General features: G+C 63.5%; 48 protein-coding genes (1 of these 48 cut by a window edge). 30 read left to right on the top strand and 18 right to left on the bottom strand.

Annotated features, from left to right (window positions below):
• The 6 genes from C7I36_RS09485 to C7I36_RS09460 all read left to right on the top strand — a co-directional run.
• Nucleotides 1-1042, top strand: partial view of an NAD-dependent succinate-semialdehyde dehydrogenase gene (locus C7I36_RS09485; protein ID WP_106453477.1) — the 3' portion only. Its footprint begins 434 nt before the window's first position; 1042 of the gene's 1476 nt are visible here — the last part of the coding sequence; the start codon falls outside the window, past its left edge; the stop codon is at nt 1040-1042.
• 29 nt (nt 1043-1071) lie between these two features.
• Complete coding sequence (hpaI, locus tag C7I36_RS09480; RefSeq protein ID WP_106453476.1) at nt 1072-1893, top strand: 4-hydroxy-2-oxoheptanedioate aldolase; 822 nt, start codon at nt 1072-1074, stop codon at nt 1891-1893.
• Between the two features lie 142 nt (nt 1894-2035).
• The gene (locus C7I36_RS09475) at nt 2036-2983 is read left to right on the top strand and encodes a tripartite tricarboxylate transporter substrate binding protein (RefSeq protein WP_219899632.1); all 948 of its coding nucleotides are present in this window, start codon (nt 2036-2038) and stop codon (nt 2981-2983) included.
• A gap of 60 nt (nt 2984-3043) precedes the next feature.
• Nucleotides 3044-3520, top strand: coding sequence for a tripartite tricarboxylate transporter TctB family protein (locus tag C7I36_RS09470; protein ID WP_106453474.1), 477 nt, complete (start codon nt 3044-3046; stop codon nt 3518-3520).
• Between the two features lie 14 nt (nt 3521-3534).
• Nucleotides 3535-5061, top strand: a complete 1527-nt coding sequence (locus C7I36_RS09465) for a tripartite tricarboxylate transporter permease (protein WP_106453473.1) — start codon at nt 3535-3537, stop codon at nt 5059-5061.
• Between the two features lie 132 nt (nt 5062-5193).
• The gene (locus C7I36_RS09460; protein ID WP_106453472.1) at nt 5194-6243 is read left to right on the top strand and encodes a tartrate dehydrogenase; all 1050 of its coding nucleotides are present in this window, start codon (nt 5194-5196) and stop codon (nt 6241-6243) included.
• Between the two features lie 101 nt (nt 6244-6344).
• Here C7I36_RS09460 and C7I36_RS09455 read toward each other — a convergent pair whose 3' ends face one another.
• A complete protein-coding gene (locus C7I36_RS09455) occupies nt 6345-6539 on the bottom strand; it encodes a hypothetical protein (RefSeq protein WP_106453471.1) in 195 nt (64 codons plus the stop codon).
• Nucleotides 6540-6991: 452 nt separating this feature from the next.
• Here C7I36_RS09455 and blaPSE point away from each other — a divergent pair, with 452 nt between their 5' ends.
• The 3 genes from blaPSE to C7I36_RS09435 all read left to right on the top strand — a co-directional run bounded on the left by blaPSE (nt 6992) and on the right by C7I36_RS09435 (nt 9969).
• Nucleotides 6992-7858, top strand: a complete 867-nt coding sequence (gene blaPSE / locus C7I36_RS09450; protein WP_106453470.1) for a PSE family carbenicillin-hydrolyzing class A beta-lactamase — start codon at nt 6992-6994, stop codon at nt 7856-7858.
• Between the two features lie 209 nt (nt 7859-8067).
• On the top strand, nt 8068-9468 hold the full coding sequence (locus tag C7I36_RS09440; protein WP_245880085.1) for an SIR2 family protein: 1401 nt from the start codon (nt 8068-8070) through the stop codon (nt 9466-9468).
• Nucleotides 9469-9477: 9 nt separating this feature from the next.
• Nucleotides 9478-9969: a TIR domain-containing protein gene (locus C7I36_RS09435; protein ID WP_106453469.1), complete on the top strand. Its 492-nt coding sequence runs from the start codon at nt 9478-9480 to the stop codon at nt 9967-9969.
• A gap of 371 nt (nt 9970-10340) precedes the next feature.
• Here the strand turns inward: C7I36_RS09435 and norR are convergent, their stop codons facing one another.
• Nucleotides 10341-11882 (bottom strand): nitric oxide reductase transcriptional regulator NorR, encoded by a 1542-nt coding sequence (gene norR / locus C7I36_RS09430; RefSeq protein ID WP_106453468.1) that lies wholly within the window; start codon nt 11880-11882, stop codon nt 10341-10343.
• A 154-nt stretch (nt 11883-12036) separates the two neighbouring features.
• Between norR and ytfE the strand changes: the two genes are divergently transcribed.
• Entirely contained in the window at nt 12037-12714 is a 678-nt protein-coding gene (gene ytfE, locus C7I36_RS09425; RefSeq protein ID WP_106453467.1) for an iron-sulfur cluster repair protein YtfE, read from the top strand.
• Nucleotides 12707-14983 carry a nitric-oxide reductase large subunit gene (locus C7I36_RS09420; protein WP_106453466.1) on the top strand — a complete coding sequence of 759 codons (2277 nt, stop codon included), beginning with the start codon at nt 12707-12709 and terminating at the stop codon, nt 14981-14983. The genes ytfE and C7I36_RS09420 overlap by 8 nt, the downstream gene beginning before the upstream one ends.
• A 1204-nt stretch (nt 14984-16187) precedes the next feature.
• Here C7I36_RS09420 and C7I36_RS09415 read toward each other — a convergent pair.
• Complete coding sequence (locus C7I36_RS09415) at nt 16188-16958, bottom strand: EAL domain-containing protein (RefSeq protein WP_106453465.1); 771 nt, start codon at nt 16956-16958, stop codon at nt 16188-16190.
• A 65-nt stretch (nt 16959-17023) separates the two neighbouring features.
• Nucleotides 17024-18334, bottom strand: coding sequence for an inosine/guanosine kinase (locus tag C7I36_RS09410; protein ID WP_106453464.1), 1311 nt, complete (start codon nt 18332-18334; stop codon nt 17024-17026).
• Nucleotides 18335-18518: 184 nt separating this feature from the next.
• Here C7I36_RS09410 and C7I36_RS09405 point away from each other — a divergent pair, with 184 nt between their 5' ends.
• The 4 genes from C7I36_RS09405 (at nt 18519) to C7I36_RS09390 (ending at nt 20746) form a co-directional block, all read left to right on the top strand.
• Nucleotides 18519-18887: a thiol-disulfide oxidoreductase DCC family protein gene (locus tag C7I36_RS09405; RefSeq protein ID WP_106453463.1), complete on the top strand. Its 369-nt coding sequence runs from the start codon at nt 18519-18521 to the stop codon at nt 18885-18887.
• An 8-nt stretch (nt 18888-18895) separates the two neighbouring features.
• A complete protein-coding gene (locus C7I36_RS09400; RefSeq protein WP_106453462.1) occupies nt 18896-19882 on the top strand; it encodes an NAD(P)/FAD-dependent oxidoreductase in 987 nt (328 codons plus the stop codon).
• Nucleotides 19883-19982: 100 nt separating this feature from the next.
• Nucleotides 19983-20399 (top strand): arsenate-mycothiol transferase ArsC, encoded by a 417-nt coding sequence (locus C7I36_RS09395; RefSeq protein WP_106453461.1) that lies wholly within the window; start codon nt 19983-19985, stop codon nt 20397-20399.
• Nucleotides 20393-20746 carry a metalloregulator ArsR/SmtB family transcription factor gene (locus tag C7I36_RS09390; RefSeq protein ID WP_106453460.1) on the top strand — a complete coding sequence of 118 codons (354 nt, stop codon included), beginning with the start codon at nt 20393-20395 and terminating at the stop codon, nt 20744-20746. Before C7I36_RS09395 ends, C7I36_RS09390 begins: the two co-directional genes overlap by 7 nt.
• Nucleotides 20747-20750: 4 nt before the next feature.
• Here C7I36_RS09390 and C7I36_RS09385 read toward each other — a convergent pair whose 3' ends face one another.
• Both C7I36_RS09385 and C7I36_RS09380 read right to left on the bottom strand, forming a co-directional pair.
• Complete coding sequence (locus C7I36_RS09385; RefSeq protein WP_106453459.1) at nt 20751-21659, bottom strand: LysR family transcriptional regulator; 909 nt, start codon at nt 21657-21659, stop codon at nt 20751-20753.
• 203 nt (nt 21660-21862) lie between these two features.
• Nucleotides 21863-23920, bottom strand: a complete 2058-nt coding sequence (locus C7I36_RS09380) for a TonB-dependent receptor domain-containing protein (protein WP_106453458.1) — start codon at nt 23918-23920, stop codon at nt 21863-21865.
• A gap of 345 nt (nt 23921-24265) precedes the next feature.
• Between C7I36_RS09380 and C7I36_RS09375 the strand changes: the two genes are divergently transcribed.
• The 5 genes from C7I36_RS09375 to C7I36_RS09355 all read left to right on the top strand — a co-directional run bounded on the left by C7I36_RS09375 (nt 24266) and on the right by C7I36_RS09355 (nt 32021).
• A complete protein-coding gene (locus tag C7I36_RS09375) occupies nt 24266-26479 on the top strand; it encodes a TonB-dependent receptor domain-containing protein (protein WP_106453457.1) in 2214 nt (737 codons plus the stop codon).
• Nucleotides 26480-26618: 139 nt separating this feature from the next.
• A complete protein-coding gene (locus C7I36_RS09370; protein WP_106453456.1) occupies nt 26619-27419 on the top strand; it encodes a putative metalloprotease CJM1_0395 family protein in 801 nt (266 codons plus the stop codon).
• Between the two features lie 149 nt (nt 27420-27568).
• On the top strand, nt 27569-28726 hold the full coding sequence (locus tag C7I36_RS09365) for an efflux RND transporter periplasmic adaptor subunit (RefSeq protein WP_106453455.1): 1158 nt from the start codon (nt 27569-27571) through the stop codon (nt 28724-28726).
• Complete coding sequence (locus C7I36_RS09360; protein WP_106453454.1) at nt 28726-30654, top strand: MacB family efflux pump subunit; 1929 nt, start codon at nt 28726-28728, stop codon at nt 30652-30654. The genes C7I36_RS09365 and C7I36_RS09360 overlap by 1 nt, the downstream gene beginning before the upstream one ends.
• A 2-nt stretch (nt 30655-30656) precedes the next feature.
• Entirely contained in the window at nt 30657-32021 is a 1365-nt protein-coding gene (locus tag C7I36_RS09355; protein WP_106453453.1) for an efflux transporter outer membrane subunit, read from the top strand.
• Here the strand turns inward: C7I36_RS09355 and C7I36_RS09350 are convergent.
• Nucleotides 32018-33436 carry an aminotransferase-like domain-containing protein gene (locus C7I36_RS09350; protein ID WP_106453452.1) on the bottom strand — a complete coding sequence of 473 codons (1419 nt, stop codon included), beginning with the start codon at nt 33434-33436 and terminating at the stop codon, nt 32018-32020. The two genes, C7I36_RS09355 and C7I36_RS09350, sit on opposite strands and share 4 nt — an antisense overlap.
• 102 nt (nt 33437-33538) lie before the next feature.
• On the opposite strand from C7I36_RS09350, the gene C7I36_RS09345 reads away from it, so the two are divergent.
• The 4 genes from C7I36_RS09345 to C7I36_RS09330 all read left to right on the top strand — a co-directional run bounded on the left by C7I36_RS09345 (nt 33539) and on the right by C7I36_RS09330 (nt 36757).
• Nucleotides 33539-34423 carry a DMT family transporter gene (locus C7I36_RS09345; RefSeq protein ID WP_106453451.1) on the top strand — a complete coding sequence of 295 codons (885 nt, stop codon included), beginning with the start codon at nt 33539-33541 and terminating at the stop codon, nt 34421-34423.
• 51 nt (nt 34424-34474) lie between these two features.
• Nucleotides 34475-34975: a M48 metallopeptidase family protein gene (locus C7I36_RS09340; protein WP_106453450.1), complete on the top strand. Its 501-nt coding sequence runs from the start codon at nt 34475-34477 to the stop codon at nt 34973-34975.
• Nucleotides 34976-35088: 113 nt separating this feature from the next.
• Nucleotides 35089-35703, top strand: a complete 615-nt coding sequence (locus C7I36_RS09335; RefSeq protein WP_106453449.1) for a c-type cytochrome — start codon at nt 35089-35091, stop codon at nt 35701-35703.
• A gap of 1 nt (nt 35704) precedes the next feature.
• The gene (locus C7I36_RS09330; protein WP_106453448.1) at nt 35705-36757 is read left to right on the top strand and encodes a c-type cytochrome; all 1053 of its coding nucleotides are present in this window, start codon (nt 35705-35707) and stop codon (nt 36755-36757) included.
• Between the two features lie 47 nt (nt 36758-36804).
• Here C7I36_RS09330 and C7I36_RS09325 read toward each other — a convergent pair whose 3' ends face one another.
• The 5 genes from C7I36_RS09325 to C7I36_RS09305 all read right to left on the bottom strand — a co-directional run bounded on the left by C7I36_RS09325 (nt 36805) and on the right by C7I36_RS09305 (nt 41901).
• Nucleotides 36805-38079, bottom strand: coding sequence for a mechanosensitive ion channel family protein (locus C7I36_RS09325; protein WP_106453447.1), 1275 nt, complete (start codon nt 38077-38079; stop codon nt 36805-36807).
• 109 nt (nt 38080-38188) lie between these two features.
• Entirely contained in the window at nt 38189-38872 is a 684-nt protein-coding gene (locus tag C7I36_RS09320) for a glutathione S-transferase (RefSeq protein ID WP_106453446.1), read from the bottom strand.
• Nucleotides 38873-38960: 88 nt separating this feature from the next.
• Nucleotides 38961-40235 (bottom strand): amidohydrolase, encoded by a 1275-nt coding sequence (locus C7I36_RS09315; protein ID WP_106453445.1) that lies wholly within the window; start codon nt 40233-40235, stop codon nt 38961-38963.
• Between the two features lie 9 nt (nt 40236-40244).
• Nucleotides 40245-41702 carry a sodium:solute symporter family protein gene (locus C7I36_RS09310; RefSeq protein WP_106453444.1) on the bottom strand — a complete coding sequence of 486 codons (1458 nt, stop codon included), beginning with the start codon at nt 41700-41702 and terminating at the stop codon, nt 40245-40247.
• Complete coding sequence (locus C7I36_RS09305) at nt 41695-41901, bottom strand: hypothetical protein (protein ID WP_106453443.1); 207 nt, start codon at nt 41899-41901, stop codon at nt 41695-41697. Before C7I36_RS09305 ends, C7I36_RS09310 begins: the two co-directional genes overlap by 8 nt.
• Nucleotides 41902-42059: 158 nt before the next feature.
• On the opposite strand from C7I36_RS09305, the gene C7I36_RS09300 reads away from it, so the two are divergent.
• Together C7I36_RS09300 and C7I36_RS09295 are read left to right on the top strand one after the other, a co-directional pair.
• Nucleotides 42060-42962 carry a LysR family transcriptional regulator gene (locus C7I36_RS09300; RefSeq protein ID WP_106453442.1) on the top strand — a complete coding sequence of 301 codons (903 nt, stop codon included), beginning with the start codon at nt 42060-42062 and terminating at the stop codon, nt 42960-42962.
• A gap of 149 nt (nt 42963-43111) precedes the next feature.
• The gene (locus C7I36_RS09295) at nt 43112-44575 is read left to right on the top strand and encodes a DUF3360 family protein (protein WP_245880084.1); all 1464 of its coding nucleotides are present in this window, start codon (nt 43112-43114) and stop codon (nt 44573-44575) included.
• A gap of 64 nt (nt 44576-44639) precedes the next feature.
• Here the strand turns inward: C7I36_RS09295 and C7I36_RS09290 are convergent, their stop codons facing one another.
• A complete protein-coding gene (locus C7I36_RS09290) occupies nt 44640-48038 on the bottom strand; it encodes an AAA family ATPase (protein ID WP_106453440.1) in 3399 nt (1132 codons plus the stop codon).
• Nucleotides 48035-49252: an exonuclease subunit SbcD gene (sbcD, locus tag C7I36_RS09285; protein WP_106453439.1), complete on the bottom strand. Its 1218-nt coding sequence runs from the start codon at nt 49250-49252 to the stop codon at nt 48035-48037. The genes C7I36_RS09290 and sbcD overlap by 4 nt, the downstream gene beginning before the upstream one ends.
• A gap of 131 nt (nt 49253-49383) precedes the next feature.
• Here sbcD and C7I36_RS09280 point away from each other — a divergent pair, with 131 nt between their 5' ends.
• Nucleotides 49384-50280: a DMT family transporter gene (locus C7I36_RS09280; RefSeq protein WP_106453550.1), complete on the top strand. Its 897-nt coding sequence runs from the start codon at nt 49384-49386 to the stop codon at nt 50278-50280.
• On the opposite strand, the gene C7I36_RS09275 is transcribed toward C7I36_RS09280, so the two are convergent.
• Nucleotides 50277-50897: a glutathione S-transferase family protein gene (locus C7I36_RS09275; protein ID WP_106453438.1), complete on the bottom strand. Its 621-nt coding sequence runs from the start codon at nt 50895-50897 to the stop codon at nt 50277-50279. The two genes, C7I36_RS09280 and C7I36_RS09275, sit on opposite strands and share 4 nt — an antisense overlap.
• Before the next feature lie 191 nt (nt 50898-51088).
• Nucleotides 51089-51622, bottom strand: coding sequence for a MarR family winged helix-turn-helix transcriptional regulator (locus tag C7I36_RS09270; protein WP_219899630.1), 534 nt, complete (start codon nt 51620-51622; stop codon nt 51089-51091).
• A 262-nt stretch (nt 51623-51884) separates the two neighbouring features.
• Between C7I36_RS09270 and C7I36_RS09265 the strand changes: the two genes are divergently transcribed.
• The gene (locus tag C7I36_RS09265; protein ID WP_425445043.1) at nt 51885-52262 is read left to right on the top strand and encodes a c-type cytochrome; all 378 of its coding nucleotides are present in this window, start codon (nt 51885-51887) and stop codon (nt 52260-52262) included.
• 198 nt (nt 52263-52460) lie between these two features.
• Here the strand turns inward: C7I36_RS09265 and rep are convergent, their stop codons facing one another.
• Nucleotides 52461-54476 (bottom strand): DNA helicase Rep, encoded by a 2016-nt coding sequence (rep, locus tag C7I36_RS09260; RefSeq protein WP_106453436.1) that lies wholly within the window; start codon nt 54474-54476, stop codon nt 52461-52463.
• A gap of 125 nt (nt 54477-54601) precedes the next feature.
• Between rep and C7I36_RS09255 the strand changes: the two genes are divergently transcribed.
• Together C7I36_RS09255 and csdE are read left to right on the top strand one after the other, a co-directional pair.
• Entirely contained in the window at nt 54602-55816 is a 1215-nt protein-coding gene (locus tag C7I36_RS09255) for an aminotransferase class V-fold PLP-dependent enzyme (protein WP_106453548.1), read from the top strand.
• A complete protein-coding gene (csdE, locus tag C7I36_RS09250; protein WP_106453435.1) occupies nt 55816-56238 on the top strand; it encodes a cysteine desulfurase sulfur acceptor subunit CsdE in 423 nt (140 codons plus the stop codon). Before C7I36_RS09255 ends, csdE begins: the two co-directional genes overlap by 1 nt.
• Before the next feature lie 188 nt (nt 56239-56426).
• Here csdE and tcdA read toward each other — a convergent pair whose 3' ends face one another.
• On the bottom strand, nt 56427-57215 hold the full coding sequence (gene tcdA / locus C7I36_RS09245) for a tRNA cyclic N6-threonylcarbamoyladenosine(37) synthase TcdA (protein ID WP_106453434.1): 789 nt from the start codon (nt 57213-57215) through the stop codon (nt 56427-56429).
• Between the last annotated feature and the right edge of the window lie 242 nt (nt 57216-57457).

The following is a 57457-nucleotide window of genomic DNA, read 5'->3' as shown; positions in this document are numbered from 1 at the left end:
GCGCGAGCCGGTCGGCGTGGTCGCGGTGATCACCCCCTGGAATTTCCCGGCGGCGATGATCGCGCGCAAGATAGCCCCGGCCCTGGCGGCAGGCTGCACCGTCGTGGCCAAGCCGGCGGAGGACACGCCGCTGACCTCGCTGGCACTGATCCGCCTGGCCGAAGAGGCCGGCGTGCCGGCCGGGGTGATCAATATCGTCTGCGCCTCGCGCGAGCGAACCCCGGCGGTGGTGGATGCCTGGCTGGCAGAACGCCGGGTGCGCAAGATCAGCTTTACCGGCTCAACGCCGGTGGGCAAGCACCTAGCGCGCGCCTCGGCCGACACCCTGAAGAAGCTGTCTCTGGAGCTGGGGGGGAACGCGCCCTTCATCGTGTTCGACGACGCGGACCTCGATGCGGCCGTCGAGGGGCTGATGGCGGCCAAGTTTCGCAACGGCGGCCAGACCTGCGTCTGCCCGAACCGGGTCTATGTGCACGACGCCGTGTTCAACACCTTTGCCGACAAGCTAGTGGCCCGCGTCGCGGCGCTGAAGGTGGCGCCGGCGACGGACCCCGAGGCGCAGATTGGGCCGATGATCAACGCCCGCGCGGTCGACAAGATCCTCCAGCACATCGACGACGCGGTCGCCAGGGGCGCCCGGGTGCTGACAGGCGGCACCCGGGTGCGGGAAGAGCTGGGTCCAAACTATATCTCGCCGGCGGTGCTCGCCGATGTCGGACGCGACGCGCGGCTCTGTGGCGAGGAAACATTCGGCCCCGTGGTGCCGCTGTTCCGCTTCGGCTCCGAGGCCGAGGTTCTCGAACTGGCCAACGACACGCCGTTCGGCCTCGCCGGCTACTTCTACTCCGAAAATGCCAGCCGCATATGGCGCGTGGCCGATGCGCTGGAAACCGGTATCGTCGGCATCAACGAAGGCGCGGTGGCCTCGGAGGCGGCGCCGTTCGGCGGCGTCAAGGAGTCGGGCTACGGCCGGGAAGGGTCGAAGTACGGCCTCGATGACTATATGCACCTCAAGTACCTCTGCCAGGGCAACCTGCGCTGAGGCCGAACGGACTAACCGGAGCTATATCCATGCAGGATTTCCACCTCCCCGGATTACAGCCGGGCAATCCATTCAAACAAGCGCTCGCCGACGGCCAGGCGCAGATTGGTTTCTGGCTATCGATGGGCGACGGCTACTGTGCCGAAATGTGCGCGACCGCGGGCTTCCAGTGGCTGCTGATTGACGGTGAGCACGCGCCCAACGATTTGCGCAGCACCCTGGCCCAGCTGCAGGCGGTGGCGCCCTACGGCGGCCAGGCCGTGGTGCGGGCGGTGCAGGGCGAGCCGGCGCTGCTCAAGCAACTGCTGGATATCGGTGCCAAAACGCTGTTGGTGCCGATGGTGGACACGCCGGAACAGGCGGCCGCGATGGTGGCGGCGATGCGCTACCCGCCCCAGGGCATCCGGGGGGTGGGCGCCGCCGTGGCCCGAGCCTCGCGCTGGAACGGCCGCCCCGACTACGTGCACCGGGCCAATGACGAGGTCTGCCTGCTGGTACAGGCGGAGACCGTCAGGGCTCTCGACAACCTCGAGGCGATCTGCGCGGTCGAGGGGGTGGATGGCGTCTTCATCGGGCCGGCGGATCTGGCCGCCTCGATGGGCTACCTGGGCAATCCGGGGCATCCGGCGGTGCAGGGCGCGATCGATGATGCCATCAGGCGGATCGTGGCCAGCGGCAAGGCTGCTGGTACCCTGACCGGCGACGTGGAACAGGCCCGTCGCTTCCTGTCCCTCGGTGCCACTTTCGTGGCGGTGGGGCTGGACGTCAACCTGCTGATGCAGGCGGTACGCCGGCGCGCGGCGGAATTCGGGTTGCGGGATACCGCACCCGCGAGCCCGGGCCCTTACTGAAAGCTGGATGCAGCCATCGGCGCCTTCGCTCCTGCACGGGCAAGATGAGCAAGATGGGGGCGAAACGCACCGGACGGAAATACCCTTGCCGCCCGCCCCTTAAAAACCCTAAGGAAATGGCCAATAACGATAAGGAACCATGATGAAAAAACTAGCCCAAACCTCTGTTCTCTTCGCCGGCCTGCTGAGCGCCGGCATGGCGTTTGCCGAATATCCGACCAAGCCGATCACCATGGTGATCCCCTACAGCGCCGGCGGCGGCACCGATGTGCTGGCGCGTGCACTGCAGCCGGCGCTGGAGAAGTCCCTCGGCCAGACCATCGTGGTCTCGAACCTGCCCGGCGGTGGCGGAATCCTCGGCTTCACCAAGGTCGCCAACGCCAGGCCGGACGGATATACGGTGACCATTCCCAACAACGTGATCTTCGCCACCGAGGGCATGGGCAACGCGACCTATAAATCCACCGACTTCTCCTATCTGGGTAATGTGCTGACCGAGGACTACCTGGTGGCGGTACGCGCCGACGGCCCCTGGCAAAACTGGGACGAGCTGGTGGCAGACATGAAGGCGAACCCTGGCAAGGTCAAGTTCGGCTTCTCCGGCTTCGGCGGCTCCACCCATGTGGTCAGTGCGCTGCTTGCCGATATCGCCGGCTATGAAGCCAAGCAGATACCCCATGACGGCTCCGGCAACGCGGTACTTGCCGCCATGGGGGGCCATATCGATGCCCTGATGCTCAACCTCGTGGACCTGGCCTCAGGCCTCGAATCGGGCAAGCTACGACCACTGGTGAGCCTGGGTGAGCAGCGCCTAGAAGATTATCCGGATGTGCCAACGCTGAAGGAGTCGGGGCATGACTTCTCGCTGACCAACTGGCGCGGCGTCGCGGCACCGGACGGTGTCGACGACGAGGTCAAGCAGGCCTGGGCCAAGGCGTTGGACGAGGCGACCCGGGATCCCGAGTTCCAGCAGTTGATCAAGTCACAGGGCGGTGTGGTGGATTACGTGGCACCGGGCGAGGCGCTCGACCAGCGCATGAGCCTGCTGGCCGAGTCCTTCATCGAAACCGCCCAGAAACTCAAGCAATAACGAGTGCGCCGGCCCCGGCGAACCGGAGCCGGCCACCCAGTCAGCCATACAGGTATCGCAATGTTCCGGATAAACGAACGACAAATCTTTTACTTACTGCTGATCCTCGGAGCGGGATTTTTCCTGAGCATGGCTCATGAAATCCCGTCGGCGATGGGAGTGGCCGGCGATCCCGGTGCCGGTTTCCTGCCGTTCTGGATCAGCGTCATCATCATGCTTCTGGTCGGCTACCTGCTGGTGACCGAAACCCTCTTCAAACAAGAGGCTGGCGGAGCGGGGCGCATGACGCGACAGGAAGCCGTTACCCTGCTGGTGACCCTCGGCGCCATCGTCGCCTACCTGCTGTTGCTGTCCTTCGCCGGATTCTTCATCAGCACCCTGTTTTTCCTGTTCGCTTTCCGGCAGATAGTCGATCTTCTGCTCAAGAAAGCCCGGCCGACGGCCCGGTCCTTCATCGCCTCTGCCGTCTTTTCGGCCGTGGCGACCAGCTTCATCTATCTGGTGTTCTCGGTTCTGTTTGAACTGTCGATGCCCTGAGCAGGAGAGCCTGTATGCTTGCCAATTTCGCCGATGCTGCGAGTCTGTTTCTCAATATCAACATTTACCTGGCCATTGCCTTCGGCACCATACTGGGCCTGGTGTTCGGCGCCCTGCCCGGCCTGACCGCGACCATGGGCATTGCGCTGCTGCTGCCACTGACCTTCGGCATGGACCCGGTCACCGGCATGGGCATGTTGCTGGGAGTTTACTGCGGCGCCATCTCCGGCGGCTCCATTCCAGCCGCGTTACTGAATATTCCCGGCACGCCGTCGTCGGTGGCGACCACCCTCGATGCCTTTCCGATGGCGCGCAACGGCGAACCCGGCCGGGCGCTGGGGCTGTGCATTACGGCCTCGATGATCGGCGGAATGATCAGCGTCGTTATCTTTGCCTTCATGTCGCCGCTGATCGCCGACGTGGCGCTCAAGTTCAGTGCCATCGAGTATTTTGCCCTCGGCCTGTTCGGGCTGACGATCATCGCCTCGGTGTCGGACAAGTCGATCATCAAGGGCATTGTCGCCGGCCTGATCGGCGTGCTGATCTCGTTGATCGGCATCGACTCGCTGACCGGCGTGGTGCGCCTGACCGCCGGCATCCCCGATCTGATCGGTGGCGTCGACTTCATGCCGGCGCTGATCGGCCTGTTCGCGCTGTCGCAGATCATCAGCGATGTCACCACCCTGTCGCCGCAGAGCAAGGTCGAGACCAGGGTGCGCGTCAACAATGCCTATCCGCGTATCCGCGAAACCTTCGGCCTGTGGAAGATCTGGTCCAGCAGCTCGCTGATCGGCGCGCTGGTCGGCGCCATACCGGGAGCCGGCGGCAGCATCGCCTCCTTCCTGGCCTACGACCAGGCCAAGCGGATCTCGAAAACGCCGGAAAAGTTCCGCAGCGGCCATAACGAGGGGATCGTCTCCTGCGAATCCGCCAACAACGGCATGACCGGCGGCGCCCTGATCCCGATGATGACACTGGGCATCCCCGGCGACGCCTCGGCCGCGATCCTGATGGGTGGCCTGCTCATTCACGGCCTGCAGCCGGGCCCGATGCTGTTCGAGGATCAGGCCAACATCGCCTACGGCATCATCATCGCCTTCCTGATCGCCAACCTCTTTATGTTCTGCTTCCAGTCGATCGGCATCAAACTGTTTGTACGGGTGCTGCAGATACCCCGCTCCTATCTGCTGCCGTTCATCCTGGTGATGTGCATCCTCGGTTCCTACGGCATCAGCGGAACCCTGAGCTCGGCCTGGGTACTGCTGTTCTTCGGCGTTTTCGGCTACTTCCTCAACCGCTACGGCTTCAGCTCGGCGCCGGTGGTGCTGGGGATGATCCTCGGTTATATGGTGGAGTCGAACTTCCGCCGCGGCATGACCATGTACGAAGGCGACTGGTCGGTGTTTTTCACCCGCCCGATCAGCCTCTGCTTCATCCTGTTGTCGGTGGTCTCGATCGCGCTGCCGATCTACCGCCAGTACCGCCTGGCGCGCCAGAAGCGGCTGCCGGGCAGCCAGGCGCCGGGCGAAAATGCGCCCTGATACGGGCGTGCCGGCCGGTCATTTGGCCGTGACCGGCACGCCTCCCAGCCCTATTGAACACACTTGTCGAGTCGGCCCCGGCGCCAGGCGCGCCCGGGTTGACGCTAACCTTGCAAACCACAGGAAGACACCATGAAAAACTACCGTATCGCGCTGCTGCCGGGGGATGGCATTGGCTCAGAAGTGATGGAAGCCGCCTGGCCGGTGCTGCAGACCCTTGCCGAGCGACAGGGCTTTTCGCTCGAGGGCGACTGGCTGCCCTGGTCCTGCGACTACTACCTCAAGCACGGCACCATGATGCCGACCGACGGCGTGGAGCAGCTGCGCGCCTTCGACGCCATCTACCTCGGGGCCGTGGGGCTGCCGGCGACGGTGCCGGACCATGTTTCGCTGCGCGAACTGCTGCTGGCCATTCGCCAGGGGCTGGACCTTTCGGTTAACGCCCGCCCGCACCGGCTGCTGGCCGGCGTAAAGGGCCCACTGCGTACCGACAGGACGTTCGACATCCTTTGCATTCGCGAGAACACCGAAGGCGAATATGCCGGGGCCGGCGGACGGGTGCACCAGGGCGGCGAGCTGGAGGTGGCGGTGGAAACCTCGATCTTCACCCGTGCCGGCGTCGAGCGCGTGCTGCGCCACGGATTCGAACAGGCCCGACTGCGTGGCGGAAAGCTGGCCTCGGTGACCAAGTCCAACGCCCAGCGCCACAGCATGGTGTTCTGGGACGAGATGACCGACCGCGTTGCCGCGGACTACCCGGACGTGGCAGTGACCCGCTACCACGTCGATGCCATCGCCGCGCGCATGATCACCCACCCCGAAACGCTGGACGTGGTGGTTGCGTCCAACCTGTTCGGCGACATCCTCACCGATATCGGCGCCGCCATTCAGGGCGGGCTGGGCTTTGCGGCCTCGGCCAACATTAACCCGGCCGGCGGCGTGCCCGGCATGTTCGAACCGGTGCACGGCTCGGCGCCCGACATCATGGGCCTGGGGCTGGCCAACCCGCTGGCGACGCTGTGGGCCGGCGCCCTGATGCTGCGGCACCTGGGTGAGATTGCCGCCGCCGAGGCCCTGATGGCCGCCATTGAAAAGGTGACCGCCACCGGTGCCGGCACCCCGGACATGGGCGGCGACCTCAGCACCACCCAGCTGGCGGCGGCCGTGACGGCGGCGCTCTGAAGCCGACGGCATGCCTGCCGGGAAAGGGGCCCGGCCGGTGATGGCGGGCCGCCAAGCGGTATTCGGTCCGAACTGATCCGCTCATCCCGCAGCAATGAGGGTTACCGAATTTGGTGAAAGCGGGAGTAAACCCCGCACCAAAGATGAAACAGGTAACCCTCATCAACCGAAACCACGAACGCTTCATCAAATACCCGCCCGCCTACCTCCTGCCGGTTGCCCTTGCCGCGCCGCACCAAGCCCGCTTCGTTGATCACAATCCCGCCATCACCCGAGACAAAGGGGCTGTTTTGCATTGCCTTTTTCCGCATGGACGGTTAACAATAAGAGCCAAACGGGGAAGCAGGGATGCGCTTATGCCAAGGTCAGCGACGGGCGGTAGCGTCGAAATTTTTAACAACTCATACAGTGCTAATGAAATAAAGTGCTGTACCCATCTCGATAACACTCATCGGATGTCTCGTTTTCTCCATCGCGATTTATAAAACCCATTTGAGATCATAAGCTTATAATTTATCCTTGCACATAAATGCGCCTGATGATGGAGTTATTGAGCCGTCCCGACTCTTGCAGCAGGCTGGATACGAAAAACCCATACTTTTCTTTTAAAATCAACATATTAGAATTACTTAGGGAAACTGGACCGATGAGTAAAATCGAGCCAGGTCAATATACAATTGTTAGCCTTATTTGAATACTTCACACTCTGATATAAGATGTAAGCCAATCAAAATGATGAGGTTATTACATGAAGCTTTTACTGGTATTTTCGCTTTTAATACCGTCTATAGTGTTTGCAAATAGTTCAAAGTTTCAACAGGTTGAACAAGATGCTAAGGTAATTGAAGCATCTCTTTCTGCGCATATAGGGATTTCTGTTCTTGATACTCAAACTGGAGAGTCTTGGGATTACAATGGCAATCAGCGTTTTCCTTTAACAAGTACTTTTAAAACAATAGCTTGTGCTAAATTATTATATGATACTGAGCAAGGGGAAATAAATCCTAAGAGTACAGTTGAGATCAAAGAAGCAGATCTTGTGACCTATTCTCCCGTAATAGAAAAGCAAGTAGGACAAGCAATAACGCTCGATGATGCGTGTTTTGCAACTATGACGACAAGTGATAATGCAGCAGCAAATATCATCCTAAATGCCCTAGGAGGTCCTGAAAGCGTGACGGATTTTCTAAGACAAATCGGAGATAAAGAAACCCGTCTAGACCGTATTGAACCTGAATTAAATGAAGGCAAGCTTGGTGATTTGAGGGATACGACAACTCCTAATGCAATAGTGAATACTTTAAATGAATTATTATTTGGTTCCACATTGTCTCAAGATAGCCAGAAAAAATTAGAGTATTGGATGGTGAATAATCAAGTCACTGGTAATTTATTGCGGTCAGTATTGCCAGAGGGATGGAATATTGCGGATCGTTCAGGTGCTGGCGGATTTGGTGCTCGGAGTATTACAGCCGTTGTTTGGAGTGAAGCTCAATCCTCAATCATAGTTAGTATCTATCTAGCGCAAACAGAGGCTTCAATAGCAGATCGAAATGATGCAATTGTTAAAATTGGTCGTTCAATTTTTGAAGTTTATTCATCACAATCGCGTTGATAAGGCTAACAAAGCATTTAAGAGGGACAGCCAACGCGTGGCATTTTTATTATGCGTTGGTTTTTGTGGTTACGGTGTTATGCGGTAAGTTGGTAGTAGCGTTGGCTGCCCCTTAATGCGGCGTTATGTGCTCAGGAAGTCATAAATATTAGCTTGGAAGTATGAAAATGATTTTTGATCGAGAAACTGAAATCTTTATACGAGATTACGTGAAAGATTTGAATGAAGGGACTGCGGCGATTTTTGCTGGCGCAGGGCTGTCTATTCCTGCTGGGTTTGTCAATTGGCAGGAATTGATGAGCGAAATCGCCTTTGACTTGGGTTTAGATATTAATGTCGAATCTGACCTTGTTTCGCTTGCGCAGTTTCACGTAAATGAAAATAGAACCAGATCAAAAATTAGTCGTAAAATTCTTGAGGAGTTTATTGAGGAAACTGAGGAGACTGAAAACCACAGAATTCTAGCAAGACTACCAATATCATCTGTATGGACTACAAACTACGATGAGCTTATCGAAAAGGCGTTTTTAGCAGAAGGTAAAGTTTCGGATACGAAGCACAATGTCAAACAGCTGCTAAATAACAAGCCTAAAAGAGACGTTGTAATATTTAAAATGCACGGCGATGTATCTTGTCCAGCTGAGGCGATAATAACCAAAGAGCAGTATGAGCAATACCATCAAACGCATGAACCATTTATCAATGCTCTGACAGGTGAGCTTACAACAAAAACTTTCCTGTTTTTAGGTTTTAGCTTTACTGACCCTAATCTTGACTACGTGCTAAGCAGGCTTAATTTTCGATACTCTGAAGATAAAAAGCAGCATTACTGCATCACCAAACGCCCCACTCTTGGTGATAGCAATAATCCAGATCAAGCAACATATGACTATAACGTCAGAAAGCAGGAGTTGATTATAAATGACCTGAAAAGGTACGGAATAAAAACACTTCTTGTTGATGGTTACGAAGAAATAACCAAGATTCTAAGAGAGATTGAGTCTCGATTTAAAAAGAAAACGATCTTTATTTCCGGGAGTGCCGAAGTTTACAGTCCTTACGAAAAACAAGAATCAATTGAATTTATTCATAAGATATCTCGCGCACTAATTGAAGGTAATTTTAGAGTTGTTAATGGATTTGGTTGGGGAGTTGGAAGCTCCGTGATAAACGGGGCTTTAGAAGCGATATATTCAAAGCCGTTAAAGTACTCAGATGCTCAACTTATACTAAGGCCATTCCCACAATTCAAAACTGGAGATAAAGATCTTTCGGTTTTATGGGATGAATATCGCCATAAGATGATCTCATTGTCTGGTATATCGATTTTCCTTTTCGGAAACAAAAACGTTGATGGTGAAATTGTTACTGCGGGTGGGGTCATTCGTGAGTTTGAAATTTCACATGCTTTCGGAAATATATGTATACCTGTTGCTTCGACAGGGCATGCTGCTCAGGAAATATACGAAAAAATACTGCCTTCTATTGATAGTTATTATCAAAACTCAGAGGCGGCGAAAAAATATTTAGAGAAGCTAGCCGACAAAAAAGTATCTCTAGATGAAAAAGTTCAAACGGTAATTGATTTCATTTCTGACTTGACAAAATAAGGAGTTTTTATGGCTAGAAAAGCGTTCTATAGTTTTCATTATAAAAATGATAACTGGAGAGCTTCGACAGTAAGAAATATTGGTTCTGTTGAAGGTAATAAGCCTGCAAGCGATAACGATTGGGAAGAAGTAAAAAAAGGCGGCGATAGCGCCATTCAGAAATGGATTGATGGTCAAATGACCGGAAAATCTTGCGTGATCGTACTGGTCGGAGAGAACACGGCTGGTAGAAAATGGATTAAATATGAAATCAAGAAAGCCTGGGAATCAGGGAAAGGCGTTCTTGGAATTCAGATTCACAAGCTAAAGAATTCTTCAGGTGAACAGGGTAGTGAAGGCAGAAACCCATTTGATGACTTTACAATTGATGGCAAAAAACTATCAAGCGTAGTAAAGCTAAAAAAGCCTTCACAGGCTACGAGTCAAGGGGTATACAACTACATTAGTGAGAATATTGCTGACTGGATCGAAGAAGCTATAGACATCAGAAACGCCTACTAATGCACATAACAATCGGCTGCACAGGAAGCCAAAAGCTTCGCTTTTGTCTCCTGTGAGCCGAGCGTTAGCAGGTGTTCGGGTTTTAACGGTTTTAGTCAGTAGTTGGCCTCAAAACTGCTCTTGCGTGGTATCGCTGGGGTATCTCTTCCGTTTCATCCGCCCAGTATCGGATATTTACACGAGATCGTGAACAGGCTCTAACAAAGCAATTGACTACGCTGTGGCGCCGGACGCGCAAAAAACCGCGCGCCGGTTATTGGGACGTAAACCGCTGAGTTATCCACAAAAGTAATCCCTTTCACACCAGAATTACGTTAGCTCATTCCCCTTCACCCCGCAGCCAACTGCGGGGCTCTCCCCTAAAATCCCCCTCACTTCATCCCCAATCGTTTCGCCAGTTTATGCAGGTTGCTGGGGTCTATTTCCAGCAGGCGGGCGGCGGCGGCCCAGTTGCGGTTGCTGGCGTTTAGCGCCTGTTCTATGGCCTGGCGCTGGGCCTGGTTGGTCGCGTCCTGCAGGCTGGCCGGGGGCTGGCTTGGCGCCTGGCCGGCCGGGGCCGCCGCCGGCGTGGTGGCGTTGCTCTCCGGCCGGTGCAGGTCGCCGGTAAGGTCGAGCAGCTCCGGCTCCAGGGTGATGATGTCTTCCCGCGCCGCCCCCCGGCCCAGGGCCTTGATGGCGGCGCGGCTGATCACATGCTCCAGCTCGCGCACGTTGCCGGGCCAGCCGTACTGGCACAGGGCCTGCTCGGCAGCGGGAGAAAGGCGCAAACTGCGCACCCCCAGCCGGCCCCGGTTCAGCTCCAGAAAGTGGCCGGCCAGCACCAGCACGTCGCTGCCCCGCTCGCGCAGCGGCGGTATCGGCACCGGATACACCGACAGCCGGTGGTAAAGATCGGCCCTAAAGTGGCCGTCGCGCACGCTGTCGTGCAGTTGGCGGTTGGTGGCGGCAATCACCCGCACGTTTACCTTGCGCGGGGCGTCTTCCCCCAGCCGCTGGATTTCGCCGTTTTGCAGGGTGCGCAGCAGCTTGGCCTGGATGCCGAGCGGCAGCTCGCCCACCTCGTCCAGGAACAGGGTGCCGCCGTCGGCGGCCTCGAACCGGCCGGGCCGGGCGTTGCCGGCGCCGGAAAAGGCGCCCTTTACATGGCCGAACAGCTCGCTCTCGGCCAGGGATTCGGGCAGGGCGGCGCAGTTTACCTGCACCAGCGGCCGGTTGCGGCGGCGCGAGCGCTGGTGCAACCGGCGGGCGAACAGATCCTTGCCCACCCCGGTTTCGCCGGTGAGCAGCACCGGCAGCTCCGAGTCCGCCACGACATCCAGCTCCTGCAGCAGCCGTTTGAGCTGGCTGCTCTGGCCCAGTATTTCCCCTTCCTTTTGTTCGCTGTACAGCTCGGGCGCGTCCTGGCGTACCAGCCGCAGGCCGCGGATGTCCTGCTCCAGCCGGGTCATGCGCACCGCCGCCTCCACCGTCAGCGCCAGCCGTTGCAGGTGCTCCCGGGCTTCCTGGTCGAAGGTGCCCGCCTGCAGGGCGTCCAGGGTCAGGGCGCCCCATAAATCCCCTTCCAGATACAGGCTGATGCCCATGCAGTCGTGCACCGGCAGCGCCTCGCCCACATGGTGTTCGAGCAGGCCGTCGTAGGGGTCGGGCAGGGTGGAGTCGGGCGGAAAGGCCACGGTGCCGCGGCTGGAAAGAATGGCTGCCAGGCGCGGATGCTGGGCCACCACAAAGCGCCGGCCCAGGGCTTCGCGCACCAGGCCGTCCACCGCCACCGGGCTCAGCACCTCATCCTGCAGCTTGAGCAGGCAGACGGCGCCGCAGCGAAAATATTCGCGCAGGGTGCGCACCATATTCTGGAGCCGGACGGCACTGGGCAGTTCGGTGGTGAGGTCGGCCAGCAGGATTTCGTAGAGCATGGGGTATTTTTTACCTTTATAGGGTTTTATTTACCTTAACCAAGAAGGGTATTAATTACCATAAATTTATTAACTTCATATAAATCAATAAATTAAAAACTGGCATATTGGTTGCAATATAGGGAGCATGATACACCCATCAAGGAGCAATACCATGAGCCTGTTAGACCGCTCCCTCGGCTCACTGGCCAGGGATCTTCCCGGCGCCACCCGGATTTTTCACCACTACCGGCTGGACTTCTGCTGCGGCGGCCAAACCCTGCTGCGCGACGCCCTGGCGGAGCGCGGGCTGGACGCCGCCGAGCTGCTGGCCAGCCTCGAATCCCTCCCCGCCCAGCACGACGACGAGCGCAACTGGGGCCAGGCCGGTACCGGCGAGCTGATTGACCATATCCTCAGCCGCTACCACAGCGTGCACCGGGAACAGCTGGTAGAACTGCTGCGCCTGGCCCGCCGGGTGGAAGCGGTGCACGGCGATCATCCCGACTGCCCGGCGGGGCTGGCCGACCATCTGGACGCCATGCGCCAGGAACTGGAAAGCCACATGCAGAAGGAAGAACAAATCCTGTTCCCCATGCTGCGCCGGGGCCTGTTCGATCCGGCCCGCGGCCCCATTACCGTAATGCGCATGGAGCATGACGATCACGGCCAGGCCCTGGCCCGGCTGTTGGCGCTGACCCACAACCTCACCCTGCCGGCGGAAGCCTGCAACACCTGGCAGGCGCTTTATGCCGGCATCGGCGAGCTGCACACCGATTTAATGCAACACATCCATCTGGAAAACAACATTCTGTTCCAACCATCCCAGCGCCAGGAGGTGCAACATGGCTAACTATCGTCGCCTGTGGACGATATTGCTCGTCGTTCTCGGCATTACCTTTGCTGTGCTCGGCTATTTCGGCCGGGAAGTCTACCGGGTCGCCCCGCCCATTCCCGCCCAGGTGGTTACCGAGGGCGGCACCCTGCTCACCACCAAGGACGGCATCCTCGACGGCCAGACCGCCTGGCAATCGGTAGGCGGCATGCAGCTCGGCTCGGTTTGGGGCCATGGTGCCTACCAGGCGCCGGACTGGACCGCCGACTGGCTGCACCGTGAACTGCTGGCCTGGCTGGAACTGGCGGCGCAGGACGAGTTCGGCACCGCCTACGACAACCTGGAAGAAGAACAGCAGGCCGTGCTGCAACACCGGCTGAAGAAGGAATACCGCTTCAACAGCTATGACGCCGAGGCCGACGTGCTGGTGGTGTCCGAGCGCCGGGCCCAGGCCATGGCCGACACCGCCGCTTACTACGACCAGCTGTTCAGCGACGATCCGGCCCTGCGCTCCACTCGCCAGAGCTTCGCCATGAAGGAGAACACCCTGCCGAGCGCCGAACGCCGCGCCGATCTGAACAACTTCTTCTTCTGGACCGCCTGGGCCGCCGCCACCGAACGTCCCGGCGGTGAGGCCACCTACACCAACAACTGGCCCCACGAGCCGCTGATCGACAACAAGCCCACCGCCGAGAACATCGTCTGGTCTCTGGTCAGTGTGGTTCTGCTGATCGCCGGCGTGGGCGGCCTGATCTGGGCCTGGGCCTTCCTGCGCAAGGAAGAAGAGCACGAGCCCGCCGCCCCGGCGCGGGATCCGCTCACCACCTTCAAGCTTACTCCTTCCCAAAAGGCACTGGGCAAGTATGTGTTCCTGGTGGTGGCCCTGTTCACCTTCCAGGTCCTCCTCGGCGGCGCCACCGCCCACTACACGGTGGAAGGCCAGCATTTCTACGGCATTGAGCTGTCCAAGTGGTTCCCCTACTCCCTGGTCCGTACCTGGCACATTCAAAGCGCCCTGTTCTGGATTGCCACCGGCTTCCTCGCCGCCGGCCTGTTCCTCGCTCCCATCATCAACGGCGGCAAGGATCCCAAGTTCCAGAAACTGGGGGTAGACGTGCTGTTCTGGGCGCTGGTCGCCGTGGTGGTAGGCAGCTTTGTCGGCAACTACCTGGCCATTGCCCAGATCATGCCGGAGCACCTCAACTTCTGGCTGGGTCACCAGGGCTATGAATACGTGGACCTGGGCCGCCTGTGGCAAATTGGCAAGTTCGTGGGCATCGTGCTGTGGCTGGTGCTGATGCTGCGTGGCGTGGTGCCTGCCCTGCGCCAGCCCGGCGACAAGCACCTGCTGGCCCTGCTCACCGCCTCCTGCGCCGCCATCGGCCTGTTCTACGGCGCCGGTTTCTTCTACGGCGAGCGCACTCACATCTCCGTCATGGAATACTGGCGCTGGTGGATAGTGCACCTGTGGGTAGAAGGCTTCTTTGAAGTGTTCGCCACCACCGCCCTGGCCTTTATCTTCTGCAGCATGGGCCTGGTGTCCAAGAAAATGGCCACCACCGCCAGCCTGGCCTCGGCCTCGCTGTTTATGCTGGGCGGCATTCCCGGCACCTTCCACCACCTGTACTTCTCCGGTACCACCACCCCCATCATGGCGGTAGGTGCCACCTTCAGCGCCCTGGAAGTGGTGCCCCTGGTAGTACTGGGCTACGAAGCCTGGGAAAACTGGAGCCTGAAAAACCGTGCGCCCTGGATGGCCAACATTAAATGGCCGCTGATGTTCTTTGTGGCCGTGGCCTTCTGGAACATGCTCGGCGCCGGTGTACTGGGCTTTATGATCAACCCGCCCATCGCGCTCTACTACATCCAGGGCCTGAACACTACGCCCACCCACGCCCATGCGGCACTGTTCGGGGTGTATGGCTTCCTGGCCCTGGGCTTCAGCCTGCTGGTGCTGCGCTATATCCGCCCCAACCTGGTGTTCAGCGAGTCGCTGATGAAAACCGCCTTCTGGTGGCTGAACGGCGGACTGGTGCTGATGCTGTTCACCAGCGTGCTGCCGGTGGGGGTTATCCAGTTTATCGCCAGCGCCAGCGAAGGCCTCTGGTATGCCCGCAGCGAGAGCTTTATGCAGCAGGGCCTGCTGCAAACCCTGCGCTGGGTGCGTACCTTCGGTGACATCGTGTTTATCATCGGTGCCCTGGCAGTAACCTGGCAGGTGGTCATCGGCCTCTGGCCGCGCGGCAAGCGGGCCGAAGACGGCGTAGCCGAGCTGGTCTCCAAATAAGAAGCGCGTTCTCCGCTTACCAACAGCCCCGGTGCCATTGGCACCGGGGCTTTTTTGTTGGCTGGCGGGCCCCGGGAGGGGGCAAACGCCAAACGGGGTAATGCTCCAAGTGGAATAACGCGGACTCTGGAGCACAGGCGGCCCGCCTGCATTCCCGCAGCGCGGGAACCACCGGGCTCCGATGCCACACCCAAACCCCTGGCGTTACCCCATGCGGGCGGGCCGCCCGCGCCCCAAAAGGAACACCATAACCATGGCGGCGGGTCGTGGCCCCAAAAGGCGTCCCCAAACCATGGCGGCGGGTCGTGGCTCGGGAGGGGGAAAACACCACACGGGGTAATGCTCCAAGTGGAATAACGCGGACCCTGGAGCGCAGGCGGCCCGCCTGTATTCCCGCAACGCGGGAACCACCGGGCACCGATGCCACACCCAAACCCCAGGCGTTACCCCAGGCGGGCGAGCCGCCCGCGCCCCAAAAGGAACACCATAACCATGGCGGCAAGTCGTGGCCCCAAAAGGCGTCCCCAAACCATGGCGGCAAGTCGTGGCCCCAAAAGGCGTCCCCAAACCATGGCGGCAAGTCGTGGCTCGGGAGGGGGAAAACACCACACGGGGTAATGCTCCAAGTGGAGTAACGCGGACCCTGGAGCGCAGGCGGCCCGCCTGCATTCCCGCAGCGCGGGAACCGCCGGGCCCCGATGCCACACCCAAATCCCTGGCATTACCCCAGGCGGGCGGGCCGCCCGCGCCCCAAAAGGCGCCCCTAAACCATGGCGGCAAGTCGTGGTCCCAAAAGGCGTCCCCAAACTATGGCGGCAAGTCGCGCCCCGGAAGGGGGCAAACGCCACACGGGGTAATGCTCCAAGTGGAATAACGCGGACCCTGGAGCGCAGGCGGCTCGCCTGCATTCCCGCAACGCGGGAACCGCCGGGCCCCGATGCCACACCCAAACCCCTGGCGTTACCCCAGGCGGGAGGGGCAAACGCCACACGGGGTAATGCTCCAAGTGGAATAACGCGGACCCTGGAGCGCAGGCGGCCCGCCTGCATTCCCGCAGCGCGGGAACCGCCGGGCCCCGATGCCACACCCAAATCCCTGGCGTTATCCCAGGCGGGCGGGCCGCCCGCGCCCCAAAAGGCGTCCCCAAACTATGGCGGCGGGTCTTGGTCCAAAAGGGTAGCGGATGGGGCCGAGAAAACGGCTCCTACTGCCAGCCGTTGATCTCGTCCTGCCCGGCCAGGTGCTCCAGCGCCGGCCTGGCGAAGAGGTAGCCCTGCAGGTAGCGGATGCCGGCATTGACCAGGAAATCCCGCTCTTCCTCCACCTCTATGCCTTCGGCCAGGATCATGGCCCCCAGCTCGCGGCACACCTGCTGCACCGCCGCCAGGCGTTGTTGCTTGGCCTCGTCCAGATGAATGTCGCGGATCAGGGTCATGTCCAGCTTGAGGATGGCGGGCCGCAGGCTATACAGCCATTCCAGCCCGGCAAAACCGGAGCCAAAATCGTCGATGGCGGTACGAAAGCCGTGCCGGGCGTAGGATTCGAAAATGCGCTTGAGCTTTTCCTGGTTGATGATCTCTTCGGTTTCGGTGACCTCGAAGATGATTTTTTCCAGGTCAAAGTGAAACAGGGTTGCCGCCTCTATGGTGGCACGGATGCAGGTTTCAGGGTTGTACACGGCGTTGGGCAGGAAGTTGATGCTCAGCAGCCGGTCACAGCCGAGGCGGCTGGCGGTTTCTATCGCCTTGACCCGGCAAGACTGGTCGAAATAGTACTTGTTCTTGTCGTTGATCCGCTCGAATACCCAACCGGCACCCTGGCCTTCGGGACCGCGCACCAGGGCTTCATAGGCGAAGATCTCCTTTTGCTGCCAGTCGATAATCGGCTGGAAAGCCATTTTGATCTCGAACCCCAGCGACTGGCCACTCAGGCAGTCCATGCAGCTTTGCTGCTTTATCTGTACCGGTATATCCATCGCTTCACCTTTTCAGCAGCATTCAGCTGTTCAATTGTAACGGAAATATCGCACACATCCGCCGTCTATGCCTCGCCGGCCCAGTAGGCCTCCTCCAGCGAGTCCTCCCGCTCGGGCAGGCCGCGGGACAAACGGGGCGAGTGCTGTACCAGCACCTCAAAGCTGACCCGGTTGGCGTATTTGCTCACCTGGGACAGGGAAGAATAGGTCAGGTGCCGGGCCCGGTGCTTGGCGCTGCCGGGCACGTTCTGGCGGTGGTAGTCGTTGGCGGCCATGTCGTGCAGCAGGGCGGCCAGGGCGGCGTCGCCGGCGCCGTTGGTGTTTTTGATGCGCGCCGGGCCGCCCATGTAGGGCGAAATATGGGTGTAAATCCTGCGCGGCCGGCGGCAGTCGGCCCGGCGCATGGGGCGGGAGTATTCAAAGCGGTTGAACTCGGGGATCCTCCCCGGCAGCAGCGGCCGGCTGGTTTCCCTCAGCTGTTCCTCGTCCGCATGGCCGGCCAGGTAGAGCCCGGCCGGGCCGGCGGTGCACAGTACCAGGTCGGCCCACTCCAGCACCCGGTCGCAGGCGGCGAGCGGGTCGGCCTCGCCGGTCAGCGCCAGCCCCTCGTCTTCGTTCATCGCCACCAGGGTCACATGGTCGCGGATGAACTGTTGCCACCAGTCCCGGCGATCCTCGACGATAAAGCGAGTGCCCATGGTGAGCACCACCGGCACCCCGGCCTGGCGCGCCCACTCGGCCGCCTGCCGGGCGCTGTCGGCCATGGGCTCGTGAGCTTCGCAGCGCATCAGGTAGGCGGTCAGCACCAGCGCCGAGGCGCTCTGGATTTGCTCCCGGTCCAGGTGGTCGGGCGACAGCCGGTCCATCATGCCCTTGTTGATGGCAAAGCTGCGTTCGCCGTCCGGGGTGATCAGGGTGATGCACTGGCCAATGGAGCCGGCCACCGGCTGCAGGTAGTTGAGATCGACCCGGGACGAGGTGGTGCACAGGTAACGGTAGGCGGACGTGCCCACCCTGATGGTTTCGCTCATCACCCCGAACAGCACGGATCTGTCGTCGGCCAGCACCGAGTAGTTGTGCAGGGTGTTGCCTATGGTGCCGCCGGCAAATTCGGACACGATAAGCCCCTGCTCGAGCAGCTCACGGTAGATGGCATCGGCCCGCTCGGGAGCCAGCAACAGGGAATGGCCCCGGGACAGGCCGTGGCGGGCCAGGAACTCGGGCTCCACATGGGCTTCTATGTCCACCAGCACCTGATCGATGCCGCACACATGGCCAGACACCGGCTTGTTGTCGGGCAGCAGTTCGCTCAGGCGCGGATCGCGGGCTTCCACCGGAAAAAAGTGCTTGTGCTTGCGCTGGCCGGGAAACTTCATGTTTCTTTACCTCAAGAAAACGATCGGCGGAGTCTAGCAAAAAGCCCGGGGCACCTCATCAGGCCACTAAAAAATCAAACGTTTACGCCCAAAATGAATTGTCGCCTGCTTCAATGAAAGACCCCGGCTCCCGGTCCGGTCAAGCACAAAACCGGTATTGCCGGCACTGTGATTCGGAGTAAGCATGCTGACCGTATTTTTCGATGGCCGCTGCGGCCTGTGCCGCCGGGAGATTCGTTTTTATCAGCGCCGGGCCCGCGCGGGCAGCATCCGCTGGCTGGATGTGTGGCAGCACGGGGACGACATGGCGCGCCATGGCCTCGGCCTGGAGCAGTGCCTGCAGCAGCTGCATCTGCTCGACGAACATCAACGGCTGCACACCGGCGTGGACGCCTTTGTGCTGCTGTGGCGGCAGGTGCCGCCGCTGCGCCCGCTGGCGCGCCTGGCCGGGCTGGCCCCGGTGCGGGCACTGCTGGCCCTGGGCTATCGCCTGTTTCTGTGCTGGTACCGGCGCCGCCCACACCTGCGTGCCTGCCGTCCACCTCAATCCTAAGGAAATTCATGAAACCCAGTATTGCCGTTATCGGCGCCGGCCTGGCCGGCCTGACCCTGGCCCGGGAGCTGGCCGGCCAGGCCGAAGTAACCCTGTTCGAAAAGGCCCGGGGCCTGGGCGGGCGCATGTCCACCCGCCGCCAGGACGACCGCCAGTGGGATCACGGCGCCCAGTTTTTTACCGCCCGCAGCCGGGCATTCCGCCAGTTGCTGGCCCCCCATATCGCTGCCGGCACCGTAGCCGAGTGGCACCCAAACCTGACGACCCTGAGCCCGGAAAAGCCGCCGTTCAAGCGGCCCTGGTTCGAACCCCACTATGTGGCGGTACCGGGCATGAACGCCCTGCTCAAGGCCATGGCGGCAGGCCAGGAGGTACGGCTGCAGACCCGGGTGGCCCACCTTCGCCGCCGGCCCGACGGCTGGCAGCTGTTCGACGAGCAGGACGGGGATCTGGGCACCTTCGATCGGGTGGTCAGCTCGGCGCCCCTGCCCCAGACCCGCGAACTGCTCGGCCCCCACCTGGCCGAACCCGACGCGCTTGCGCCCTACGCCATGGCGCCCTGCTACGCCCTGCTGCTGGCGGTGGACGCCGCCGCCCTGCCGGCCTGGGACGCGGCCCGGGTCAACCACGCGCCCCTGCGCTGGATTGCCTTCAACCATCGCCTGCCCGGGCGCGGCCCGGCGGGCAGCGTGGTGGCCCATTCCACCCCGGAGTGGGCCCGGGAGCACCTGGAGCATGATCAGGACTGGGTGCAGCAGCAGCTGACCGAGTCTTTCCTCGCGCTGACCGGCCTGCCGGTCCGGGCGATTGCCGGGGCCCGGCTGCACCGCTGGCGTTATGCCCTGAGCAACGAGCCGGCGGAGCCGGGCGAGGGCTATGTGCTGGACCCGCAAACCGGGCTGGCGGCCTGTGGCGACTGGTGCCTGGGCGGGCGGGTGGAAGCCGCCTTCCTCAGCGGCCGCGCCCTGGCCCGGGCCCTGTCCCGGCGCCCATAACGCAACAAAATGACAACATGATGACGCGGCGTTCGGTTGTCGTTGACATGGCAAAGTCCGTATATATGATGTTGCCATCATTCTGGACCCAGATTACGTCATGACTCGTGTGCTTTTTGTATGCCACAGCAACGCCGTCTGTTCTCCTATCGCCGAGGCCCTGCTCCGACACCTGGCCGCCGACCGCTATGACGCGGCCAGCGTCGGCGTCGTCCCCGCCCCGGCCATAGATGCCAATGCCCTGGCCGCCCTTCACCGCCTGCACGTCGATACCCAAGGCCTGCACAACAAGGGCCTGGACAGCATTGCCGATCAGTATTTCGATATCGTCATCAGCCTGTGCGAGCAGGCCGAAGACGCCGCCCGCGCCATTCCCGCCGATCGCTTTATGGCCTGGCATTTCGACGACGCCCACTGTTGCAGCCAGCCCGAGGCCAACAAGGTGGTGCACGAAATTTACGAGCGCATCAAGCTGCTGGTGCTGGTCCAGGACCGGCAGGAGAAAAGCCTGTGGTAGTCCCGGCCCCGCTGCGGCTGTTCAAGAGCCTGTCGGACGACACCCGGCTGAAGCTGGTGCTGATGATCATGGCCGAGCAGGAAATGTGCGTGTGCGAAATGGCCCACGCCCTGGACGAAAGCCAGCCCAAGATCTCCCGCCACCTGGCGCTGCTGCGCCAGAACGGCCTGCTCGCCGACCGGCGCGAAGGCCAGTGGGTCTATTACCGCCTGGCGCCCGGGCTGGATCCGGGCAGCCTGGCGGTGCTGCGCGCCACCCTCGAACACTTCCGGCCATATATCGACCTGCCCCTCCAGCGCCTGGCCCGTATGGGCAACCGGCCGGAGCGCCAGCGGCTGTGCTGCTGACCCCCTACTCCCGGTAACGCCATTCCTCGGGCAGCGACTTGCGCAGGTGCGCCAGCAGTGCCGTCACCTTTTTCGGCTGGCGGCCGAAGGAATAAAGCAGCCCCACCGGCCGCGCGGCCAGCCGCCAACGGGGCAAGCAGCGGCGCAGGCTGCCCGTATGCGCCAGCTCGTAGGATTCGGCGTTTTGCACCGGCAAAATGCCGATGCCCTGGCCCCGGGCGATGGCGTCCAGCTGGGGAACCAGATGATCCACCTTCAGCCGCGAAGGCGGCGGCTGCACGATGACGTCGCCTTCCTGTTCATGATGCAGCGCTACTCCCTCCCCCGCCTCGCCAATCCAGTCGACCCAGGCATGGGTGGCCAGTTCGCGCGGATGCTCGGGCTCGCCCCGGCGCGCCAGGTAGTCGGGGCTGGCGTAGAGGCCGCAGGTCCAGAAGGTGAGCACCTCGTGGCGCAGGCCGCATTCGGGATCCCGCCCCACCCACAGCCAGATTTCGCCCTGGCCCTCGCCCGGGCGCGGCGGCCGGGTTTCCGTATGCAGGCTGATGCGCATGCCCGGATACAGCTCCAAAAACGCCTCCAGCGAACGCGGCAGCCAGCCCCGGCTGCAGCAGGCGTGCACCCGCACCACCAGTTCACCGCTCACTTCCTCGCGCAAGTCGTCCATGGCCTGCCGGCTCTGCTCCGCCAGGCGCAGCATCTGCCGGCTGTATTGTTCAAACAGCACCCCGGCCTCGGTGGGCAGCAGCCGGTTGCCCTGGCGGCTCAGCAGCGGCTGCCCCAGCCGTTGTTCGAGCATGCTCAGCCGCCGGCTCAGGGTCGATTTGGGTATACCCAGTTGCCGGGCCGCGGCGGTCAGGCTGCCCAGCGCCATGACGGTGGCGAAACCTTCCAGTTCCTGTAAATCGTGCATCGCAAACCATGAGATCAAGTGGGCCGGACGGAAGGCTACCGCCGCGACCGGGTTGGATTGAGGCGGCGCTCCCTGCCCTGTTCCATATTCCGGAATCCGGATTTGGCCCCATCCTAAACGAAACAGGCGGACTTTTTAATCATTAAATGAATGATTTTGCGAACCATTTCTATTTACTTTTTGAGTAAAAGGAAAGGGGGTCTTTAAAAATCGATGCTGATGCCCAGGTTGACCCGGCGGCCGTCCAGCACGGCGCCATAGGTATCGTTGGTGATCTCCTTGTCGGCAATGTTGTAAATGCCGGCGGTCAGATCGGTAGACGGAGTGAGCGCATAGACCAGGCCCGCGTCAAAGAAGGTGTAACTCGGCGTGCCCTCGGCCATGCTGGTCCGGCTGAGAAAATCGCTGGTCTCGCCCCGGTAGTTGGCCTGGGCCCACAGGTTGAGCCGGTCGCTGCTCTGCCAGTCGAGGCTGGCGTTGGCCATGTGCTCGGGCAACTTGTTGAGGGGCTGGCCTGCAAAATCGCCGCTTTTCTGCTCCGACTCGGTATAGGTGTAGCTGGAACTGAGGTGCAGATCCCGGGTGAGATCGTAATCCAGGGTCAGCTCCACCCCTTGCATAGTGGCGTCGTCGACGTTTTCGCGGGTGCTCAGGAACAGGTAGTTATTGCCCCCGAAGGCACAGCTCCAGGTGCCGGGATCGTTGCGATCGCCACCGGCGGACTCGCACAGGCGGCTTTCCGATATCTTGTCCTTGAAGTCGGTGCGGAACACCATCAGGCTGGCGTTCAGGCCAGCTTCCCGGCTGTTGTAGGCCAGGCCGGCCTCGTAGCTGGTGCTTTTTTCCGGCTCCAGATCCGGGTTGCCGATAATCAGGGCGCGCGGATGGGGCGCGGGCGAGCCACCGCCGCCGGTGCCGCGGCCAAAGCCCTCGGTGGCCTCGGCCAGGCCCGGCTGTTTGTAGCCGGTGGATACCCCTCCCTTCAGGGTCCACCGGGGCGTGAGGTGATAGGTGGCATAAACCCGCGGAGTCAGGTGACCGCCGAACAGCTCGTCGTCGTTATAACGCAGCCCCGTGGTCAGGTTGAGGCTCTCGGTGACCGACCATTCCGCCTCGGCATAGAGGGCCGCAATCCAGCGATCTACCTGGGCCACGGCGCCGGGCACATTGCTGGTAAGCAGGCCGTTGGTCTCGTCGGTAAAGTCCTCAAACTTGTACTGTCCCCCCAGGGTCAGCACATGCTCACGCCAGAAATAGCTGCCTTGGGTATTGAAAATGGTGACTTTTTCTCGCTTGGTCAGATCCTGAACCCGCTCCGACACGTCGTGCTGTACATAGCTGCTGAGTTGCAGATCGCCATACTCGCCATCGTGCGACAGCACATATACGTCCTTGTGGAAGGTGGTGCTGGAGCCGGTGCCGGCAGCGGCCACGCTCTTGCCCGGGGTGCTGGTTTCATCCAGGGCGGCGGTATCGTAGGCCAGCCCGATTTCGTTGGTGTCGTCCGGGGTCAGTATCAGCTTGACGCCACCTTTCTTGCGCCGGCTTTCCGGGGTACTGGCCGCACCGTCGCTGCCGCCGGCAAAATCGCTCTCGTCGGCCCCCTGCCAGCTGCCGTTGACCCGGGCGCTGAGCAGGCCGGCAATCAAGGGGCCGCCCGCAAACAGGCTGACCTGCTGCTCGTCGTTGCTGACATCATTGAAGGATTTGGTGTAGTCGGTGCTGATGGTGCCGCTCCAGGTGTCGCCGGTCTTGCGGGTGATGATATTGATCACCCCGCCCATGGCTTCGGAGCCATACAGGGACGACATAGGGCCGCGGATCACCTCGATGCGTTCAATCATCGAAATCGGCGGCAGGGCAATCTGCTTGCCGCCGTCGCTGCCGTTGGTGTTGACCGCGCGCCCGGCGGACACCGGTTTGCCATCCACCAGGTACAGGGTATAGGCCGGCGCCATGCCCCGGATGCTGATGTCCTGGGCCTTGCCGCCGCCGGTGACATGGACGCCGGGAATGTTGTTGACCGCGTCGGTAATGTCGGTGTAGGCCTTTTTTTCCAGCTCCTCGCGGCTGATCACCGAAATGCTGGCGGGGGCATCGGCAATATTCTGCTCAAAGCCGGCGGCCGTCACCACCACCGTTTCCAGGGCGGTAACCTCATCGGCCAGGGCCTGGCCGGCCAGGCCAAGCAGGATCAGGCCCAGGGCCTGGGTCAGGGTGCTTTTCGCAAAGGGGACGGGAGCTTGCAAAGGCTCGGACATGGGATGGACTCCTTGATGACGGCTCTGTCTGGGTATGTTTCTGCAAAGGACGCCAATGATAATTATTCTCAATATTTTTTATAGCATGGTGTGCTAAACATCCTGTTGCAGAAAGCGGAACCCGGCCGCAATCGGGCGGCCAGCCCGGGTATAACGGCAAGCAGGGACACCGGCACGGCAAGGCGGAGCATTGTGGGCGCCGCCATTCCATCCGGCGGAACAAGATGTTCCATTTTTTCGGCTCACTCCCGGGGAACTATTTCCATACAATGCCACTGCTTTGATAATCATTATCATTACTATGTTTCTTATCGCCAGCCGGCATCTTTGTACAGGAGAGTAGAAATGCCCACGCCCAGCCGCCTTGCCAGTGCCATTTCCATGGTGTTGCTGAACGCCGTCGCCGTCAGCACCGTCCAGGCCCAGTCCACCCAGGTATTCGATACCGTGGTGGTCAGCGCCGCCGGTTTCGAACAGGACGTCAAGGACGCGCCGGCCAGCATTACCGTCATCGGCCAGCAGGAACTGCAGCAGAAGCGCTACGGCAACCTGGCCCAGGCCCTGGACGGGGTGGAAGGCATTGATATTCGCCAGGGCACCGGCAAGACCGGCGGCCTGAACATCAGCATGCGCGGCCTGCCCAGCGAATACACCCTGATCCTGATCGACGGCCGCCGCCAGAATACTTCCGGCGATGCCACCCCCAACGGTTTTAACGACACCTCCACCAGCTTTGTGCCGCCGCTGTCCGCCATTGAGCGCATCGAGGTGATCCGCGGCCCCATGTCCACCCTGTATGGCTCCGATGCCATGGGCGGGGTGATCAACATCATCACCAAAAAGGTGGCCGACGAATGGAGCGGCTCCCTGGATCTGGACCATACCTTCCAGCAGGACCGCGACTACGGCGACAGCAGCAAGGCCAGCTTTTACGCCAGCGGTCCGCTGCTGGAAGACAAGCTGGGGCTGGCGGTGCGCGGCAGCGTGTTCGACCGGGCCGCTTCCGATCTGACCTTTGACAACGGCAGTACCGTCAACAAGCGCGGCGTTTCGCCGGTGGAAGGCCGCAACTACACCCTGGGCGGCCGCCTGACCCTGACCCCGAACGAGCACCACGATATTTCCCTCGATGTGGAGCGGGGCCGGCAGGTCTATAACAACGACGACTGCCAGTTGGGCAACCTGGACGGCAAGGGCGGCGGCAGCGCGACCGACGGCTGTACCACCGACGCGCCCACCCAGGCCAATGGCTATAAGGACGAGCTGCGCTTTGAACGGGATCAACTGGCCCTGCTGCACACCGCCCGCCTGGGCTTTGGCACCCTGGACAGCAGCATTACCCACAACACCACCGAAACCCTGGGCCGCACCATTCCCGGCGGACGGGTCGGTCAGTCCAGCTTCAAGCCCATTGGCAGCAGCTACGACGGTTTTCCCTCCATCATTGTGGGCAACGATCGGGAGCTGAAAGCCACCGAGCTGGTGATCGACAGCAAGCTGGTGGCCCCCATCGGCGAGGCCCATATCGCCACCGTCGGCGGCCAGTGGCAGGATGCCGAGCTGAAAGACGGCATCGCCACCGAGACCTTCGAGCAGACCTCCTGGGCCCTGTTCGGGGAAGATGAATGGCTGCTGCGGGACGATCTGGCCCTGACCCTGGGCGCCCGCTACGATCATCACGAGGCCTTCGGCGGCCACGTCAGCCCCCGTGGCTACCTGGTGTGGACCGCCAGCGACAACTGGACCCTGAAGGGCGGCGTCAGCCGGGGCTACAAGACCCCCAGCCTGAACGACCTGCACGACGGCATCAACGGCATCAGCGGTCAGGGCGCGACCATTACCATCGGCAACCCGGATCTGCAGCCGGAAACCACCACCAGCACCGAAATCGGCGCCTACTACGACAACCTGGCCGGCTTCAACGCCAACGCCACCCTGTTCCATAACCAGTTCGATGACAAGATTGCCGAGGGCAACTCCGTCAGCGATCCGCTGTGTGCCGGCAACACCGGCGGCACCTGTACCCAGCTGGTCAACGTTGACGAGGCCGTCACCCAGGGCCTGGAGCTGGCCGCCGGCTGGCAATTCGCCCCGGACTGGAAACTGTCCGGCAACTATACCTTTACCGACAGTGAGCAAAAGAGCGGAGCCAACCGGGGCGAGCCCCTGACCAACACCCCCAAACACATGCTCAATGCCAGGCTGAGCTGGAACACCACAGAGCAACTGACCCTGTGGCTGCAGGGCGAATACCGCAGCGATCGCGCCCGCTTCCTCAGCAAGCGTGAAAACCTGAGCGCCGACCAGCAGGCCCTGCTCGACGCGGCGGGCGATCTCAAGGGGTATGAACTGTTCCACCTGGGGGGCTCCTACCAGGTGTCCGACAACGTGACCCTGAACGCCACCATCTATAACCTGCTCGACAAGGACTTCACCACCGGCACCTACTACAACAACGGCGCCGACTGGGCATCCGACTACACCCAGAGCGGCCGCTCCACCGACGGCACCCTGGAAGAAGGCCGCCGCCTCTGGCTGTCTACCAACATCCGCTTTTAAGCCCTGTGCAAGTCCTGCCTAAGGCCCTCCCTGGAGGGCCTTTTTCGTTTGCGCCTTTCCCTGCCCGCCGTTATGGTGAATAATTGAACGTCTCAATCGAACCAGTTTCCCGGCCCGCGCATTGATATTCGGAGTGCCCATGAACATCGACCACCGGCTCAATGATCCGCTGTTTGCCCCGACGCCCCCCACCGGCGCCCAGCCACGCCAGGACAACGACCAGCGCGAGCGGGTGGCCCCGGCCGCCGAGACCGATGCCTTTGCCGGCCAGGACCAACGCCGGGAGCGCGGCAAGGATGAGGTTGCCCTGTACGATGCCCGGGGCCAAAAAACCGGTCCTGATAACGCGACCACCAAGGCGGCCGAAGAACAGGCGGGCCAACCCGAAGACGACCCGCAAACCGCCGAGGCCCAGGCCCGCCCCAGCAAGCCCTCCGGCGAGCCCATGAGCGAGCAGGAAGTGCTGGAGCTGAACGATCTCAAGCTGCGGGATCAGGAAGTGCGCACCCATGAACAGCAGCACGCCACCGTAGGCGGCCAGCATACGGGCGCCCCCAGCTACGACTACCAGACCGGCCCCGATGGCAAGCAGTACGCCGTGGGTGGCGAGGTACAGGTGGATCTGTCCCCGATTCCCGGCGATCCCCGGGCCACCATCGACAAGATGCGGCAGGTCAAGGCCGCGGCCCTGGCCCCGGCCGAGCCTTCCCAGGCCGATCGCAACGCCGCCGCCCGGGCCGACCAGCATATTCGCGAGGCCCAGTCCGAACTGCGCAATCCCGACCCGGAGCAGGCCACCACCGCCGGCCCCGCCAAAGCAGAACCCGATACCGGACAGCCGCAACAGGACAGCCAGATGGCACTGCACAATCAGGTGATTGCCGGGGTCTACGGCAAGTCCACCCAGGTACAAAGCCAGAGCCTGCTCAGCCTGGCCTGATCCTCCCTTATTGCATCCGCCCTCTTTTCCGGTGCCACCCGCTTCGTTGTGGCACTTTGTCTTTTTCTGACACACTTTAGCGACATTTTGCGGGTTGAATATGCCCATCCCCGTCCGGCCGCCCAAGGCCGGCCTGTTCAGGACTGCCCATGACAACATTGAAAAAAACCGCGCTGTTCCTGGCGCTGGCCGCCGGCCTGGCCCTGGCGACCCATCAGTGGCTTGGCCGCAACACCGACCCGGCCGGCACCTCGCCGGTCACCGCCGCCGTGCAGCGCGGCGACCTCAGCGATCTGGTCACCGCTACCGGCGTGCTCCAGCCCAGCGGCTATGTGGACGTGGGCGCCCAGGTCTCGGGCCAGCTCAAGGTGATCCATGTGGAAGTGGGCGACCAGGTCGGCGCCGGCGATCTGCTGGCGGAGATCGATCCCACCGTTTACCTGGCCCAGGTGGATGCCAGCCGCGCCCAGCTGCGCAACCAGCGGGCCCAGCTCAAGGACCGGGAGGCCCAGCTTGCCCTGGCCCGGCTGCAGTACCGGCGCCAGCAAAACCTGATGGCCGACAACGCCACCTCCCGGGAGGCACTGCAAAGCGCCGAGGCCGGCCTGCGCTCGGCCGAGGCTCAGGTGGAAGCACTCGGGGCGCAGATTGCCCAGACCGAATCCAGCCTGCGCGCCGACGAGGCCAACCTGGATTACGCCCGCATTCATGCCCCCATGGACGGCACCGTGGTCAGCATAGAAGCGCGCCAGGGCCAGACCCTGAACACCAACCAGCAGGCCCCCACCCTGATGCGCATTGCCGACCTGGCCACCATGACGGTGCAGGCCAAGGTGTCGGAAGCGGACGTGGGCAAGCTCAGGCCCGGCATGAAGGTGTATTTCACCACCCTGGGCGAGCCCGGCAGGCGCTGGTACAGCGAGCTGCGCCGCATCGAGCCCACCCCTGTGGTGGAAAACAACGTGGTGCTCTACAACGCCCTGTTCGACATCGACAATCCCCAGGGCCGGCTGATGTCCCAGATGACTACCCAGGTCTTTTTTGTGCGGGCCGAAACCGAAGACGTCCTGCTGGTGCCGGTGTCGGCGCTGCGCTTTGCCGGGCAAAATGGGCGCGACAGGGCGCGGATCACCGTGCTTGGCAACGACGGCGCCCTTCAGGAGCGCGAGGTGCGGGTGGGCGTGAGCAACCGCATCCAGGCCGAGGTGCTGGACGGACTCGAGGCCGGCGAGCAGGTGGTGCTGAACGTGGCGCCGGCCGGGGAAGAAGGCGGCGAGCGCCGCTCCGGCATGAGGATGCGCTTCTGATGGGCGCGCCACTGATCTCCCTCCATGGCATCGCCAAGCAATACGGCGAAGGCGAGCTGGCCACCCGGGTGCTGCACGATATCAATCTGGTGATCAACCGGGGCGAGTTCGTGGCCATCATGGGCAGCTCCGGCTCGGGCAAGTCGACCCTGATGCATATCCTCGGCTGCCTGGATCGGCCAAGCGGCGGCCAGTACCGGCTGCTGGGGCGGGACGTGGCCAGCCTGAGCGGCGACGAGCTGGCGGCGCTTCGCCGGGACACCTTCGGTTTCGTGTTCCAGAGCTACCACCTGCTGGGTGGCCTGAGCGCCCGGGAAAACGTGGAAGTACCGGCACTGTACTCGGGCCTGTCCCGGGCCGAGCGTAAGGCCCGGGCGGAGCAACTGCTGACGACCCTGGGGCTGGAAAACCGCCTGGGCAACAAACCCAGCCAGCTGTCCGGCGGCCAGCAGCAGCGGGTATCCATCGCCCGGGCGCTGATGAACGGCGGCGACATCATCCTCGCCGACGAGCCCACCGGTGCCCTCGACAGCCACAGCGGCGCCGAGGTGATGGCCCTGCTTACCGGCCTGGCCCGCCAGGGCCACACCGTGATCCTCATTACCCACGATCCCAAGGTGGCGGCCCAGGCGGATCGCCGCATCGAAATCAGCGACGGCCGCATTATCGCCGATCCGGGCCCGGCCAGCGCGCGGGAAGACACCGCAGTCCCTGCCCGCCCCCGCCCCGCCGGTTCGCTCGCCACCGAGCTGCTGGAGGCGGTGCGCACCGCCTTTCGCTCCCTGCACAGCAACCTGTTCCGCGCCGCCCTCACCCTGCTCGGCATCGTCATCGGGGTGGCGTCGGTGATCACCATGCTGGCCATCGGCAACGGCTCCCAGCAGCAGGTGGTGCAGAGCATCAGTGCCATGGGCAGCAACCTGCTGCTGGTGCGCCCCGGGGCGCCCAACCAGTGGGGCCGGCGCGCCACCTCCACCCTGGTGGCGGCGGACATGGACGCCATCAAGGAAGTGGCCAACGTGGCGGCGGCGGTGCCGGAGATCGGCGGCGCCGCCACCCTGCGCTTTGGCAACCTGGACCACAGCCCCGAGATCAACGCCACCTCCGCCGACTTTCCCGCCGCCCGCCAGTGGGCCCTGAGCGCCGGCACCTTTTTCACCGCCGACGACGAGCAGAGCTACGCCACGGTGGCGGTGCTGGGCCAATCGGTGGTGGACGCCCTGTTCCCGGACACCGATCCCCTGGGCCAGTACGTCATGGTCAACAACATCCTGTTCCAGGTGATCGGGGTAATGGCGCCCAAGGGCGCCTCGCCCTGGGGCCAGGATCAGGACGACGTGGTGTTCGTACCCTACACCACCGGCGGCCTGCGGCTGTTCGGCCAGCAGTTCCTGCGCAGCATCACGGTGTCGGTGGACGACGTGGCCCGCATCGGCGACACCGAGGCCGAGATCCACCGGCTGCTGCTGGCCCGCCACGGGGTGGAGGACTTTCAGATCCGCAACATGTCGTCCATTATCGACACCGTCTCCGCCACCACCCGCACCTTCACCTGGCTGCTCGGCTCCATCGCCGCCATCTCGCTGCTGGTGGGCGGCATCGGGGTGATGAACATCATGCTGGTGAGCGTGACCGAGCGCACCCGGGAGGTCGGTATCCGCATGGCCACCGGCGCCCGCCAACGCCACATACTGCAGCAGTTCCTCACCGAGGCACTGGTGGTTTCGGCCCTGGGCGGCGCCATCGGCGTGGTGCTGGGGCTGGCCGCCGCCGCCCTGGTGGGCCGCTTCGAGATCCCCGTGTATTTTTCCCTGTCGCCGGTGCTGCTCGCCTTCGGCTGCGCCTTTGTCACCGGCCTGGTATTCGGCTGGCTGCCGGCGCGCAAGGCCGCCCGGCTCGACCCCGTTATCGCCCTGGCTTCGGAGTAACCATGACCGTATTATCCCCCCGCCCCCTGTCCCTGCTGTTGCTGCTGGCCCTGACCGGCTGCGCCCTGCCCGGCGGCGCGCCGCCGCCGGCGCCGCCCCTGGCGGAACAATGGCGCAACCCGGTCGGCGGCCATGCCGAGCTGGACCGCCAGTGGTGGCAGGGCTTTGGCTCCCCCGAGCTGAACGCCCTGATCGAGCGGGCCCTGGCCGGGGCGCCGGAGTTGCGCATCGCCGCCGAACGCATTGCCCAGGCCGAGGCCCAGCTCGCCGCCAGCGGCGCCTCGCTGTTTCCCAGCCTCAACGCCAGCGGCGACGCCAGCCGCAGCTGGTCCGATGCGAGCGTCGGCGAGCGCAGCAGCCTGGGGCTCAGCCTGGGCTACGAGCTGGATCTGTGGGGCAAGAACCGGGCCGCCCGGCTGGCCGCCGACGCCAATGTCAGGGCCAGCCGTTATGACTACGAGAGCGCCCGCCTCAGCCTGACCAGCGCGGTGGCCACCACCTGGTTCCAGTGGCTGGCCAGTCGGGAGCGGCTTGGCATCGGCGAGGCCAACCTGCGCCTGGCGGAAGACAACCTGGCCATCGTCGAGGCCAAATACCGCCACGGCGCCAGCGCCCTGAGCGAGGTGCACCGCCAGCGCAGCGCCGTGCTCAGCCAGCGGGCCAGCCTGGGGCCCCTGCGCGAGCAGGCCAGCCAGGCCCGCTCCGCCCTGGCGGTGCTGCTGGGCGAATCGCCCCAGCAGTTCGAGCTGGCCGACGCCGGCCTGATGCAACTGCAACTGCCGGCCGTGGCGGCCGGACTGCCCGCCGAGCTGCTCGCCCGCCGCCCCGATCTGGCCAGCGCCGAGGCGGCGCTGCTGGCGGCGGACGCCAACCTGGCGGCGGCCCGGGCCGCCCTGCTGCCCGGCGTCAGCCTCACCGGCAGCGGCGGCCTGGCCTCCGATGCCCTGCTGTCGCTGGCGGATCCCAGCCGCAGCCTGAGCCTGGGTGCGTCCCTCAGCCAGGTGCTGTTCGACGGCGGCCGGCTGCGCGCCCAGGTGCGGCTGAACGAGGCCCGCCGCCGGGAGCTGGCCGAAAGTTACCGCCAGGCGGCGCTTATCGCCCTGAAGGAAGTGGAGGACGCCCTCGGCAACCAGGCCCTGTACCGGGAGCAGGAAAGCCAGCAGCGGGCCATCGTGGCCGAGGCGCGGGAAACCCTGCGCCTGACCGAGCTGCGCTACCGGGAAGGGGCCGAGGAACTGCTGGCGCTGATCGACGCCCAGCGCACCCTGTTCAGCGCCGAAGATCAGCTGGCCAGCCTGCGCCAGAGCCGGCTGGACGCCGCTCTCGGCCTGTACAAGGCCCTCGGCGGCGGCTGGCGGGCCGGCTAGCAGCCGGCCAGGGCCAGCTCCAGCCCGCGCCATACCGCCTCGTGCTGGCAGTGGGCGATATTGATGCGCATAAAGTCGTCGCCATTGTCCTGGCTGCTGAAATGGCGCCCCGGGGCCAGCAGTATGTCCTGCTCCGCCGCCCGCCGGCTGAGCCGGGCGGCACCAATGCCCGCCGGCAGGCGGACCCAGCAAAAAAAGCCGCTCGCCGGCTTGTGGGCCAGGCGGCAGCCAAGGGACTCCAGCCGTTCGAACACCGGATGGCGTACCTCGTCCAGCCGCCGGCGCAGTTGCTCCACATGGCGGCGATAGCGGCCGCCGGTCAATAGCCGGTACATCAGGGTTTCGGTGGAGGGCGGCGTGGACATGCCGGTGATCAGCTTGATGTCGGTCAGCTCGGCGATAACGGCCGGGTTGCCGACCAGAAAGCCGACCCGGAAATCCGCCGACAGGGTCTTGGACAGGCTGCCCAGGTACAGCACCCGCTCGAACCCCGCCAGGCTGGCGTAGCGGGAGGCCCGCTGGGTATCGAAATCCGCGTAGATGTCGTCTTCCAGCAGCCAGCACTGGTGCCCGGCGAGCAGGCTCAGCACCTTGTGTGCCCGGTTGCGGCTGACGCTGGCGCCGATGGGGTTGGACAGCACCGAGTTAGTGATGTAGAGCACCGGTTTGTGTTGCTCCAGGGCCAGTTTGAGCGCCGCCAGGTCGGGGCCTTCCAGCTCCCGGGGCACCGCCACCGGCACCGCCCCCACCAGCCGCAGCGCGGCGAGGAAATTGTAGAAACCGGGATCGTCCACCAGCACCCGGTCGCCGGGCCGCACCAGGGTGCGCAGGGCCAGATCCAGGCCGTGGGAGGCGCTGGCAGTCATCAGGATCTGCGCCGGATCCGCCTGAATGTCGATCTGCTCCAGCCGCAGGCCAAGCTGGCGGCGCAAGGCCGGGTGGCCCTGGGCGGTGCCGTATTCGGTGAGCGGCGCCGGCTGGCGGGCCAGTTCGCGTAGCGCCGAGCGAATGTCCTCGTCGCCCAGCCAGCCGCCGGGCAGGCAGCCGCTGCCGGGTTTGAAACGAAACCGCTCGGTGTCCATCACCTGGCGCAGCAGCGCCACTTCCTGGGCCATGGCGCTGCCCGAGGCGTCCACCTCCAGCGCCAGCCGGCGGGTTTGCGGGCTGCGCGCCACGTACACGCCGCTGCCCTGGCGGCTGACCACCAGGCCGGCGGCCACCAGCCGCTCGTAGGCGTCGGCCACGGTGAAGCGGCTCACTTCCAACTGTTCGGCCAGGGCGCGGATCGAGGGCAGTTTTTCCCCCGGCTTCCAGCGTCCTTCTCCTATGGCCTGGGTGGCGTGGCGCACCAGCTGCTCCACGAAGGACTGGCTGTCGGCCTTGTCGAAGGCCCAGTCGGCGGCGGAAATTGTCATGGCGAAGCTACCTGTACACTCGGGTCATTTTTATAGGAAGTGTCCTGATTGTCCGGTAGTAAAGCGGCTAAGCTGGCCAAAAGCAAGCAACCGGAGTCCGCCATGAAGACCAGCAGCCCCCCTTCCCTCGATACCCGTCCCCTGCTCGGCATGGCCTGGGGCCTGCTCGGGGTCATGACCTTTTCCGCCGGCCTGCCCGCCACCCGCATCGCGGTGCAGGAAATGCCGGCCCTGTTCGTGGGCGCCGGCCGCGCCGGCCTGGGCGGGGTGCTGGCCCTGCTGCTGCTGGCGGCCACGCGCCAGTCCCTGCCGAGCGGCCACCAGTGGGCCCGGCTGGCGGTGGTGGCCGCCGGGGTGGTGTTCGGCTTTCCCATCCTCTCCTCCCTCGCCCTGGAAACGGTGTCGGCCACCCACAGCGTGCTGGTGACCGCCCTGCTGCCCCTGTGCACCGCCCTGGCCGGCGCCTGGCTGCACCGGCACCGGCCGAAGCCCGTGTTCTGGCTGTGCGCCCTGGCGGGCACGGCGCTGGTACTGCTCTACGCCGGCCAGCAGGCCCAGGGCCATTGGCAGCTGGCGGATCTGTGGCTGTTGCTGGCCTGCGTGCTGTGCGGCCTGGGCTATGCGGAAGGGGCCCGGCTGACCCGGGAGCTGGGCAGCTGGCAGGTGATCTGCTGGGCGCTGGTGCTGTCGCTGCCGCTGCTGGCGCCGCTGATCTGGCTGAGCCGCCCCGAGCCGGCCCTCACCAGTCCGGCGGGCTGGCTGAGCTTTCTCTACCTCGGCAGCTGCAGCATGTTCCTGGGCTTTTTCTTCTGGTACAAGGGGCTGGCCCTGGGCGGCGTGACCCAGGTCAGCCAGGTGCAATTGCTGCAGCCCTTCGGCGCCCTCTGGTTCGCCGCCTTGCTGCTGGGCGAGCCTGTTTCGGCCCAGGCCATCTGGATCTGCCTGGCCGTGGTGGCCTGCGTGGCGTTGGGCCGGCGCTACGCCTGAGCCAGGGCTTGCCTCTATAATGGGGCTCATGACCACCGGCGGAGAACCCCATTGACGACCCCCAATTATCTGGCCGGCTATCCGGACAGCCTTCAGCAACAGGCCCGCGAGCTGCTCGCCAGCGGCAGGCTGGGCACTTACCTGGAGCGAAAGTATCCCCAGTCCCATGGCGTGCAGAACGACAAGGCGCTCTATGACTATGTCAGCGGGCTGAAAAGCCGTTACCTGAAAAAAACGGCGCCGCTCAGCCAGGTGCGCTACGACAGCAAGCTCAAGGTGCTCAAACAGGCGCTCGGCATGCACACCTACCAGTCGCGGGTACAGGGCAGCAGGCTCAAGGCCCACAACAGCATCACCGTCGCCGCCCTGTTCAGGGAGGCGCCGCCGGAATTCCTGCGCATGATAGTGGTCCACGAGCTGGCCCACTTCAAAGAGAAGGAGCACAACAAGGCCTTCTACCAGCTGTGCTGCCATATGGAGCCCGACTATCACCAGCTGGAGCTGGACACCCGGCTCTGGCTGCTGTGGCGGGAGCGGCAGCCCCCCGCCTGATCCCGCTGCACCCCGGTCTTAACCACGGCGTTTATGTGGGAACTACGTATACCTCCGTCCGGCGCCCGGCTCTAAAATAACAGTTGGGTAACACAAGCCAGGACAACAACAATATGAACAGAACCAGACTATGGGGAGCCTTGCTGGGCCTGAGCGCCGTCCCCGCGCTCGCCGAAATGCCGCCCCAGGCGGCGGTGTGCATCAGCTGTCATCAGGCCAGCGGGCTGGGCATGCCCAACCTGGCTCCCTCGGTGGCGGGCATGCCGGCATCCTACCTGGCCGAGCAGTTGCGCCACTTCCAGAACGGCGAGCGCGACAACGCCATCATGAAACCCATGGCCATGATGCTGGACGACGCCGGTGTTGAGGCGGTAAGCCAGTGGTTCGCCAGCCTGCCGGTCAGCCTGCCACAGGATCCGGCGTTCCGGGGTGAAAAGCCCGGTCCCGACCAGATGGCGCCGGGCGAAAAGCTCGCCTACCAGGGCGACTGGCAGCGGGACCTTCCCAGTTGCGTGGCCTGCCACGGTCCCGAAGGCGTGGGTGTAGGAGAGGTATTCCCGCGCCTGGCCGGCCAACACGCCGACTATATAGAGAGCCAGCTCAAGGCCTGGCAAAGCGGCAGCCGCGCCACCGATCCCCATGGACTGATGGCCCCGGTGGCCAAAAAACTGACCGCGGAAGAAATTACCGCCGTCGCCAGCTACTTCGCCAGCCTGGGAGGCCAGTAACATGAACCGAATTTCTGCCATTATGCTGGGCCTGTCGCTCGCCGGTGCCACCGCCGCCCAGGCGGTGGACACCGCCAAACTGGCCATTCAGGAAGAGCTGCCGGTGGGCAAGGTGGCCGGTGACTATCCGCCTGCTCCGGGCTGGGACAAACTGCCCGAGGGCGAGTTTGGCGAAAAGGTGATTCGCGGTTACAACTACTTCATCAACACCCAGGCGCTGGCCCCCGAGTTTGTAGGCAACGGCCTGAACTGCGTGAACTGCCACATGGACGCCGGCAAGAAGGAAAACGCCGCCCCCCTGTGGGCCGCTTATATGAGCTACCCCGCCTTCCGGGCCAAGAACAACAAGATCAACACCTATGAAGAGCGAATCCAGGGCTGTTTCCTGTTCTCCATGAACGGCACCCCGCCCGGCCACCTGGATCCGGCACTGGTGGATCTGTCGGCCTACGCCTACTGGCTGGCCCAGGGCACCCTGACCGGCGAGGCCTTCGATCCGGCCGACATGGTCATTCCCAGCGATGAAGATCTGGTCAAGGGCGGCAAGCGCGACGATTTCCCCTTTATGCCGGCCTACCTGGAAGCGGGCGGCAGCAAGGAGCCGGCCCTGCCGGGACGGGGCTATCCGGTGATCGACGAACCGGCCCAGGCGCCGGACATCGCCCGCGGCAAACAGGTCTATGAGCAGGAGTGCTCGGTCTGCCACGGCGCCAACGGCGAGGGCCAGAAGGTCAACGATCGCTATGTGTTCCCGCCCCTGTGGGGCCCGGACACCTACAACTGGGGCGCCGGCATGCAGCGGGTGAACACCGCCGCCTACTTTATTCACCAGAACATGCCCCTGGGCCAGCCCGGCAAGCTCACCGAACAACAGGCCTGGGACGTGGCCATGTACCTCGACACCCATGAGCGGCCCCAGGATCCCCGCAACCAGGGTTCACTGGAAGAAACCGTTGAGCAATTCCACGGCGGCCACAGCCAGTACGGCAAGGAAGTGAATGGCAGCGTGCTGGGCACCGCCAGCTACCCCAACCATCCCAACCGCCCCCAGTAAGCAAAAAGGCCGGAACCCCGGCCTTTTTCATGGTTGCGCATCGGCGATCAGCCTGCTTCCCGGTAGCCGGTCATCCGGCCCTGCCCCTCGCCCAGGGCGCGCATGTCGTAACCGGTGGGGGTCTGGTGTACCCGCAGCCCGAACTCGGGCAGCACCGCGAAGATATGGTCGAAAATGTCGCCCTGGATGCCCTCGTATTCCACCCACTTGGTGGTGTTGGTAAAGGCATAGATTTCCATGGGCACGCCGTTCGAGCCCGGCTCCAGCTGGCGCACCATCAGCGTCATCTGCTGGTGGATGCGGGGGTGGGCCCGCAAATAGGCGTTGAGATAGGCGCGGAAGGTGCCCAGGTTGGTCAGCCGGCGGCCGTTGACCAGGGAGGACAGATCCGCCTGTTGCTCGCTGTTGTGGCGGCCCAGCTCCTGCACCTTGTCGTCCAGGTAGGGCGCCAGCAATTGCGCTTTGTGCAGCCGTTTCAGTTCGCTTTCATCCAGGAAGTGCACGCTGCTGGCATCCAGGTGCAGGCTGCGCTTGATGCGCCGGCCGCCGGATTCGCTCATGCCGCGCCAGTTCTTGAAGGAGTCGGAAATCAGCGCATAGGTGGGGATGGTGGTGATGGTGTTGTCCCAGTTGCGCACCTTGACCGTGGTCAGGCCGATGTCGATAACGTCGCCGTCGGCGCCGTACTTGGGCATTTCCAGCCAGTCGCCCACCGACAGCATCTGGTTGGCGGACAGCTGGATGCCGGCCACCAGCCCCAGTATGGGATCCTTGAACACCAGCATGGTGACCGCCGTCATGGCGCCCAGGCCGCTGAACAGGATCACCGGCGACTTGCCGATCAGCACCGACACCATGAGGATGCCGATAAACAGCGCCGCCACCAGCTTGATGCCCTGGAACAGGCCGCGCAGGGGCAGGTTGCGGGCAACGCTGGACTGGGCCGAGATACCGAGCAGGGCATCGAGCAGGGAAAACAGCGACAGCAGGCCGAACAGCAGTATCCACAGGTGAGTGATGGTCTGGATCACCGCCAGGGTGAGGGTGCCGCCGCTCAGCCAGAGCCCGGCCTGCACATAGATGATGACCCCCTGCAGGGTAAAGGCCAGGCGGTTGAACAGCTTGCTGTCGAACAGCGCCTGTTTCCACCAGTGGCGGGAACGCCGGGCCAGCCGTTCCACCGCCCCCAGCACCAGCCGGTGCAGCACCAGGTGCACCACCACCGAAGTGAGGATGATAAAACCCAGCACCAGCAGCAATGAGATAAGATCGGTAAATTCCAGTTGGTAGGCTTCGAGCCACTTCATGACGTGTGCCTGCATAGACGACTCCCAGGGTAATGGTGATGGCCGGCGCGGGCCGGCCGTTGTCCCACAAGGCTAAGGAAATGGCCGGCGAGGTCAAGGCCGGGCATGCCCGCCGGCTCCGGGATCAGTCGCCCTGTCGCGGCCCGTAGGCGTAGGGGCCGCCGGCCGCAAGCGCGCGCAGGTAGGCCGGCCTGGCCTGCAACCGGGCCACGTACTGCGCCAGGCGGGGGTAGCGGTCGGCCATGCCGGTCCGGCTCAGGGCCGCTTCCAGCGGAAAGCTCAGCTGGATGTCGGCGGCGCCGAAGCGCCCGTCCACCAGCCAGTCGTGGCAGGACAAATGGTCTTCCACAAAATCCAGATGGGTCTTGATCTGTTGCCGCAAAAAGGCCTGGTCCACTCCCGCTACTATCCGGTTGACCAGGGGCCGGACGAAAAAGGGCACCGGCGCCGCCTTGACCCTGTCGAACACGTGGCGCATCAGCAGCGGCGGCATCAGCGAGCCCTCGGCGTAATGCAGCCAGTACACATAGTCCCACCAGGCGGGGGAGTCGACCGCCGGCAGCAGGGTTTCCCGGCCATAGGTCCGGGCCAGGTAGTCGACGATGGCGCCGGACTCGGCCAGGGTCAGCTCGCCGTCGGTGATCACCGGCGCCTTGCCCAGCGGATGCACCTGCTTCAGGCTCTCCGGCGCCAGTTGGGTATCTTGATCCCGCCGGTAATGCTTGATGTCGTAGTCGAGCCCCAGCTCCTCCAGCAGCCAGAGGATGCGCTGGGAGCGGGAATGTTCCAGATGGTGGACGGTGATCATGGCGTGCCCCTAAGGTCATTCGTTGTTGCCGTGAATGCCGATAGTGGCACAGCCTCCGCCTCGCTTCATCCGGTTTTTCCCGTCCGGCTCAGCGGGCCGCCAGGAACTCGAGGGCACCGGTGACCAGGGCGGCGGTGCCGGTTTCCAGGGCCGGCTGGCGGTCGGGCGCATAGTAGGGCGAGTGGGGCATGGGCAACTGGCGCATGCGATCATAGACCCGCTCGCCGCGGGTGCCGGCCCAGCTCTCGGCGGTGGCGGCGCCGATAAACCAGTAGGCGTAGGGGATGTCCCCGCCCTCGAAGCCGCCGGCGGCGGCGTTGCCGAAGTAGGGGAAATCCTCGCTGCCGCCGAGCCGCCCCATCTCGAACAGCTGCGGCTCGCCGAAGTAGTCGCCGTGGGCCCGGCGCAGCCGTTCCACGGTGGCGGCGTCGTTGTCTAGGGTGATGGTTTCGCTCAGCACCCGGTATTCCGCCGGCTTCGGCGAGCGCCCCGCCAGGCACTCGGCGTCGATGATGCGCCGGATAGCATCCAGCACCTGCTGCAGCAGCGCGTCGCTGAAGCAGCGCACGTTGATCTCCAGCTCGGCGCTGTGGGGGATGATGTTGCCCTGGGTGCCCGCCTGCAGCTTGCCCACCGTCACCACCACCTGCTCGCTGGGCTCCACTTCCCGGGAGACGATGGTCTGCAGCCGCACCACCGCGTGGGCGGCGATCACCACCGGATCCACCGCCTGGGCCGGCATGGAGCCGTGGCCGCCGTTGCCGTGGATGGTTACCCCCAGGGTGGTGGCCGCGGCCATGGCCCGGCCGGCGATGTGGCCCACCATGCCGGCCAGGGCCGGCATGTTGTGCTGGCCCAGGATGACGTCGGGCCGGGCGATGCGTTCGTAGAGGCCATCCCTGAGCATGGCCCGGGCGCCGCCGAACACCTCCTCCGCCGGCTGGTGCACCACCATCAGGGTGCCCCGCCAGTGCTCGCGCAGGGCATGGAGCACGGCGGCGGCGCCGGTCAGGCAACTGGCGTGCAGGTCGTGGCCGCAGGCGTGCATCACCGCCGGGCCCTCCCCGCCGTGGCGGCAGCTGGCGTAATCGAGCCCGGTCTGCTCGCGGATGGGCAGGGCGTCCATGTCGCCGCGCAGCATCACGCAGGGCCCCTCGCCGTTTTGCAGCAGGCCCACCACCCCGGTCTTGCCAAGCCCGGTGGTCACCTCATAGCCGATGGCGTCCAGCCGGGCGGCCAGCTTGCGACTGGTCTCGACCTCTTCGAACGGCAGCTCAGGATGCCGGTGCAGGTCCTGGTAGAGGTGGTCGATATCGTCGTAAACGCGGGCCAGGGCGCCCTTGATCAGCTCATGTATCTGCATGGGGTTTCCTTATACCTTGGACGCCACGGCGTCGGTCTTGTTGTTGAACAGCCATTGCCACAGGGCCACCACCAGCAGGTTGAGCAAAAAGCCCCAGAAGCCGGGATGGAACTGCAGCGGTGACGGCAGATAAAACTGGTACAGCAGGGTCAGGCCGCTGCCCAGCAGGGTGCCGGCGATCACCGCCTGTTTGGTGAGGGCGGGCAGGAAGAGGGCGCCGACCACCATGGGCATCAGCTGCACTATGATGCCGAAGGCGCCCAGCAGCACCGCCACCAGCGACGCCGGGTTGTAGAGCGCGAACAGGTAGCCGAGCAGCGACACCACCAGCACTCCCAGCTGGATGGCCCGTACCACAGCCCGTTCGGACGCCTTGCGCATCACCGAGAGACAGAGGATGTCACGCACCGCTATGGTGGCAGCGGTATGGGCCAGGTTGGCGCCGGTGGACATGGCCGCCGCCAGGGCGCCGGACAGCATGATGCCGGTGACCCAGGGCGAGAAGCCGGCCACCTCCATCACCAGCTTGAGCAGCACCTCGTCGGGCCGGGCCAGGGGCTGGTCGGCGAACACCAGGATGCCGGCGAAGCCGATCAGCAGCAGGGGCACCAGCAGGTAGGCGAACAGCGGGTAGAACACAGCCACCTGGCGCAGGGTGCGGTCGCTTTCGGCGGTGTAGAACTTCATGAACAGGTGCGGCCACATGGCGCCGCCGAAGGCGCTGACCAGAATGGCGGTGCTGAAGGCGCCCCAGCCCATGACCCCGGTGGCGCCCGGCATCACCAGGTATTCCGGCATCTGCAGCTGGATCTGCTCGAACATGGGACCCACGCCGCCGAACAGGCGGTCGGTCACCGCCCAGCCGAGGAACCAGGCGATACCCACCATCATCACCCCCTGCAACAGGTTGGTCCAGCCGATGCCGCCCAGGCCGCTGCAGTACACATAGGCCGCCACCACCAGGAAGGCGAGCAGTGCCCCCAGCCAGAAGGGTACCAGACCGCCGGTGGCCGCCTGGAACAGCAGGCCGGCGCCGGCGATCTGGATGGCCAGGTAGGGGATCAGCGCCACCACGCTGATGATGCCGGCGAAGGCGCCCAGGCCCGGGCTGCGATAGTGATGGGCGATCAGGTCGGCCTGGGTCAGGTAGCCGTGGGCCTTGCCCAGCTCGCGCACCCGCGGCCCCATCACCCAGATGATGATGGGGATAAGACTCAGGTAGGCCAGGATGTAGAGGGCGGGGGCACCGTGCTGGTAGGCCCAGCCCGGGGTGCCGAGAAAGGCGAAGGCGGAGAAGATTTCCGCCCCCAGGATAAAGAACAGGATCAGTACCCCCACGTGGCGGCCACCGGCCACGTACTGCTCCAGGCTGGAGCCGGCGCCCTTGCCACGGGCGCGCACCCCCACCCACAGCACCAGCAGCAGGTAGGACAGGGTAATGCCGGTCACGATGACGGACTCAGACATGACGTTTGCCTCCATACTGCTTGATAAAGGCGGCCAGCAGGCCCGCGAACAGCAGGAACATCCACAGGATGTACCAGAAGAACAGGAACGGCAGGCCCAGAATCATGGGCTCCACCCGGTTGGCGATCAGGGCCCCGGGCCAGATCATGGCCAGGGTGCAGAGCACGAAGTGCAGCCCTACCCAGCGGTTGGTATTCATCAAGCATCTCCTTCGCAGTGGCTTTCCTCGACTCGCCGACAGGGCAAGTGTTAAACATCAAGATAGGACTTGTTACGGCAATATAAAAAATAGTAAATATCTATACCCGCAATGCCATTAAGGTATGGAGACCGGCGTGAAACCGCCGGAATGTTGAGATGGATTTTCGCCAGTTGCACTATTTCGTCGCCGTGGTGGAGGAAGGCTCCCTGTCGGCGGCCAGCCGCCGGGTGCATATCGCCCAGCCGGCCCTGACCCGCCAGATCCACGCCCTGGAAGAAAAACTGCAGGTCGCCCTGTTCGAGCGCCATACCCGTGGCATGACGCTGACCGTGGCCGGCCGGGCGCTCTACGAAGACGCCGGCAAGATGCTGGAAAACCGGGATCAGGTGGTGGCGCGCATCCGCGCCCTGGGCCAGGGGCTGACCGGCAAGGTCACTCTGGGAGTGACGGTGTCCCACCTGTGGGTGCCGGATATCCGGCGGCTGCTGGCCCGGTTTCGGGACCACTATCCCCAGGTGGCGCTGGAAGTCTATCCGCTGCTCTCGGGGCCCCAGGGAGAAAAGCTGAAGGACGGCACCATAGATGCGGGCTTCCTTTACCTGGAGGAGCCGGCGCCGGACTATCTGCACAGCCATCGCTTCCACCGGGATCACCTGGTGCTGGCGGTGCCCGCCGGCTCGCCGCTGGCAAGCTCGCCGCCCGGGCGGGTTAAGGCCTTGAACGGCCTCGACTTTGTCTGGGGGCCCCGGCACAGCTCCCCGCTCTACTACGACCGGCTGAGCGCCCACTTTGATCGGCTCGGCCTGGAGCCCAGGGTGGTGCAGCAGGGGGCCGACAACATCACCATCCTCAGCCTGGTCGCCGCCGGCCTGGGTATTTCCATCGTGCCCGGCGACTGCCGCTGGAGCTCGCCGCCCGGGGTGCACTTTATCGACCTGGCCGAGCTGCGGGAGTGCGACATGTCGATCCACTTCGCCTGGAACCGCCACAACCACTCCCCGGCCCTGCAGAATTTCATCCATATCGTGCAGGGCAGCCCGGTCCCCGCCGACGGCTGAGGGCCTGCACCAGACCGCCCCGTGTTAAAAAAATATTTCACAGGATGGCATTTTGTTAAGACTTAGGTCGCATGGCACAAAACGGTAACAGGCCATACCATGGGCGCCAACATGACACCATAGTGATGAGCATCATCAAGGAGAGTACAGTGTCAGAGGCTCAGACCCCCCGTTACCGCGACCTGCGCAAGCCGCGCCGTTCGTTCGACAACCGCACCGCCTACCTGGAGCACGAGTTGTCCATCATGTCGCCCCGCCGCTGGCGCATCAACCTGCCGTTTCGCGACTACAGCTTCGAACTGGAAGATCTGGTGCCGGCCCTGGCCGCGACCATCGGCAAGATAGTGATGGTGGCCGCCGTGGTGGCCGCCTTTGCCGGCCCGCTTGGGCTGGGCAACGACTTTGTGGTGGAAAACGTCCGCTTCGAGATGCTGATCGCGGCACTGCTGTTCGTGATCCTGTTCTCGGGGCTGATCAACCCCAATGCCAACCTGGCCGGCACCCACGGCCCCATGATCCCGCTGATCCCGCTGATCGTGGCCTCCGGCGGCCACCCGCTGGCATTGGGGCTGATGGTGGGCCTGCTTGGTTTGCTGCTCAGCATCAGCAAGGGCGGCAGCAAGCTGATGGCGCTCACCAGCGACGGGGTGCGCGGCGGCCTGCTGATTTACCTCGGTGCCATGGGCCTGCTCAGCCAGATCAAGGCGCTCACCGCCTGGGCCAACGGCCTGGACATGGGCCATATCGCCTTTGCGGTGATTCTCGCCACCATCATCATGTACGCCCTACTGGCCCGGCTGGAAATGCGCTGGCTGTCGATCCCGCTCGGCTCCGGCCTGGCCTTCCTGATCGCCATCGCCCTGGGCGCGCCCTTCGAATTCGTGACCGAGCCGGGCATCCCCCACCTGAGCCCCTCCTACTGGTGGGGCGAAACCACCGGCTGGCAGATGGGCTGGCCCGAGCTGCACCACTTTGTCAGCGTGGCGCCCTTTGCGGTGCTGGCGGTGGCCATGTGGTCGCCGGACTTTATGGGCCACCGGGTGTTCCAGGAGCTGAACTACCCGAAAAAAGCCAACAAGGTGCTGATGAACGTGGACGACACCATGGCCGTGGCCTCGGTGCGCCAGGCGGTGGGCAGTGTGCTCGGCGGCGGCAACCTGGCCTCCTCCTGGGGCACCTATATGATCCCTGCCGCCATCGCCAAGCGGCCCATTCCCGCCGGCGCCGTGCTCACCGGCCTGTTCTGCGTGATCGCCGCCCTCTGGGGCTATCCCATGGATCTGGCGGTATGGGATCCGGTACTGCGGGTGGCGCTGATCGTCGGCGTCTTCATGCCCCTGCTGGAAGCCGGCATGCAGATGACCCGCAACACCACCAGCAGCCAGTCCGCCGGCATAGTGGTGTTCGCCTCCGCCTTCGTCAACCCGGTGTTCGGCTGGTCCATGACCATGCTGCTCGACAACCTGGGGCTGATTGGCGATAAGGAACGGGGCCGCAAGCTGCGCCTGATGGACCGCTGGGTCATTCCGGGCATCACTTTCGCCATCCTGCTGGCCATCATGGCCACCGTGGGCATGCTGCCGGGTATTCCGGCGCTGATCACCGGCGCCTGATTAAACCACACCAGCAAAAAGCCGGAGCCCTGCTCCGGCTTTTTTGTGCCTTTGTCCCGTCCCCTCACCCCTCGCCGTGAAAGGCGAATTCCGGTGCCAACCGGCTGAGGCCGAGTCCCTGCCCCTTGCTCAGTTTTATCTGCACCGGCACCCGCTCCTTCAACGCCTCTATATGGCTGATGATACCGATCATCCTGCCGCTGGCGTTGAGGGCATCCAGGGCATCCAGCGCCACTTCCAGGGTCTCGGCGTCCAGGGTGCCAAAGCCCTCGTCGAGAAACAGCGAGTCGATGCGGGTCTTGCTGCTCACCAGATCCGACAGCGCCAGCGCCAGCGCCAGGCTCACCAGGAAACTTTCGCCGCCGGACAGGGTTTGCGTATCCCGGGCCACGTCCGCCTGCCAGCTGTCGATCACCGCCAGCTCCAGCTCGGCATTGCCGTTGCGGGCCAGCCGGTAGCGGCCGTGCAGCCTGGCCAGCCGGCGGTTGGCCAGGTACACCAGGTGCTCCAGGGTCAGCCCCTGGGCGAAACGGCGGTAACGGGCGCCATCGGCGGAGCCGATCAGGCTGTTGAGCTGGTCCCAGCGCTGCAACCGGCAGCGCGCCTGGGCGATCTCATCCAGCAGCGCCTGTTGCCGGGCCCGCTGCATCGTATCGTGCTCCAGCCGCTCGTCCAGCCGGCCCAGCTGCTGCTGCAACAGGTTGACGGCCTGCTGTTGCTGCTGCTCTCCTTGTTGCAGTTCATCGAGGGCCGCGGGCGCGCTGTCCCCCAACTGCCGCCAGGCCTGTTCGGCCTGGGCCAGCCGATCCGCGGCCAGCGCCTGCGCCTGGTGCAGGGCCTGCAACCGCACCTGTAGCCGCCGGCGTTCGTCTTCTTCCAGGTGGGCGGCGAGAAAGGCGGCCTCGTCGGCAAAAGGGCTGGCGGCCAGGGCCTGTTGCCAGCTTGCCCGAGCATCGTCCAGCTCCCGCTCCAGTTCGGCCTGTTGCCGGCCTTCCTGCTCCAGCAGGGCAGCCTGGCGCTGGCGCTCATCGTTCGTTGCCCGCAACCGGGTTTCCGCCTCCTGCATCGCCACGGCAGGATCGGCCGCCGTCACCGGCTCGCCGTCGGCCAGCCCCAGCGCCTGCCAGTGCTGCTGCCAGTGCCGGACCTGGCTGGCCGCCTCGTTCAGGACGGCGGCCAGTTGCTGGCGCTGTTGTTCCAGCCGGCGCATCTCCCGTTGCTGCTGCTGCCAGTGTTGCCAGTGCTGCTCGGTCTGCTGCAGCCACTCCTGCCAGTGTGCGGGCTGTTGTCCGACGCTGGCGTTCAGTTGCTGTTCCAGTTCACTCCGCTGCCGTTCCACCGCCTGCATATCATCATTCAGCTGTTGCTGGCCATGACCTAGGGTTTGCCACTGCTGCTCCAGCAGCTGCTGCCGGTGTGCCAGTTCGCCGGCCCGAGTGGCAGCCGCCCGGGTCGCCTGCTCGGCCTGGTTCAGCCCGGCCTTGGCGGCATCCAGCTGCTCGCTTTGTTGTTCCAGCCGCACCAGCCGTTGCCGGAGTTCTTCCAGTTGCTGCGTCCACTGTTCCGGGGCCAGCGCCAGTTGCTGCACCATGGTATTGTGCAGCTCGGTCTGCTGGCCAATGGCCTGGCCCAGGCTCTGCAGCCGCTGCCCGATTTGTACCAGTGTGGCCTTGCGCTCCGCCTGCCGCGTGCTCAGTTGCTGGCCCTGCTGCTCGGTGGCCTCCAGTTCGGCCTGAGTTTGCTGCAGGGCACTGGCGGTGCTGTCGTCCAGCTGGCGATAATCGTCAATAGCCGGATGGGACTCGCTGCCGCACAGGGGGCAGGCTTCGCCTGGCTGCAACTGTGCCCGGTGCTGCTCCAGGGAGCGGATGATTGCTTCCTGTTCCAGCAGCCGGGTTTTGTCCCGCAACTGTTCCTTGAGCAGGCGATACCGCTCACGCACCTGCGCCAGTTGCTGCTCACCCTGTTGCCATTCGGGCTCCAGCCGGGCCTGCTTTTGTTGCTCCTGCTGCAATTCCCACTGCAACTCCCCCAGCCGCTCGGCCCCCTGCTGCAGCGCCAGCCATTGGGGTTGTTGCCGGCGTAACTGCTGCACCCGGGCTTTCAGTTCCGGCTCACTGTCATCGCCCAGCACCTGCGCCAGCGCCTGCTGCTGTTGCCGGCAATACTGCTCGGCCTGCCGCTTTTCCTGCTCCGCGGCCTGCTGTTGCCGCACCAGCGCCTGCAGTTCACCCTCAAGCCGCCGTTGTTCCTGCCCCTGCCATTGTTGCCGCCCCTGCAACTCCTGCGCCTGCTGCTGCAGCCGCCCAAGCTGCGTCACACTGGCGCGCCAGCCCGCCAGTTGCTCGCCCAGCCGTTCACCGGCGGCGTTGGCGGCCATGGCATCGGCCAGCCCTTGCTGTTGCCGTTCCAGTTCACCATCCCGGGCCCGCAGGGCCTGCTGGTGCTGGCGGCTGCACGATACCCCCTGCCAACTGTGCCGGTGGTAGTCTGCCGTCAGCAGCGCCAGCCCCGCCTCGCGCTGTTCCCGCTGGGTGCGCAGGTGGGCGAGCCGTTGCCGGTGCTGCTGCAATTGTTGCCATTGCGGATACAGCCGGGCGGCCGGCTCGCTTTGTTCCAGTTTGCGCTGCTCGGGCGCCACCTCGTTCACCGCCGACCTGGCCTGCTCATACTCGCGCCGGGCGAGGCTAAGCCGCTGCTCATGCTGCTCCCACTGGCGGCGGCGCTGCAGCTCGGCCCGGGCTTGCGCCAGGGCCTCCTGCCGGACGACCATGTCGGCACCCGCGCGCTCCCGTTCCTGTTCTATGTCCCGGCGCTCTTCCTCGTTCAATAACGCCACGCCCTGCACCCTGGCCTCCAGTTGTGCCAGGGCGGCCCTGTGTTCCCGGGTCTGCTCGAACACCCGCTGGGAAATACGGGCGTAGATGTCGGTGCCGGTCAGTTCTTCCAGCAGTTCGGCCCGCTCATTGGCATCGGCATGCAAAAAGGCGGCAAAGCCGCCCTGGGCCAGCAGCATGGACTTGGTGAAGCGGCCAAAGTCGAGCCCGGTCAGTTGCTCGGTGAGTTTCAACTTGTCGTTGATTTTGTCGGTGAGGATCTCGCCGTCCCGCTTCGCCAGCTCCACCCGGGGCGCCTGCAGCTTGCCGTCGCTCTTGTCCCGGGCCCGGCGCTGGCTCCAGAAGGCGCGATAACCCTCGCCCCCGACCTCGAATTCCACCTCCGCCAGACAGTCGGCAGTATGGCGGGTCATCAGCTCGTTACTGCCCGCCGATACGATTTTCATCCGCGGCGTCTGGTGATAGAGCGCCAGGCAGATGGCGTCCAGCAGGGTGGTCTTGCCGGCGCCGGTAGGCCCGGTGATGGCAAACAGGCCGTTGTCGGCAAAGGGCGACTGAGTGAAGTCGATTTTCCACTCGCCCTGCAGGGAGTTGAGGTTTTTCAGCCTGAGGGTCAGGATTTTCATGCCTGTTCCCTCAGATCCGCCAGCACCTGGTCGTGCAATCCGTTCAGCGCGGCCAGATCCGCCTCCGCCAGCGCCTCCAGTCCCAGCCGCCGCGCAAACACCTGCTCCGGCGTCAGCTCGCTCAGGGTTTCGCGCTGCTCGGCCGCCAGGCTCGTGGCCTGCTCCCGCCGCCCACGACGCACCAGCAGGATTTCCACCGCCAGCCCTTCGGCCAGGGCCTGTACCCTGGGCTGCAGATCGCTCAGATAGTCGTCATCCAGTACCGTCACCTCCAGCCAGACAGGTCGCTTTTCACTGCCGTTGGCAGCAACCTCCTCCATGTTGGCCCCAAGTTCCTCCAAGCTGCCGCTGACCCGCGCCAGCGGCTGGAAACAGGGCACCGGCAGCGGCGTTACCCCTTGCAGCGCCCCCCCGGCAAACTCCGCCAACAGCACCGTCTTTTGCTGGCCAACTTCATCAAAACTAAGGGGAATGGGCGAGCCACAGTAGCGAATGTGCTCCAGCCCGGCCACTTTCTGGGGCCGGTGGATATGCCCCAGGGCGATATAATCGGCGGGCGGAAAGGCGCTGGCGGGAAACGCCTCCAGGGTGCCGATGTAGATCTCCCGCACCGAGTCGCTGCTGCCGGCTCCGACCGTGGCGAGGTGGCCGGTGGCAATAATGGGCACAACGGCGTCCCGTTGCCCGCGCTGTTCTTCGGCCAGCTCGAACAGGGTCCGGTAGTGGTCGGCAATCGCCTGTTGCAGGGCCTGGCGCTTATCGTCACCGCTTTGTCCGGCCCGGCTTTCGAGCACTTCCCGGGGGCGGATAAAGGGCACGGCACACAGCAGGGCGCCGGGCTCGCCGTTTCGCCGGTGCAGGGTCAGCAGTTGCCGTTGCGGATCGTCCTGCACCCCGGGAATCACCGACACATTCAGGCAGCCGAGCAGTTCGCGGGACTCGTTGAGCATGGCCACGGAGTCATGATTGCCGCCCAGCACCACCAGATGACAACCGGTTCGCTGCAATTCCACAATAAACCGGTTATAAAGCTCGCGCGCATAGCTCGGCGGCGTGCCGGTGTCGAAGACATCGCCGGCCAGGATGATGGCATCGGCCCGAAGTACCTCGGCCTGCGCCACCAGCCAGTCCAGAAAGGCAGCGTGCTCGTGCTGGCGGGTTTTCCCCATGAAATGCTGGCCCAGGTGCCAGTCGGAGGTGTGCAGAATGCGCATGGCGGCCCTTGCGTTGGTTGTGGTAACGGCTGAGCCGCTATTAAACCCGCTCAGGAGGCCGTACGCAAATACCCTTGGCGGCCCCGCAAAACTTGCTAGACTGGACCTTTCTTCCCATATTTTGCACCAAAATGCCTTTTTCCTACGACTATCTCGCCCTGGCGGCGGCCGCCTGCTGGGCGGTGGCCAGCCTGCTGTCGGCCAATGCCGCCCGCCATCTGGGTGCCTTCGCCTTTTCCCGCTGGCGGATGTTCTGCGTCAGCCTGATGCTGTGGTCGGTGGCCCTGGTCGGCGGCGGCTGGGCCAGCCTGAGCCCCCACAGTGTAGGCGTCATGGCGATTTCCGGGTTGATTGGCATTTTTATCGGCGATACCGCGCTGTTTGCGGCCATGAACCGGCTGGGACCACGCCGGGCCGGCGTCCTGTTCGCCACCCATGCCCTGTTTTCGGCCCTGCTCGGTTATCTGGTGTTCGGGGAAATTATCAGTGGCCAGGCCCTGCTCGGTTGCCTGCTGCTGGTGGGCGGGGTCATGACCGCCATTTTCTTCGGCAGGCGCGGCAACGAAACCCACGCCTGGGAGCAGGACAACGGCAGTCCCTGGCCGGGCATCGGCCTGGGGCTGCTGTCGGCCCTGTGCCAGTCGGTGGCCACGCTCATGGTCAAACCGGTGATGATGGGCGACATCGATCCGGTCTCTGCCTCGGCGGTGCGCATGAGCAGCGCCTTTCTTGCCCACCTGGCCCTGCTCTGGTGCGGCCTGGCGGTGGCCAGGCCGCTGCGCGCCATCAACTGGCCGGTGTTCGGCATGGTGGCGCTCAACGCCTTTTTGGCGATGGGGGTAGGCATGACGTTGATTTTACTCGCATTGCGTTACGGAGAAGTGGGCATGGTGGCGATGCTGAGTTCGGTCAGCCCGGTGCTGGTGCTGCCCCTGCTGTGGCTGTTGATGAAACGCCGTCCCGCCACGGGTGCCTGGCTCGGTGCCCTGGCTACCGTGATCGGTACGGCGCTGATTGTCACTCGCTAAAGGTGCAGGCCTTCCTCGTCGAGAGCCTTGCCCACGCCGGGATCTTCCTTCATGTCCTGGAAATGGCGGGCCAGATGGGGATAGGGCGCCAGCCCCTCGGGCAGCACCAGGGTCGCCCAGTATTCGAGCGGAAAGGCGCAGGCGTCCACTATGCTCTTGTGCTCGTCCATGTACCAGGTGCGGCTGGCCAGGTGGTTGTCCATCCGTTGCAGGAAACGGGCGACCCGCTCGGGCACGGCGGCCTTGATGGCATCGTGGGCGGCAAAGCTGCGATCCGAGGTGTATTTCTGCGGCGCAAAATAGGGAACAAAGGCGCTATAAGCATCGGTGTTGAGGAAACTCAGCCAGTAGTCGCACTGATACTGCAGCACCGGATCCGTGCCCGGCCCCAGATGTTCGCCCTCGGGCAGGCGGGACAGGTAGCGCAGTATGGCGCTGTTCTGATAGAGAGCGCCCATCTCCTCGGTCATCAGCACCGGGACCGCCGCCATGTAATTGATTTTCAGGAATTCCGGATCCCGGGTATCGGCCAGTTCCAGCTCATAGGGCAGCCCCAGCCAGGACAGCACTATGTGCGGGGCCAGCGAACAGGCGCCCGGCTTGTAATATAACTTCATGGGTAAAACCTCCTTGAGCAGCCGGCGGCTGCAGAGCCTATGCCTGGTAGCGATTTGGGCCCGGCCTGCCAGCGGGAGGCGGCATCACCGTTTCAAGCCCGGCCCTGGATTAAGTATCAGCAGGAAACCGGGAAATGGCGACGCCGGGGCCGCGACATCCTTGCTCACGTTGCAGAAAAGTGAGGCAGGCCTCAGTCTTCGACTGCCAGCAGCATTTTTTTCAACAGGCCGGCGAATTGGCGCTGCTCGTCCGCCGACAGGGCCGATGCCAGCTCGGCCTCGGCGGCGAGGTGGTGATTCACCGCTTCCTCCACCACCCGGAAGCCCTCGTCGGTCAGGGTGACGATAACGCCGCGCCGGTCGTGATCGGCCTGGGCCCGGCTGACCAGCCCCCGGCTTTCGAGCCGGTTGATGCGGTTGGTCAGGGCGCCGGAGGAAATCAGTACCATGGCCTGCAGCTGGTTGGGTGAAAGCTGGAAATAGGGGGGATGACGGCGCAGCGCCGCCAGTACATCGAATTCGCCCACATTGAGGTCGTAGCGGGCCAGGTCCTGCAAGACCCGGCGGGTGATGAAGTATTCCAGCCGTACCACCCGGCCGACCACTTCCGTACTCTCGAACGCCAGATCAGGACGAGCCCGGCGCCAGAGGGTGACGATACGATCGATTTGATCCATGACCCCGCTGCCGTCGGTGCCAATGGGTTGCGTGTGGTTGTCGTTCATTGTTGTTGGGGCTCCCTGATTGCTCGCAGCCATTTTTATATCAAGACAATCGTCATAATAACATAAAGGTTCCGCTTGCATCGCCGGCAAAATATCCGCCACCGGACGCCCCACCGCCGTGCGGGAACGTTTAATGACCTGAATACTTGGGGTATACTCGGCGGGTTTAACGGAAAACAAATAAGCCAACTGGGAGAATAAAAAGGTGAGCCTGTTAAGAAACCTGTTGCTTGCCGGTGTTGCCGCTGCTTCGCTGAGTGGTATGGCCTACGCCGCCAATGATATGTCGCCTGAAGCCATTGCCGAGCGCACCAAGCCGGTCGGCAGCGTTTACACCGCCGCCGACCTTGAGGGTATCGTCGATACCGCCGCGGCCGGCAACAGCGGCGAACCCGCAGCGCCACGCAGCGGTGAAGACGTCTACAATGCCGCCTGCTCCGCCTGCCACGCCACCGGTGCCGCCGGCGCGCCGATCAAGGGTGACGCCGCCGCCTGGGGTCCCCGTGCCGACCAGGGCCGCGACACCCTGCTGAGCCATGCCATCAACGGCTTCAATGCCATGCCGCCCCGCGGCGCCTGTGGCAACTGCTCCGACGAAGAGATCGCCAACGCCGTCGACTATATGCTCGAAGCCCTTTGAGCCCGGCCGTTGTAACCATAAAAAAGCCGCAGCGATGCGGCTTTTTATTGCTTTGACGGCAGCTGTAAGCGATAAGCGATAGCAGCCCGAGTGGTCAGCAATCACTTATCTGCTGGCAAAGGGCCGGCAAGCAAAACCCGAGCCCCCACCCAAGATTCGCTCCCCGAAAACATCTGTGGTGTTACTTACCGCTGACCGCTATTTTTTGTCGAACATGGCCCTCAGGCTGGCCACCCCGGCCTGGCCCTTTTGCATGCGCTCCCCTTCACTCGGCGGTTTGCGGTTGTGCTCCCAGTCCAGATCCTGCTGGGGCAGCTCGAGCAGGAAGCGGCTGGGCTCGGGACGAATGGTTTCACCGTATTGCCGCCGCTCCCGGCACAGGGTAAAGGTCAGTGCCTGCTGGGCCCGGGTAATGCCCACGTAGGCCAGTCGCCGCTCTTCCTCGATGTTGTCTTCGTCGATGCTGCTCTGGTGGGGCAGCAGGCCTTCTTCCATGCCCACCATAAACACAAAGGGAAACTCCAGGCCCTTGGAGGCGTGCAGGGTCATCAGCTGTACCTGTTCACCGTCGTCTTCCTCTTCGCCCCGCTCCATCATGTCCCGCAGGGTCAGGCGGGTCACCACTTGCGGCAGGGTCATGGCCTCTTCCAGATCCGAGCCTTCCAGCATCTGGCTGACCCACTTGAACAGGGTGGACACGTTCTGCATGCGCATCTCCGCCGCCCGCGGGCTGGGTGAGGTTTCATACAGCCATTCCTCGTAGTGAATGTCCTTGATCATGTCGCGCACCGCTTCCACCGCGTTGCCCCGGGCGGCTTCATCCCCCAGCCGCACCAGCCAGTCGCTAAAGGCCCGCACCGCCACCAGCCCCCGGCCGCTGAGCGTTTGCTCCAGCCCCAGCTCAAAGCTGGCGGCAAACAGGCTTTTGCCCCGGTTGTTGGCATAGGTGCCCAGCTTTTCCAGGGTGGTGGGCCCGATTTCCCGCCGGGGCGTGTTCACCACCCGCAGAAAGGCGTTGTCGTCATCCGGGTTCACCAACAGCCGCAGGTAGGCCATGATGTCCTTGATCTCGGTGCGGGAGAAAAAGGAGGTGCCGCCGCTGATCTTGTAGGGAATGCGGTTGGTCATCAGCGCCTTTTCCAGCAGCCGGGACTGATGATTGCCCCGGTAGAGGATGGCGTAGTCGCCGAACTTGCTGGCGTTCATGAACTTGTGGCCCATGATCTCGGCCACCACCCGCTCCGCCTCATGCTCTTCGCTTTTGGCGAACAGCACCCGCACCGGCGCTTCGTAGTCCATCTCCGAGAACAGCTGTTTCTCGAACACATGGGGGTTGTTGGCAATCAGAATGTTGGCGCACTGCAGAATGCGCCCCCGGGAGCGGTAGTTCTGCTGCAGCTTGATGACTTTCAGGCTGGGGTAGTCTTCCTTCAGCAGCACCAGGTTCTGGGGCCGGGCGCCGCGCCAGGAATAGATGGACTGGTCATCATCGCCCACCACGGTAAAGCGGGCGCGCTCGCCGGCGATGAGCTTCACTAGCTCGTACTGGCTGGTGTTGGTGTCCTGGTATTCGTCCACCAGCAGGTAGCGGATCTTGTTCTGCCAGTAAGCGCGCACCTCGGCGTTGGTCTTGAGCAGCAGGGTGGGCATCAGGATCAGATCGTCAAAATCCAGGGCGTTGTAGGCCTTCATCTGCCGCTGATAGCGCTCGTAGCATTGGGCAAACAGTACGGTTTCGGGATCCGTGGCCAGCCGGGCGGCGCGGGGTGGCAGCACCAGATCGTTCTTCCAGTTGGAGATGGTGGACAGTAGCCGGGAAATTTTGTCCTTGTCGCCTTCCAGCTCCTTCTCGGTCAATTCCTTGATCAGCGCCAGTTGATCCTGATCGTCAAACAGGGAGAAACCGGATTTCAGCCCCAGGGTCTTGTGCTCACGGCGAATGATCTCTAGCCCCAGGGTGTGGAAGGTGGACACCATCAGCCCCCGGGCCTCGTGCTTGCCCAGGGTCTGCGCCACCCGCTCCTTCATTTCCCGCGCCGCCTTATTGGTAAAGGTCACGGCGGCAATATGGCGTGCCTTGTAGTCGCACTGGCGCACCAGGTAGGCGATCTTATTGGTGATCACCCGGGTCTTGCCGGAGCCGGCGCCGGCCAGCACCAGGCAGGGTCCGGCAATGTAGCGAACGGCTTCATCCTGGGCGGGGTTGAGTTTCATCGGGGCTCCTGGGGCGTTGAACGGCCGGTCATTTTAACGGCAGACCGCCTTCGGGTGAAGCCGCCTTGTCATGGGCCCGGCTTTGGCTCATGATCCGCTCAGTTTTTCCTTTTCCCGGCAATATCATGGCGACCGACATCAAGGCACTCAGACGCGACTTTCCCACCCTGGCCCAAATCGTCAACGGCCACCCCCTGGTGTACCTGGACAACGCCGCCACCACCCAGAAACCGCAGCTGGTGCTGGATGCGCTCAACCATTACTACCGGGATACCAACGCCAACGTGCACCGGGCCTCCCACGCCCTGAGCGGCCAGGCCACCCGGGCCTTCGAGCAGGCGCGGGAAAAGGTGGCGCGCTTTATCCACGCCCCCTCGGCCCGGGAAATCATCTGGACCCGGGGCACCACCGAGGCCATCAACCTGGTGGCCTTCAGCCTCGGCCGGCACTTCCTCCAACCCGGGGACGAGATCCTGCTCAGCACCCTGGAACATCACGCCAATATCGTGCCCTGGCAGCAGGCGGCGGCGGCCACCGGCGCCGTGCTGAAGGTAATTCCCCTCACCGACAGCGCCGGGCTGGATCTGGCCGCCGCCGAACGGCTGATAAATAAGCGCACCAAACTGCTGGCCGTGGGCCATGTGTCCAATGCGCTGGGGCAGGTCAATCCGGTAGCCGAGTTGATTGCCATGGCGAAAACCGTGGGTGCGGTGACCATGATTGACGGCGCTCAGGCTGTGGGACATTTTCCGGTGGATATGCAGGCACTGGACTGTGACTTTTATGCCTTTTCCGGCCACAAGATGTTCGCCCCCACCGGCATCGGCGTGCTCTATGGCAAAAGCGAATGGCTGGAGAAGATGCCGCCCTGGCAGACCGGCGGCGAGATGATCGAGACCGTGAGTTTTACACACACCACCTTTGCCGCACCGCCGTTCAAATTCGAGGCGGGCACCCCCAATATCGCCGGCGCCATCGCCCTGGGCGCGGCGGTGGATTACCTGGCCGCGCAGGACAGGGCCGCCCTGATGCGCTACGAAGACATCCTGCTGCGCCAGCTGGTGGACGGGCTAAGCGCCATGGCCGATATTCGCGTGATCGGCCGGCCCCAAGCCGGCGCCGTGTCGTTCGTGATGAACAGCGTTCACCCCCAGGATCTGGCCACCCTGCTCGATATGCAGGGCATTGCGGTGCGTACCGGCCACCACTGTGCCATGCCGCTGATGCAGGCATTGGGGCTGAAAAATGGCACGGTGCGCGCCTCCCTCGCCTTTTACAACACCGACGACGATGTCGCCGCCCTGCTGGCCGGCATCGACAAGGCCCGGGAGCTGCTGTAATGACCCACCCTTTTGGCACCGAGATCACCGACACCGAAATTCGCGACCAGTTCGCCGCCGCCCAGGGCTGGGAAGCCCGCTACAAGCAATTGATTTTACTGGCTAAACAGCTCCCGCCTCTGGCAGACGAACACAGAGTGGATGCCAACGCCATTCACGGCTGTGAAAGCCAGGCATGGCTGATAGGCGAATGCGGCCAGGATGGCCGCTGGCAGTTTCACTGCGACTCCGACGCCCGCATCGTCAAGGGGCTGATGGCGGTGGTGCTGGCGGCGCTCAGCAACAAGACCGCCGCCGACATCACCGCCTTTAATATCGACGCTTATTTTGAGGAGTTACAGCTGCTCAACCACCTGAGCCCGTCCCGGGGTAACGGCCTGCGGGCCGTAGTTTCGGCTATCAAAGCCAACGCCAAAACCTGAGCCAGCCGCAACGCGCTTGTTGTTCGCTGTACCGTGCAACTCCGATGCTACCCGAAGCAGCAGTGGGGATTGCCGTAGCCGACCGTCAAATGCCATGGATGGCATTTGCCGAGCGACCCAGGGATGGGCTTGAAGCGTGTCGGCGGAGTGCAACCGCACTGATGCTTCGCGGGGCGATGCTCTCTCGGTTACTTCTGGCTGTCAGCCTGAGTAGCAAGCCGGGAAAGCACCCGGCTGACCATAAAGAAGCCAAAGGTAGCGGTGATATGAGTAACAGCACCAAAGCCGGAGGCACAGTCCATTTTCATGGTGCCGTCCGATTCCTGCTTGGCGCTGCAGATGCCGCCCTCGCCGTCCGGATAACGGGGCTGCTCGGTGGAAAACACACAGTCCACGCCAAACTTGCGCTTGGGATTCTTGCTGAAGTTGTAGAAGCGGCGCAGCTCACCGCGCACCTTGGCCGCCAAAGGATCCTGAATGGTCTTGCTGAGATCCTTTAACTGGATCTGGGAAGGATCAATCTGGCCACCGGCACCGCCGGCGGTGATCACCGAGATCTTGTTGCGCTTGCAAAAGGCGATCAGCGCCGCCTTGGCCCGCACCGAGTCGATGGCATCCACCACGTAATCAAAGCCTGCCAGCAGATGCTCGGTGAGGTTGTCGGCACTGATAAAATCGTCCACTACCGTGACTCGGCAGTCCGGGTTGATAAGCGCAATGCGTTCGGCCATGGCCCGGGTCTTTTCCGCGCCAATCTGGTTTTGCAGGGCATGGATCTGCCGGTTGGTATTGGTAATGCAGATATCGTCCATGTCGATCAGGGTAATGGCCCCAATGCCGGAGCGCGCCAGGGCTTCCGCCGCCCAGCTGCCCACGCCGCCAATGCCGATTACGCACACACGGGCCTCCGCAAACCGGGCCAGGGCCCGGGCACCATAGAGGCGGGCAATGCCCCCGAAACGCTCGTCAAAACTCATTATTCACTCCCCTCGCTTGAGCGGGGCATTATATCAAAGTCACCGGGACTGGGGATTGGGGACTCGGGACTAAAACCGCCAGTCCCTAATCCCCATTCCCAAATCCCTGCCATAAATATCGAGTAGGGTGAGGCGTTACCGCCTCATCCCTCTCACAGAACCGTACATACGGGCCACGTATACGGCTCATGCCATTAACTTACCCCGAACTCGGGGACAGTGATGCCGGTTTTGACCTTCGC

The sequence above is a fragment of the Zobellella taiwanensis genome (assembly GCF_003012795.1).
Lineage (GTDB): Bacteria > Pseudomonadota > Gammaproteobacteria > Enterobacterales > Aeromonadaceae > Oceanimonas > Oceanimonas taiwanensis.
This window is presented reverse-complemented; position numbering and strand designations above follow the sequence as displayed.

Excerpts from the sequence above, each read along its gene's own strand:
- rep (WP_106453436.1), bottom strand. The coding sequence starts at position 54,476 with ATGAAACTCAACCCCGCCCAGGATGAAGCCGTTCGCTACATTGCCGGA.
- C7I36_RS09350 (WP_106453452.1), bottom strand. The coding sequence starts at position 33,436 with ATGACAATTTCCGCCGCCGACTGGGCCTTCGACAAGGCCGACAGCCAG.
- C7I36_RS09465 (WP_106453473.1), top strand. The coding sequence starts at position 3,535 with ATGCTTGCCAATTTCGCCGATGCTGCGAGTCTGTTTCTCAATATCAAC.
- C7I36_RS09320 (WP_106453446.1), bottom strand. The coding sequence starts at position 38,872 with ATGATCACCGTCCACCATCTGGAACATTCCCGCTCCCAGCGCATCCTC.
- C7I36_RS09385 (WP_106453459.1), bottom strand. The coding sequence starts at position 21,659 with ATGCACGATTTACAGGAACTGGAAGGTTTCGCCACCGTCATGGCGCTG.
- C7I36_RS09255 (WP_106453548.1), top strand. The coding sequence starts at position 54,602 with ATGGCGACCGACATCAAGGCACTCAGACGCGACTTTCCCACCCTGGCC.
- norR (WP_106453468.1), bottom strand. The coding sequence starts at position 11,882 with ATGCTCTACGAAATCCTGCTGGCCGACCTCACCACCGAACTGCCCAGT.
- C7I36_RS09335 (WP_106453449.1), top strand. The coding sequence starts at position 35,089 with ATGAACAGAACCAGACTATGGGGAGCCTTGCTGGGCCTGAGCGCCGTC.
- C7I36_RS09405 (WP_106453463.1), top strand. The coding sequence starts at position 18,519 with ATGCTGACCGTATTTTTCGATGGCCGCTGCGGCCTGTGCCGCCGGGAG.
- C7I36_RS09315 (WP_106453445.1), bottom strand. The coding sequence starts at position 40,235 with ATGCAGATACATGAGCTGATCAAGGGCGCCCTGGCCCGCGTTTACGAC.
- C7I36_RS09345 (WP_106453451.1), top strand. The coding sequence starts at position 33,539 with ATGAAGACCAGCAGCCCCCCTTCCCTCGATACCCGTCCCCTGCTCGGC.
- C7I36_RS09420 (WP_106453466.1), top strand. The coding sequence starts at position 12,707 with ATGGCTAACTATCGTCGCCTGTGGACGATATTGCTCGTCGTTCTCGGC.
- C7I36_RS09275 (WP_106453438.1), bottom strand. The coding sequence starts at position 50,897 with ATGAAGTTATATTACAAGCCGGGCGCCTGTTCGCTGGCCCCGCACATA.
- C7I36_RS09375 (WP_106453457.1), top strand. The coding sequence starts at position 24,266 with ATGCCCACGCCCAGCCGCCTTGCCAGTGCCATTTCCATGGTGTTGCTG.
- C7I36_RS09400 (WP_106453462.1), top strand. The coding sequence starts at position 18,896 with ATGAAACCCAGTATTGCCGTTATCGGCGCCGGCCTGGCCGGCCTGACC.
- C7I36_RS09355 (WP_106453453.1), top strand. The coding sequence starts at position 30,657 with ATGACCGTATTATCCCCCCGCCCCCTGTCCCTGCTGTTGCTGCTGGCC.
- C7I36_RS09470 (WP_106453474.1), top strand. The coding sequence starts at position 3,044 with ATGTTCCGGATAAACGAACGACAAATCTTTTACTTACTGCTGATCCTC.
- C7I36_RS09395 (WP_106453461.1), top strand. The coding sequence starts at position 19,983 with ATGACTCGTGTGCTTTTTGTATGCCACAGCAACGCCGTCTGTTCTCCT.
- C7I36_RS09305 (WP_106453443.1), bottom strand. The coding sequence starts at position 41,901 with ATGAATACCAACCGCTGGGTAGGGCTGCACTTCGTGCTCTGCACCCTG.
- C7I36_RS09455 (WP_106453471.1), bottom strand. The coding sequence starts at position 6,539 with ATGCAAAACAGCCCCTTTGTCTCGGGTGATGGCGGGATTGTGATCAAC.
- C7I36_RS09330 (WP_106453448.1), top strand. The coding sequence starts at position 35,705 with ATGAACCGAATTTCTGCCATTATGCTGGGCCTGTCGCTCGCCGGTGCC.
- C7I36_RS09290 (WP_106453440.1), bottom strand. The coding sequence starts at position 48,038 with ATGAAAATCCTGACCCTCAGGCTGAAAAACCTCAACTCCCTGCAGGGC.
- ytfE (WP_106453467.1), top strand. The coding sequence starts at position 12,037 with ATGAGCCTGTTAGACCGCTCCCTCGGCTCACTGGCCAGGGATCTTCCC.
- hpaI (WP_106453476.1), top strand. The coding sequence starts at position 1,072 with ATGCAGGATTTCCACCTCCCCGGATTACAGCCGGGCAATCCATTCAAA.
- C7I36_RS09475 (WP_219899632.1), top strand. The coding sequence starts at position 2,036 with ATGAAAAAACTAGCCCAAACCTCTGTTCTCTTCGCCGGCCTGCTGAGC.
- C7I36_RS09300 (WP_106453442.1), top strand. The coding sequence starts at position 42,060 with ATGGATTTTCGCCAGTTGCACTATTTCGTCGCCGTGGTGGAGGAAGGC.
- C7I36_RS09270 (WP_219899630.1), bottom strand. The coding sequence starts at position 51,622 with ATGAACGACAACCACACGCAACCCATTGGCACCGACGGCAGCGGGGTC.
- C7I36_RS09280 (WP_106453550.1), top strand. The coding sequence starts at position 49,384 with ATGCCTTTTTCCTACGACTATCTCGCCCTGGCGGCGGCCGCCTGCTGG.
- C7I36_RS09370 (WP_106453456.1), top strand. The coding sequence starts at position 26,619 with ATGAACATCGACCACCGGCTCAATGATCCGCTGTTTGCCCCGACGCCC.
- C7I36_RS09325 (WP_106453447.1), bottom strand. The coding sequence starts at position 38,079 with ATGCAGGCACACGTCATGAAGTGGCTCGAAGCCTACCAACTGGAATTT.
- csdE (WP_106453435.1), top strand. The coding sequence starts at position 55,816 with ATGACCCACCCTTTTGGCACCGAGATCACCGACACCGAAATTCGCGAC.
- C7I36_RS09460 (WP_106453472.1), top strand. The coding sequence starts at position 5,194 with ATGAAAAACTACCGTATCGCGCTGCTGCCGGGGGATGGCATTGGCTCA.
- C7I36_RS09380 (WP_106453458.1), bottom strand. The coding sequence starts at position 23,920 with ATGTCCGAGCCTTTGCAAGCTCCCGTCCCCTTTGCGAAAAGCACCCTG.
- blaPSE (WP_106453470.1), top strand. The coding sequence starts at position 6,992 with ATGAAGCTTTTACTGGTATTTTCGCTTTTAATACCGTCTATAGTGTTT.
- C7I36_RS09410 (WP_106453464.1), bottom strand. The coding sequence starts at position 18,334 with ATGAAGTTTCCCGGCCAGCGCAAGCACAAGCACTTTTTTCCGGTGGAA.
- C7I36_RS09415 (WP_106453465.1), bottom strand. The coding sequence starts at position 16,958 with ATGGATATACCGGTACAGATAAAGCAGCAAAGCTGCATGGACTGCCTG.
- sbcD (WP_106453439.1), bottom strand. The coding sequence starts at position 49,252 with ATGCGCATTCTGCACACCTCCGACTGGCACCTGGGCCAGCATTTCATG.
- C7I36_RS09265 (WP_425445043.1), top strand. The coding sequence starts at position 51,885 with ATGGCCTACGCCGCCAATGATATGTCGCCTGAAGCCATTGCCGAGCGC.
- C7I36_RS09435 (WP_106453469.1), top strand. The coding sequence starts at position 9,478 with ATGGCTAGAAAAGCGTTCTATAGTTTTCATTATAAAAATGATAACTGG.
- C7I36_RS09365 (WP_106453455.1), top strand. The coding sequence starts at position 27,569 with ATGACAACATTGAAAAAAACCGCGCTGTTCCTGGCGCTGGCCGCCGGC.
- C7I36_RS09310 (WP_106453444.1), bottom strand. The coding sequence starts at position 41,702 with ATGTCTGAGTCCGTCATCGTGACCGGCATTACCCTGTCCTACCTGCTG.
- C7I36_RS09360 (WP_106453454.1), top strand. The coding sequence starts at position 28,726 with ATGGGCGCGCCACTGATCTCCCTCCATGGCATCGCCAAGCAATACGGC.
- tcdA (WP_106453434.1), bottom strand. The coding sequence starts at position 57,215 with ATGAGTTTTGACGAGCGTTTCGGGGGCATTGCCCGCCTCTATGGTGCC.